Source organism: uncultured Pelagimonas sp. (assembly GCF_947498515.1).
GTDB lineage: Bacteria > Pseudomonadota > Alphaproteobacteria > Rhodobacterales > Rhodobacteraceae > Pelagimonas.
This window is the reverse complement of the sequence record NZ_CANMKO010000001.1, coordinates 504702-561999: the sequence shown is the minus strand read 5'-3', so window position 1 is coordinate 561999 and position 57298 is coordinate 504702. Positions and strand designations below refer to the sequence as shown.

The following is a 57298-nucleotide window of genomic DNA, read 5'->3' as shown; positions in this document are numbered from 1 at the left end:
CAGCAGGCATGGCGGCGCGCGGTGTGGACGTGACCGTGGTGCATCTGATGGGGCACCTGATGGAGCGCCAGTTGGATGAACCGGCGGGCTATTTGCTGCGCAAGGCATTGGTCGACAAGGGCATCACCGTGAAATGCTCGGCCAACTCAAAAGAGATCATCGGCGAGAATGGCAAGGTAAAAGCGCTGATGCTTGACGATGGTACTGAACTGCCCTGTGACAAGCTCGTCATGGCAGTCGGCATCCGCCCTAATATCGGTCTGGCGCAGGAGGTCGGGCTGGCCTGTGGGCGCGGCATCCATGTAGATGACCAATTGCTGACCTCGGACGAAAACATCTTTGCCATCGGTGAATGTGTCGAACACAACGGCGATATCTTTGGCCTAGTCGCCCCGATCTTTGATCAGGCCAAGGTTCTGGCCAAGGTTTTGCTGGGTGACGAGGCCGCTTTCGTCAATCGCGAAGTCTCGACCAAGCTCAAGGTCACCGGCTGTGACCTCTTTAGCGCGGGTGACTTTGCCGAAGGGGACGACCGAGAGGATATCGTGTTCCGCGACCCGGCGCGCGGCGTCTATAAGCGTTTGGTTTTGCAGGACAACAAGATCATCGGCGCGGTCATGTATGGCGATACCGCCGATGGCAGCTGGTTCTATGGCTTGCTCAAGGACGGCACCGATGTCTCCGACATGCGCGACACGCTGATCTTTGGCCCCGCCTATCAGGGAGGGGCCCCCTCGGACCCGCTCTCAGCCGTTGCAGCCTTGCCGGATGATGCTGAAATCTGCGGGTGCAACGGCGTATGCAAAGGCGACATCGTCGCGGCGATCAATGACGGCGCAACCGACCTAGGTGCAATCAAAGCCACAACCAAAGCGTCCGCCTCTTGTGGGACCTGCACCGGATTGGTCGAACAGGTTTTGGCCGTCACATTGGGAGACGATTTTGTCATGCCCGCGGCCCAAACCGTGTGTGGATGTACCGATTTCTCGCACGAAGACGTGCGCCGCTTGATCAAAGTGCAAGAGTTGAAATCGCAAGACGCAGTTTGGCAAGAATTGGGATGGAAAACCCGCAATGGCTGTCACGTCTGTCGTCCGGCGATCAACTATTACCTACTGGCCGATTGGCCACTGGAATATGCCGATGATCCGCAATCGCGTTTCGTTAACGAACGCAAACACGCCAACATCCAAAAAGACGGCACCTATAGCGTGGTTCCACGCATGTGGGGCGGGATCACCACCCCGGATGAGCTACGCGCCATTGCCGATGCGGCCGACAAATACGATGTGCCAACCGTCAAAGTCACCGGCGGCCAGCGGATCGATTTGCTCGGCGTTAAAGGCTCTGACCTGCCTGCGATTTGGTATGACCTCAATCAGGCCGGGATGGTCTCGGGCCATGCTTATTCCAAGGGGCTGCGCACGGTAAAAACCTGTGTTGGCACGGATCATTGCCGCTTTGGCACACAGGATAGCACCGGGCTTGGTATCAAGCTTGAAAAGCACCTGTGGGGGTCTTGGACACCGCACAAGCTCAAGCTTGCCGTGTCGGGTTGCCCGCGCAACTGCGCCGAAGCGACCTGCAAAGACATCGGCGTGATCTGTGTCGACTCGGGCTATGAAATCCACGTCGCCGGCGCGGCCGGGATGGAGATCAAGGGCACCGAAGTTCTGTGCAAAGTCGCCACCGAAGACGAGGCGATGGAGGTGATCAGCGCGATGACGCAAATCTATCGCGAGAACGCCAAATACCTCGACCGGATTTTCAAATGGGTCGACAAGGTGGGCCTCGATTGGGTCAAGGAACAGATCGTCGATGACCTCGACAACCGCAAAGCCTTGGCCGAACGGTTTGAGATTTCGCAAAGTGTCTATCGCGCCGATCCTTGGGCCGAACACGCCAAGGACAAAGCCGAGACTTATCAACCCCTTGCAGATTTGACTTTGGAGGCCGCAGAATGAGCTGGATCGATATTGGAGACATCAACGACATCCCTCTGCGCGGCGCGCGCGTGGTGAAAACCCCGGTTGGCTGCGTGGCGTTATTCCGCACTGACGACACCGAAGTGCGCGCCATTTCGGACCGCTGCCCGCACAAGGGCGGCCCCCTGTCTGAGGGCATCGTGCATGACAACAAGGTCACCTGCCCGCTGCACAACTGGGTGTTTGACCTCAACACCGGAGAAGCCCAAGGCGCGGACGAAGGTCGTGTCGACACCTTCCCGGTCAAAGTCGACGCGGGCCGCATCTTGCTTGATGGATCGGCCGTCGGAAACAGGAGCGCCGCATGACCAAACCCATTCGCTCCACCTGCCCCTATTGTGGCACCGGTTGCGGGGTCTTACTGACCCATACGGACACCGGGCTAGACGTCAAAGGCGATCCGGATCATCCGGCCAACTATGGTCGGCTCTGCTCCAAAGGATCGGCCTTGGGCGAAACTGTTGGTCTTGGCGGGCGCCTCATGGCCCCACAGGTCAATGGGCAGGAGAGCGATTGGGATGATGCATTGCAGTTGGTGGCGGATAAATTCGCCGCCAGTATCCGCGACCACGGGCCCGACAGCGTCGCCTTTTACCTATCGGGCCAATTGCTGACCGAAGACTATTACGTCGCCAACAAGCTGATCAAAGGCTATATGGGCACCGCAAATGTCGACACGAATTCAAGGCTTTGCATGGCCTCGACCGTGGCCGGGCACAAGCGCGCCTTTGGCACCGACACCGTGCCACAAACCTACGAAGACATAGAAGAGGCCGATTTGGTCGTTCTGGTTGGTTCCAACCTCGCGTGGTGTCATCCGGTGTTGTACCAACGTCTGATCGCCGCCAAAGCCGAGCGCGGCACCAAGATTGTGGTGATCGACCCGCGCCGTACCGCCACCTGTGACGGGGCCGATATGCACCTGCCTCTGAATGCTGGAAGCGACGTCGCCCTGTTCAACTACCTTCTGACGCAGCTTTACGAACAAGGGGCGCTTGACGCCGAATTTCTTGCCAATGTGAATGGCTTTGACGATGCGCTCAACACTGCGTTCAACAGCGACCTTTCGGTCACCGGACTTGATCCGATCAAGGTCAAAGAGTTCATCAAACTCTTCCTTTGCACCGAAAAGACCGTCACGATCTTTAGCCAAGGCGTGAACCAATCCAGCGCAGGTGCGGATAAGGTCAATGCCATCTTGAATTGCCACCTCGCCACCGGGCGGATTGGCAAACCGGGTTGCGGGCCATTGTCGGTCACTGGGCAACCCAATGCTATGGGCGGGCGCGAAGTTGGCGGTTTGGCCAATATGCTGGCTTGCCATTTGGATATCGAAAGCGCGGAACACCGCGCCGCTGTGCAAGGGTTCTGGCAGTCCCCTTGCATGCCGGACACGGCGGGGTTGAAAGCCGTCGACATGTTCCGCGCCGTGGGTGACGGTCGGATCAAGGCGCTGTGGATTATCCACACCAACCCCGCCGTTTCCATGCCTGACGCCAGCGCCGTGCGCGCCGCAATTAAAGGCTGTGACTTTGTCGTGGTTTCCGATGTGACCGGTCTAACCGACACGGCGCGATTGGCCGATGTTGTCCTCCCCGCCACCGCCTGGGCCGAAAAATCCGGCACGGTGACCAACACAGATCGCACCATTTCGCGCCAACGCGCTGCCTTGCCCGCCCCCGGCCACACCCGCCCCGATTGGGCGCAATTGGCCGAAGTTGGCCGTCGTATGGGATGGTCTGATGCCTTTGACTATAACAGCGAAGCCGATGTGTTTCGTGAATACGCGGCGCTTTCCGGTATCGCGGGCGAGTTGGGCCGTGACTTTGATATCTCCGGTCTCGCATCGATCAGCAATGAGGCATTTGACGCCTTAACGCCCACCCGTTGGCCAATTAGTGATCACAAAAACGGTGGCCGCTTCTTTGCGGATGGACAGTTCTTTCATAGCGATGGCAAAGCCAAAATGCTGGCTGTTGCGCATCGCCCACCGGTGGCGCGGACCGGCGCGCGCTACCCGTTCCGGCTCAATACCGGACGGGTGCGCGACCAGTGGCACACCATGACACGCACCGCATTGTCGCCACGCCTCTCGGCCCATCTTGCCGAGCCTTTTGTGGAAATTCACCCCACTGACGCGCGGCAGCTCGAAATCGCGGCCAATGATCTGGTGCAACTCCGTAGCCCACAAGGCAGCGCCGTGATGCGGGCAAAAATCACCGACGCAGTGCAAACCGGCACGCTCTTTGCACCCATCCATTGGACCGGTGAAACCGCCCCAGCGGCACGTATCTGTGATACGGTTGCCGGCGAATATGACCCGGTCTCGGGCCAACCCGAAAGCAAGGCCGCCGTGGTGTCGGCCACACGGTTCAAAGCTGCGTGGTACGGGTTTGCAGTGACGGCACAGGACGTGACACCAACCGCCGACTATTGGGCCAAGGCCAAAACACAGGCCGGGTTCCGGGTCGAATTGGCCGGAACAGAAACGCCCGAGGATTGGGAAAAGGCCGCGCGGGCGATGTTTGACCTGCCAAAGGCAGATCTGCAAATTCTCCAAGATCGAAACCGTGGCGTTGCCCGCATAGCGCTTCATGAGGACGGCATTCTAAAAGCCGCGCTTTTCGTTGCCCCCGATCCGGTCGCCTTGATGCGCGACTATGCGGCAACCCTCCCCGGACAGGCGGCTGGCGATGTTTTGACCGGTCGCGCCCCGGCCGATATGCCCAACCCCGGCCCAACCTTGTGTTCCTGTTTCAACGTTGGTGTGAACACCATCCTAACAGCGATTGAAACCCAAGGTTTGATGAGCGTCGACGCCATCGGCGCGGCGCTTCAGGCCGGAACCAACTGTGGCTCCTGCCGCCCAGAAATCGCGGCGCTTTTGGCTCAAACCAAACGGCTCGAAGCCGCCGAGTAAACAGGTTCAGCCGCGCGATCCTTGGTGCGGCTGAGCATGCTGTTTAGCGATGTTGATCAATCAACACTGGATTGCCATCGGGGTCTGTGGCCACAAAACTCGCCGGGCCACTTTCCCCGCCTTGTTCCTGTGATACCTCAATCCCTTGCGCAATCAGCTTTGTCTTGATGTCGCGGACATCCTCAAAGGGTGTTACCTCTGCGGCGGACTGATCCCAGCCCGGATTGAAGGTAAGCATCGTGCCTTCAAACATGCCTTGAAAGAGACCAATCAACGTCTCGCCGTTCTTCATAATCAAATAGTTGTGCTCTTCGGTTCCCCCGAACGCCTCAAACCCCAACGCCTGATAAAACGCCTTGGAGGCGGCCAAATCCTTGACCGCCAATGACACTGAAAACGCACCAAGTTGCATGACATCCTCCTGAGCAAGTCACCTGTCGAAAGGATAGCACAGATCGCGTTGCAAGCGGACGGTCATACCGCTGGGCGTGCCATCAGCCCTGCACCCCTTGCAAAAATCGGGTTAAGTTCACGCCCAAGGCATCAGATAAATACCCGCCTTCTTGAACGTAGAGCGTTGGCAAAGACAGCCCGGCAATGGCCGCGCCGATCCGGGCGAACCCATCGCCACTCACCGCCAACCCCTGAAACGGATCGTCGATCGAGGCATCCAAGCCGAGGGCGATAACAACGGCATCACAGCCAAACCCACGGATACGGTCCAGCGCGTGAGTCAGCGCCACAAGATAGGCGTCATCGCCAGTGCCGCGCGCCAATGGGATATTGAGGTTCGCCCCTAGCCCGGCCCCAATGCCGCGTTCATGGGCATGCCCCCAAAAGAACGGGTAAAACCCGTCCGGGTCGGCGTGGATCGAGACGGTCAACACATCGCTGCGCGCCTCAAATATTCCTTGGGTGCCATTGCCGTGATGCACGTCGACATCCAAAATCGCCACCCGCGCGCCCTGTTCCTGTAAATCCTGCGCAGCGATGGCGGCGTTATTGAGAAAACAAAAGCCGCCAGCTTGATCGTGATAGGCGTGATGGCCGGGCGGGCGGGACAGGACATAGGCATGATCATCCTCGCCCAGCGCCCGCGCACCCGCGATGGCACTTTGTGCCGACCAATAGGCCGCGTCCCATGTATTTGCGCCAATTGGACAGGCGGTATCGGCCTGATGATAGCCCGCCTGCCCCACCGGTGACGATGGGTAAGCATCAGTTCGCGCGCGCGTGTGAATGTTGGGGATCACCTCATCGCTGGCCCCATCCAACGCCTGCCATCGGCCATGGATCGTTTGCAAAAAGCTTAGGTATTCCGGCGTGTGGATAGCTGCGATCTGCGCAATGCCTGCGTCTTCGGGGGCCTCAAAAACACAACCCGCCGCTTCGGCCCCGGCTTGAAGCCGCGCGATACGCTCGGGCTGTTCTGGGCTTGGCCGCTTTTGACCCATTACCAAGAAGTTTTGCGGGTCATGATGAGATTGGCGAGGGTCGAGAAAGGCGCGCATGGCAGGCTCCGGAATGGTTTCCCGCAACCTGCCCGCAATTTCCGCCGTTTACAATCCGGCCAAATCCTTGATCTGTGTGACGATCTCCTCGACGCCTTTGCCATGGCGCAGCGCCGCAAAGACAAAGGGCCGCTCGGAGCGCATCCGCGTTGCATCCCGCTGCATCACCTCCAAAGACGCGCCGACATGCGGTGCCAGATCGGTTTTGTTGATGATCAACAGGTCGGATTTGGTGATCGCCGGGCCGCCCTTGCGCGGAATTTCCTCGCCCGCAGCCACATCAATCACATAAAGCGTAACATCTGCCAATTCGGGGCTGAACGTTGCACTTAAGTTATCTCCACCGCTTTCGATCAGCACGATTTCGACCTCGGGGTGACGCTCTTGCATCTGGGCGACGGCGGCAAGGTTGATCGAGGCATCTTCGCGGATCGCCGTATGCGGACAGCCACCGGTTTCGACCCCAATCACCCGATCAGAGGGCAGGATTTGCATCCGCATCAAGGCCTCGGCGTCCTCTTGCGTATAGATGTCGTTGGTGATCACACCGATAGAATAACTGTCTTTGAGCGCTTCGGCCAAACGGGCGGTCAGCGTGGTTTTTCCAGCCCCGACAGGGCCACCGATACCGATCCGAAGCGGGCCGTTGAATTGGGTCATGATTGGAACAACCTATGTTGCAAAGTTTCGTGTTTCATCGCCGCGATGTCCGACAAGAATGCGTTGGACCAGACATCGTCCGGACCCAATTTGCGTGTCGCCACAGTAAGGCGCAGGCAAAGCGGCGTTAGGGCCGACATCACCTGTTGCGCCGGGGTTTGACCAAGCGGCATAAGGCGTTGCGCTGCCGAGACCAGATTGCCAACAAAGGCATTGAGATAGAGGCCGACAACCGTGTCGCGATCCATCCGCCGGGTATGCGCTGCCGCCCCAAGGGCCAATGGCAAGACCAGATCGGGCAGTGATGTCACCCACACCGCATTCACCGTTTTGACAAAGGCCGCGCCTTGCTTGTCGGCCTCGCGCATGCGTTCCATCGCCGGGGCATAGGCGCGCACCATGGCGTTTAACCCGGCGAGATCGGCACCGTCCTTCATCGCCGCGCGAATCCAAATCGCATCGCTGCGCCCCGACCCGTTTTCAAGAACATCCTCTAACCAATCTTGCAGGCTCACCGCATCATGAATCCACCCCTCATCAATCGCGGTTTCCAACCCATGGGAATAGGTGAACGCCCCCAAAGGAAAAGCCGGTGACAGCCATTGCGACAGCGTCAATAAGTTTCCGTCAATGGCCATGTTCGTGCTCATGCGAATGATCATGGCTATGATCGTGACTATGGCCGTGGTCGTGATCATGGGCGCTATTGCCATGTTCATGACTATGGGTCCGCCCGTGTCCATAGGCCCCGCCTTCGGGCGTAAATGGTTCAACAGCCGCACTAATTTCGGCGTCCAGATGTTCCAACATATGTCGGATGACCGGATCATTCTGGATCACCAACCGCGTGGTTTCGACCTGACACGGGGTGTGCCGATTGCCGATGTGCCAAGCCAGACGCGGCAGGTTCCCGGTGATCACCAAGACGTTTTCATCTGCGGCACGGACCTCAATCACCCGCCCATCGCCAAGTTCCAAGGCATCCCCAGCATCCAACGAAGTGGTCTTGTCGAGATCAACGACAAACGCCAACCCGCCATCACAGGTCAGTTTCTTGCGCCGCAAGAACCGCGCATCGTAGTCAAGCGTGACCGTTTCAACCGCATCGCTCCAGCCGCCCTTGCGCAAAAGGATCTGGGCCATAGGAAGGGACGCGCCGCTCATGCCACCGCCCCTTGGCTATGACTTAGCTGTAAAACAGATCGCCGTAGTGCCGGTCGACCACGTCGTAGCGACGCAATCCACGCTCGGCCAGTTCCGCATCGCTGAGCTGCAAAAGCTCGGAATGACGGGCGTTCTTGCTGTTGGTGACCGTGCGCGCGTAGAACGCCATGAACGGTTGGAACAGATGTGTCACAGCACGTGATACGGGCAGATCGGAGACATAGGCCATAGTTGTTCAATCCCAATGGAAGTGCGCGCGTTTTCTCACTCGGTGAATAATATTGTCTCATTTTAGCTTCCATAGATCATTCTTCATTGCCGCTACCCACCGACTGCATAGGTCTTGAACCCGTTTGTCAGAACATGAAGTAGCGTTGCGCCATCGGCAGTTCGGTGGCGGGCTCACAGGTAAGCAACTCGCCGTCGGCGCGCACCTCGTAGGTTTCGGGATTAACCTCAACCTCTGGCAAGGCGTTGTTCAATTTGAGGTCTTTTTTGCCAATCCCGCGTGTCTGTTTCACCGCCAGAGTTTGCTTGGCCAACCCAAGATGTGCGCCTATGCCATCGGCCTGTGCCGCCTCGGACACAAAGGTTACCGCTGAGTTTTCGACCGCCCGCCCAAAGGCCCCAAACATCGGACGGCTATAGACCGGCTGCGGTGTCGGGATCGAGGCGTTCGGATCGCCCATTTGCGCGCAGGCAATCATGCCGCCAAGTAAAACCATCTCGGGTTTGACGCCGAAAAACGCAGGGGACCAGAGCACCAGATCGGCACGTTTGCCCTCTTCAATCGATCCGATTTCATGTGCCAAACCATGCGCAATGGCCGGGTTGATGGTATATTTGGCAATGTAGCGACGGACGCGGTAGTTATCGTTTTCGCCGGTTTCTTCGGCCAACCGCCCGCGCTGTTTCTTCATCTTATCAGCGGTTTGCCAGGTGCGGATAAGCACCTCGCCGACGCGGCCCATGGCCTGACTGTCGCTGGCAATGATCGAAAACGCGCCCATGTCATGCAGAATATCTTCGGCGGCAATCGTCTCGCGCCGGATGCGGCTTTCGGCAAAAGCCACGTCTTCGGGGATCGATTTGTCGAGGTGATGGCAGACCATCAACATATCAAGATGTTCCTCAACCGTATTGACGGTAAAGGGCCGCGTTGGGTTGGTCGAACTGGGCAAAACATGCTCTTCACCGCAAATCTTGATGATGTCGGGCGCATGGCCACCCCCGGCCCCTTCGGTGTGGAAGGCGTGGATTGTCCGGCCCTTCATCGCCCCGACAGTGTGTTCAACAAAACCAGATTCGTTGAGCGTATCGGTGTGGATCATCACCTGCACATCCATGGCATCGGCCACGGTGAGACAGCAATCAATCGCCGCTGGCGTTGTCCCCCAATCCTCGTGCAATTTCAACGCACAAGCCCCGGCGCGCACCTGTTCCTCAATCGCAGCAGGAAGCGAAGCATTGCCCTTGCCCGCAAAGGCAAGGTTCATCGGAAAGGCATCCGCCGCCTGCATCATCCGCCCAATGTGCCAAGGGCCGGGCGTACAGGTGGTGGCCAGCGTGCCATGCGCGGGGCCGGTGCCGCCGCCCAGCATCGTGGTCAGGCCAGAATGAAGCGCGTCTTCGATTTGTTGCGGGCAAATAAAATGGATATGGCTGTCAAATCCGCCAGCGGTGAGGATGCGCCCCTCGCCGGCAATGACTTCGGTGCCGGGGCCAACGATGATGTCGACACCCGGTTGCGTATCGGGGTTGCCCGCCTTGCCGATCTTGTGGATGCGCCCCGACTTGAGGCCGACATCAGCCTTGTAGACACCCGTATGATCAACGATCAGCGCGTTGGTGATAACCGTATCAACCGCCCCCTCAGCGCGAGTGGTTTGGGCTTGTCCCATGCCATCACGGATGACCTTGCCGCCGCCAAATTTAACCTCTTCGCCGTAAGGGCCGGTTAGGTCGCGCTCGACCTCGATGATGAGATCCGTATCGGCGAGGCGCAGTTTGTCGCCCGTCGTGGGGCCGAACATCGCGGCATAGTCGGAACGTTTGATTGTGGCTGGCATAAGTGGCCTCCGAATAGCCCGAGCGGGCGAAGAATTGGTGCGCTGCTGATTGCAGGGCGGGTAGTCAATCGGTCTGGATCACAGATCGCCCATGACGGCTCCGTTAAATCCAAACACGCGACGCGCGCCTGAGATCGGGATCAGGTTCACTTCGCGACGTTGGCCCGGTTCAAACCGAACGGCTGTTCCTGCGGCGATGTCCAAACGCATCCCCCGTGCGACGTCTCGATCAAAAACCAACCCCGGATTTGCCTCGGCAAAGTGATAGTGGGACCCAACCTGAACCGGGCGATCTCCGGTATTGGCAACCATAAGTGTGACCACCTCGGCCCCCTCGTTTAGGGTGAGCGTGCCCTCGGCTGGAAACAGTTCTCCGGGGATCATCGGCGTACCTTGGCCACGATCAGCGCCAGACCTGCGAGAACAGCCACAACACCCAACCACATGCCGCCATCATGGGGGTGCAGATGCGCGCCCTCATGGGCAAGGGCAGGCGTGGCGGCTAACAAAGCAATGGGAAGAAATTTCATGGGTCTCTCCTTTTGGGGATTTAACGGATGGGGTTGTGAACGGTCACCAGCTTGGTGCCGTCGGGAAAGGTCGCTTCGACCTGCACTTCGACGATCATCTCGGCGATGCCGTCCATACACTCGTCACGGGTGATAATTTCGGCCCCTGCCTGCATCAGGTCGGAAACTGACCGGCCATCCCGCGCCCCTTCGACCACCGCATCGGTGATAAGGGCAATGGCTTCGGGGTGGTTGAGTTTGACGCCACGCGCCAAACGTTTGCGCGCCACTTCGGCGGCCATAGCCACCAACAGCTTGTCTTTTTCACGCGGGGTGAGTTGCATGTCATAGTCTCCAAGAAATCGGAAGCTTGTCGCCGCTGAGACGATCAAGAATAGGAAGCAAAGCGCGGCGCAGCTCAAAGCTGTCTTCGGCCACAAGGCGCAGCGCCAATAGATCAGGGTGCAAGAGCGAGGCACCACCGGTCACCGGTAAAAGCGCCCGCACCGGATCAAGATGGGCCGCAGCGTTGGGGGCAGCAAAAACAAGGCTGGCCATCGCGCCGGCCCCTTGGGCCAACCGAGCCAATTGCAGTGTCAGGTCACCTTCCAAACAAAGCGCATCCATGTAGATAGGTGCCCCATCACGATAAATTTCGATGCGGTCACGAAACGAAACATCCTGCAATGTCTCACCCATAGCCGCGCGACCAAAGACAACCGGTTCGACCATCAACGCCTCGGCATCGGCGGCCAGATCGATGCGCAAAGACCGGCGCAAAGCCGCGCCTTCAAACAAAATCAGCTCCTGTGGGAGCCAGTTGACCCGCGCTCCGGCCTCGGCCTTTAGCGTGGTATCCGCCGTCGCAAAGCCGCTTGCAGCCCGATAGGCACGTTCGGCCGCTTGGGTTGTGAGGGTCAATTCCGATCCCACCCCCGCCACAGCGTTCAAAGACACCTTGTCACCGCCGGTCAAACCGCCAGCCGTATTAATAGTGATAACCTCAAGCGCATCTGTGCTGCGCGGAAAAAGCGCCTTCATACAGCCGGAAGACCGCAGATGCCCAATTGCGCTGCGCCCGTCGCGGGCCTTTGCCTGAACATTCAGCATCCCTATGGCGCGCGGCTGGTCTGCTGCTGTCTTGGCTGGTGTATGTCTCAACGTGGCGTTGATTGGATTGCCCTCGGATCATTTCGTTTCGCCACTTTGTTCAGCACGCGCCCCCGTTAGCGGCAATGATTCCGGCAGAAAGAGAATGAACGACCGGCATTTGTGATTAAATTTTCACCACACGGGGGCTTAGGTGATTAAACTTTCATCATTTTCGAGGGAGTCGCCGCACTTTTCCGCTGCACAATTGACCCTCGCGCCGCATCGCAGAATGACTAAGGCACCCGCCGGGACGCTAGGAAACGCAATTTCGGAAAACGGGTGTGTGACGACCCATATGAATTGGACCTCAGCAGGGCCGCCACACGAGATGCAACAAATGTTGCGGGGACTGAATTACGCATTTGCGCAAGTTTGCGCAATGCCACCAAGCACCCCGCAGGGAGAATGTGATGAACTGCTTCACCAAACTGCTCACCAGCACCGCCACTCTTGCTGCCCTCTCGGCTCCGGCTTTTGCCGAATGCGCCGACCCAGTCAAAGTTGGCGTTCTGCACTCGCTGTCCGGCACAATGGCGATTTCTGAAACCACACTAAAAGACACCATGTTGCTGCTTATTGAAGAGCAGAACAAAAAAGGCGGTCTGCTGGGCTGCGAGATCGAAGCGGTTGTTGTTGACCCAGCATCGGATTGGCCACTGTTTGCTGAAAAAGCCCGCGAGCTGATCTCGGTACATGATGTTGACGTCATTTTCGGCAACTGGACATCGGTATCGCGTAAATCGGTTCTGCCGGTCATCGAAGAGCTGAACGGCCTGCTGTTCTACCCTGTTCAGTATGAAGGCGAGGAAAGCTCCAAGAACGTCTTTTACACCGGTGCCGCCCCCAACCAACAGGCGATCCCAGCCACTGACTATTTCCTTGAAGAACTGGGTGTTGAGAAATTCGCACTGCTGGGCACCGACTATGTGTACCCACGGACAACCAACAACATCTTGGAATCCTACCTGAAATCCAAGGGCATCCCGGCCGAAGACATCTTTGTCAACTACACACCATTCGGCCATTCTGACTGGGCGACAATCGTTGCTGACGTTGTGAAGCTGGGCGAAGACGGCAAGCAGGTTGGCGTGATCTCAACCATCAACGGCGACGCCAACATCGGTTTCTATAAAGAACTGGCCGCGGCTGGTATCTCGGCTGACGACATCCCAGTTGTTGCGTTCTCCGTTGGCGAAGAAGAGCTTTCGGGCCTCGACACAGCCAACCTGACCGGTCACCTCGCCGCTTGGAACTACTTCCAATCCGCCGAAAGCGAAGCCAACACCGCATGGGTAGACGCGTGGAAGGCCAAAATGGGCGAAGAGCGCGTGACCAACGACCCAATGGAAGCCCACTTTATCGGTTTCAACATGTGGGTGAACGCCGCCACCGCCGCCGGCACCACCGATGTCGATGCGGTTCGCACAGCAATGTACGGCCAGGAATATCCAAACCTGACCGGCGGTACCGCCGTGATGTTGCCCAACCACCACTTGGCCAAGCCGGTTCTGATCGGTGAAATCAAAGCCGATGGTCAGTTCGACATCATCAGCCAAACCACCGAAGTTCCCGGCGATGCTTGGACCGACTTCCTTCCAGAATCCGCTGTATTGAAGTCCGATTGGCAGACCCTGGAATGCGGTATGTACAACACCGACACCGGGTCCTGTGTTCAGATCAAATCGAACTACTAAGCTAAACTTTGGGTGCGCGTTTTGGCGCGCACCCTTTTTCCAAGACGCCCCTCCCCAACAGGTAATCTCCTATGCTCCGTGCCCTTCTCACGGTTTTGACCCTGCTGTGCCTGCCCGCCGCGGTCATCGCCCAAGACCTTCAGTCGATCCTGCAAGAGCATTCCGCTCAGATTGCCAAACCATCGCGCAAGAAAATCGGCCCAGCGCTAGAGGCTTTGGCCGCCTCTGGCCTTCAGCAAGCGCCTGAGTTCCTTGAGCGTTGGCAAAACAAAGAACTCTATCAACGCACCGAAGACGGGCTTTTCTTTTACGCCGCCAAATCCGACGCGGGTCTGGATATCACCGATATCGACAGCGCCGAAATCACGGAGGGCGTGGACGCAGCCACCCTTAAACAGATCAAACCAAACGGCGGCGTGCGCAAAGCCATCGCCCAAGCCTTGGTGCAATTTCAGCTCTCCTCCCCCGATCTCCAACGCCGCCAAGACGCCGTCGCAGCCTTAGCGGGCAAGCTTGATCCGGCACAACTCGGAGCGCTTGAGGCGTCTATCGACGGGGAAACCGACCCAGCCTTGAAAATTCGCAAGCAAAAGCTTGTCACCTACCTCGCCGCCAAGTTTGGTGACACGCCTGAGGCGCGGATCAAAGCCATCGATGGTCTCGCCGGTGACATCAGCGTTGAAACCCGTGCGGTTCTCTCCCAGATTTTGACCACGAAAACCGTCGCCTCAAAAACAGAGCCGGACGCCAATGTTGCGGTCATTCTTCCCATGCCCCGTGACCAAGCCTATGCCTTTTTGGTCGAGACCCAAGGCCTCCCTGCGCCGGTCTCTTCTGACGATATCCGCAAGGCGCTTGAGGCCAATGTTGTGGGCGGCAAGGTTGGCACGGTGTCCACCGTCAGCTTGAACACTGACGCCGCCCGGATCCAAGCCTATGACCTTTTGGTCTCGGAGGGCAAAGCCCCCGCCCGCGTTTCCGAAGCCGATATTTCGAACGCTCTGGCCACGTGGCAAATCTACGACATCTACGATGAGCCCAACCCCGAGATCACAACAGCCGCCAAAGCCGCGCAGGACGAAGTGAACACCCGCGTCAATGTCAGCCAATCCGCGGACCTCGCGCTGGACGCTGTCTCGCTTGCCTCGATATACTTCCTTGCTGCCATTGGCCTTGCTATCACCTTTGGCGTCATGGGTGTCATCAACATGGCGCATGGCGAATTCATCATGATGGGGGCCTATACCGGCTATGTAGTGCAACAGCTCATTCCCAATTACACCGTCTCGCTGATTGTCGCCCTGCCGCTGGCCTTTGCTGTGACCTTTGCCGCCGGTGTGGCGATGGAACGTCTGGTGATCCGCTGGCTCTATAACCGTCCGCTCGAAACCCTTCTGGCCACCTTTGGCGTCTCGATCGCTCTGCAACAGCTGGCCAAAAACATCTTTGGTACTCAGGCGCGTCCGCTGACCTCGCCTGCTTGGCTCGATGGCGCTCTGGTCTTCAACGATGTCATCCAGATCAGCTATATCCGCATTGCCATCTTCGTGCTTGCGCTCTTGTTCCTCGGCTTGCTGCTCTTCATCCTGAAACGCACTCGCCTTGGCCTTGAAACCCGCGCCGTCACCCAAAACCCACGCATGGCGGCCTCGATGGGTATCAACCCCGAACGCATCAAAATGCTGACCTTTGGGCTTGGCTCCGGCATCGCAGGAATCGCGGGCGTCGCCATTGGTCTTTATGCCAAGGTCACCTCGGAAATGGGGTCCGATTATATCGTCCAAAGCTTCATGACCGTTGTTGTCGGCGGCGTCGGCAATATCTGGGGCACCTTGGCCGGGGCCACGATGATCGGCACCCTGCAAAAAGGCATTGAATGGCTTAACCCGTCCAACACGCTCGCCGCTCAGACCTATATGATCCTCTTCATCATCCTGTTCATCCAATTCCGCCCCAAAGGCATCGTTGCCCTCAAAGGCCGCGCGGCAGGAGATTAAGTCACATGATCATCCAATACGCCTTGTCTTCTTCTTTTCACAATTATCCCGGGCGAGCGCCTTTGGCACCGGGGCAGCGCCCCCTCTCTGCCTTCGAAATTCGATCCAAGCGCACATCCCGTACCGGAGCCGCGACATGAGCCAGACCTTTATCACCCGTCATCCCTCAACCCTTTGGGTTCTTGCGTTTCTTGGCCTCTTCACCTTGCTGGTCTCGGTCTTTTCCGAAGCTTCCGGCGTTGGCCTGATCTCCACCTCTTTTGTCAAAACGCTTGGCAAAACCCTCTGCCTTTGCTTAATCGCCATCGCCATGGACGTGGTCTGGGGCTATTGCGGCATCCTCTCGCTCGGCCATTTCGCCTTCTTTGGCATTGGCGGCTATGCGATTGGCATGTGGCTGATGTATGCGCGCACCGAGGCCATCGTCACCCATAGCCTCTCGGCAAGTGTGATCCCACCCACCGAAGTCGAGATAACAGATGCGATCGGCAATCAAATCTTTGGCGTGGTTGGTTCCTCTGACTTTCCGATGATCTGGGCCTTTGCCCATTCATTGCCGCTCCAGCTCCTGATGATCTTGCTGATCCCCGGATTGCTTGCCCTTGTCTTTGGCTGGCTCGCCTTTCGCAGCCGCGTCACCGGAGTTTACCTCTCGATCTTGACCCAAGCCATGACCCTCGCCCTCGCCCTCTATCTCTTTCAAAACGATAGTGGTTTGCGTGGCAACAACGGTCTGTCTGGCCTGCAAAACATCCCCGGTTTCGAAGAGACCTCACAAGCGCAAATCTCCATCGCCTTCTTCTGGGCCTCCTCGGCTGCGCTTGCCCTTGGCTATCTGCTCTTTGCGTGGGTCACCGCGGGCAAAATGGGCAGCGTCATTCGCGCCATTCGCGATGACGAGGCACGGGTGCGTTTTCTTGGCTATCACGTCGAAAGCTACAAACTCTTTGTCTTCACCCTCACGGCCGTGGTCTCCGGCATCGCTGGGGCGCTCTATTACCCCCAAGCGGGCATTATCAACCCGGCTGAAATCGCCCCTATCGCGTCGATCTACCTCGCGGTCTGGGTCGCCATCGGTGGGCGTGGCAAGCTTTACGGCGCGGTCATCGGCGCGGTCTTTGTCTCGCTGCTCTCCTCTTATTTCACCGGCGGCAGCGCACCGGACATCAACCTTGGCTTTTACGTCATCAAATGGACTGACTGGTGGCTCGTCCTGCTTGGCCTGTCCTTTGTCGCGGTCACCCTTCTCTTCCCCGGCGGCATCGCCAGCCTGTTTGACAAACTCACGAGGAAATCATGAGCACGCTTCTCGAAATGTCCGGGGTCTCGGTCTCTTTTGACGGGTTCAAGGCGATCAACAATCTGTCGTTTCAAATCGCAGAACCGGAAATGCGCGCCATCATTGGCCCCAACGGTGCCGGGAAAACCACCTTTATGGACATCATCACCGGCAAGACCAAACCCGACGAAGGCCGCGTGATTTTCGGTGAAAAATCCGTGTCGCTTCTGGGGATGAGTGAAAGCAAAATTGCCAAGGTGGGTGTGGGGCGCAAGTTCCAAAAACCCACGGTGTTTGAGGCGCAAACCGTACGCGAAAACTTTGCACTGGCTCTAAAAAACCCGCGTGGCCCTTTTGAGGTTCTGCGCCACCGCAAGTCCAAACGCGGCGCTGAGCGGATCGAAGCGATGGCGGAACAAGTCGGCCTCACCGAGGAGCTGCCGCGCCTTGCCGGAGAGTTGTCGCATGGTCAAAAACAGTGGCTTGAAATTGGCATGTTGCTGGCGCAAAGCCCGCGCTTGTTGTTGGTTGATGAACCCGCCGCCGGGATGACCCCGGCCGAGCGCGAAAAAACCACCGACATTCTTGTCAACGCCGCCAAGACCCATGCGGTTGTGGTTGTTGAACATGATATGGAATTTGTGCGCCGTCTGAATTGCAAAGTTACGGTGCTCAACGAAGGCTCGGTTCTTGCCGAAGGCAGCCTCGACCACGTCACCCAAAACCCTGACGTCATTGACGTTTATCTGGGACGCTGAACCATGCTTGATATCAAAAACCTCGACCTGCATTACGGCCATTCTCAAATCCTGTATGACGTTTCAATGCAGGCCGAGCTTGGCAAAATCACCTGTTTGATGGGGACAAACGGGGTTGGGAAAACTTCGCTGCTCAAGGCAATTTCAGGAACGCACAAACGATCCGGCGGTGAGATGGCCATTGATGGCCAGACCCTAGGCAAAAACACCCCGGCACATGCTTTGGCGCAAATTGGCGTTGGATACGTTCCACAGGGGCGCGATGTGTTTCCGTTGATGACTGTGCGCGAGAACCTAGAAACTGGTTTTGCCTGCCTGCCAAAATCCGAGCACTTTGTCCCCGATGAGATTTTTGAACTGTTTCCGATCCTCAAGGATTTTATCAACCGCCGTGGCGGGGATTTGTCTGGCGGTCAGCAACAACAGCTCGCAATCGCGCGCGCGCTTGTCGCCAAACCCAAGCTTTTGTTGCTGGATGAACCCACCGAGGGCATTCAGCCCAACATCATCAAACAGATCGGAGAGGTGATCAAATACCTGCGCGACCGTGGTGACATGGCGATCCTTCTGGTCGAGCAATTCTTTGATTTCGCTTATGATCTTGGCGATCACTTTGTTGCGCTGGAACGCGGCAAGGTGATCCATGATGCCTCAGCGCCCGACACGAAACGCGACGATCTGCTCCAGAAAGTTTCCGTCTGACCGAGTGCCGCGCAGGAGCCGGGTTACAAATTTTTTGCAAAAAATTTGAGCGTCGCGCGCCAGTCTTGCATAAGCACATCATGTCCCCCCGGCCGCAAGTGGAAGCCAAAAGCGCCACTGTTCCATGCGGTGGGAATGACGCTTGGTGGGGTTAGCCCGTAGGCTTTGGCGGCAAGCGCCAAGGCGGCCCAACTGCCCTCTGGGTCCGCCCAAGTGTCCTCTTCCGCTTCACTGAGATAAACGCGTGCCGGGGCACAAAGCGCCAGCAGTTGGTGTTGATCCACCGTCATAGCATCCGGATTTGTCACCGCTCCGTGCCGGAGCCAGTGGGGGAACCGTTGTGTCAACTGAGCCAATGTTTCGCCAACCAAATGCCGTGACAGAGCCGTCCCGGCGCAGCCAGAATTGTTGGCCCACAGCCCTGCAACCCGGTTGTCATGCGCCGTGGCCCAAAGCGCCGCTTTGCCCAGACGCGAATGCCCGGCCAGAATGACCTTGTTCCGGTCAATAACCGGAGTGTCCACGGCAACGTCTACCATCCGCATCAAAGCCCAGGCCCAAAGCGAAATCGCACCCGTGTTGGGATGATTGAGCAACGGCGACACCCCATGGTCGCGCCACGTTTCCGCATCATCCGGCACCCAACTGCCATAGCAGCTCACCATGACCGCGAAGCCATGTTCGGCAATCAGGCCTAGTGGCCACCGGGGGCGCGATTGCCCGGCAAGACCCGGCACCAAACGCCCCTCCGCTTGCCATTCGGGGGCCGAATAGACCCGTGCCGCAGGGTCTGCGGGAAAACCGCCGGGAGGCAGAATTCCAAAAGGGCCAAGGAAGTCCAAAGCAACAATGACCGGCACCGGTGCCGTGGTCTTTGGGGACATCCATAGGGCCGCCGAAACATCAAACCGACGATCACCGCAGTGGATCGACAAAGTGATCTTATGGTGCCCGTCCGTTGTCGCCTCGATTTTATGCTCAACCCGGTCCGGAGGGGCGGGAATTGGCCCGTAAAGCTCTTTGGCAAAAGTCGCACGCAGGCGGGTCCGCCACTCCGGATCAGAGGTCGCTAATTCCGAAAGCTCAGGCAGACCGCGCCCCATCATCAGGGTCTCACTCTGGCAGCCACCCGCCATAAAGCGAATGATCGGACCCAAGTGGAAGTTTCACCGGCATGTTGCCGCGCGAAGACGCGTAAACCGCCGTCACAAACTCCAAGGATCGACGCCCATCAAGCGCGGTGACCTCGCGCCCGCCTTTGCCATCAAGCGCATCCGCCATGGCGTTGAACAGACCAGGAAAGCCGGTTGGGGCCGGGCCGACATCGGCCAGAACCGCGTCAATCTGGGCCTGAGTGCTTGGCGAGCGCGCCGTAAACACCCACGGGTCGGCGGCGGGTGCATAAGGCGACGTGCCGCTTTCGACGGTGAACCCTTCGAACATCAACCGCATGTGGCTATAGTCTGTTGCACAGCCCAACGTCACCGACGACGTGATCAAAGCGCCATTTTCCAACCGAATTGACAGCGCCGCGCTGTCTTCGACTTCGATGTCATTCACCCGCGTGCCAAGATCGGCAAAGACCTGTGACACAGGTCCCAAAAATGCCGGTAAGAAATCGTGGATGTGAATGGCGTGCCCCAAAATGGCACCGCCACTTTCCCCGGCCCAAGTGCCGCGCCAATCCACCGCGTAATAATCCGCGTCGCGATTCCAATGGGTTTCAATCGAACCAGCATAAAGCTTGCCTGCAAGGCCCGCGTCTTGCAGCGCCTGCAGCTGAGCTGTGCCAATGCCATAGCGATATTGAAACACCGGGAACACGCTTTTGCCGGTCTCCTTGACCTTGTCCAACAGAAGGTCCGCATCACGCACGGAGGCAACAAGCGGCTTTTCACAAACCACATGTTTGCCAGCCTCAAGCGCCTGAATACAACATGGGAAATGCAGATGCGGCGGCAGGCAAATATCAACGATATCAATGCTCTCATCCGCCAGAACCCCGGCGAAATCCGCCGTAAAACCAACGCCACCCGCCTTGGCCAAGGCCTTGCCGCGCTCTTCGTTCAGGTCGCAAATATAGGCAACCTCAAACCGCTCTGGCAGCGCCTGATACCCTGCCAGATGCTCTTTGCCGATCCCGGCACCGATGATTGCGACCCTATGCATGTGCTTCAGCCTTCATTTGCGCCTTGATACAGGTTTCCATCGTCAAAAACGTATGCGCCTGTGGGCAGGCGGTTTCGGTGCGGTCCTGAACATCCGCTGCAATGCACGGGAAATAGGGTAGATCGACATCGCGGCAATCAATATGCGCGTTCTCGGTTCCATTCACGAGGTAAAGGTTATCGGTGCGATGGGGCTGCCCAATATCGGTGTATTTGCGGCATTCAATCGTGCCCTCGGTACCAAGCAAGAACAACCGCCCATCGCCCCATGTTGGCAAGCCATCTGGCGTGAACCAGTCAAGGCGCAGATAGCCGTGACCGCCGTCGCCATGCAGGGTCATTTCGCCGTAATCCTGAAATCCAGGGTATTCAGGCCGCGTGGTGTTTTCCACATGCGCCGCCGCAATCGTGACATCCGTAGACCCGGTGAAATGCAGGAACTGATCAACCTGATGGCTGCCGATGTCGGTCAGAATACCGCCATAGCGCTCACGCTCAAAATACCAATCGGGACGGGTTTTGAGGTTTTGTTTATGCGGGGCCAAGGTCACAACTTGGATCACCCGACCAATCGCGCCTTGCTGTACCAGCTCGCTGGCTTTGGTGGTGGCGCGGACCTCAAAGCGTTCCGAGAAATTCACCGACCAAATGCGCCCGGTGCGGGCCTGACATTCCTTGATCGCCTCAAGCTGCTCCAATGTGGTGCAACCCGGTTTGTCCACCATCACGTCTTTGCCCGCTTCCATGGCCTCAATCGCCAATGCCGCGCGATCCGCTGGCACTGCCGAGATCAAAACCATCGAGATCGCTTCATCCTCAAGAATGGCGCGGCGATCTTCGACTTTGGTCACTTCGGGAAATGTGGTGTTAAACTTCTCTTCGGTAACGGCGGGGCCGTCTGTCCAATAGGCATCACAGGTGCAGCCCTGCGCCTTCATATTGCTGAGCATCCCGAAAATATGGCCGTGATCGATACCCAATACGCCGAGTTTGAATGGCATGTGTTTTGTCCTCTCCCACCTGCAGATGCAGGCCTCAAATTCGTTGGGGAAATGTGCAACTGTCGCCCGGCCTTAGACCGGGCCGCGCCCGACCTCCCCCCGGTGGGCGCGATTGCAACCTAGTGACTGACGGCACCGTTGTGGTGTTGGCCCGCGCAATCCATGTCTCTGGGGTCGAAAACGCCCTACAGGTCGGGCGCGTTCCTTATCGCTCCACCTGAACAGTTGTGCCCGATTTGCCCGACGCTTCAAGCGCTGTGATCAAACGGTGCACCTCGAGCGCGGTGCGTCCCGGGACCAATGGCGCGCGCTTTTGCGTCAGGCTTTCGGCGAAATCCTCGATCACAAAGCGGTGCCAATCGCTGGTAAAGGCCATCGGATCGGCCCCTGCCCCGGACGAGGCCGCCTGCCCCACGGTTTCTGATCGGCCATCTTGCCAGTTGATCTCAAGTAACCCGGCCTCAAGGTGCACTGATCCGGCGGCAAAATGCAGCGTGATCGTTTCGCCCTTGCCCGGAAAGCTTGAGGTCGTGGCAAACAATTGCCCCACCGCGCCATTTTCAAACCGCATCCCGGCACAGATGAAATCCTCGGACTCCATATCGTGGAAATCGGTAGTGGCTGTCATCGCCGTGACCTCGGTCACCGGGCTGGTGAGGGACAGCATCAAATCCATCGTGTGGATCGCCTGCGAAATCATCACCCCGCCGCCGTCACGCGCATAAGACCCACGCCCCGGTTCGTCGTAATAGGCCTGCGGGCGCCACCACGGCACGTTGACCTCGGCCATACGCAGCGCACCAAGTTCAGGCAGCAATTTGCGCAAATCATCCACCACGGGCCGGGCGCGATGTTGCAGCATGATGCCCAATGGCACGCCAGCCGCCTCGCAGATTTCGACCAGTTTTGTCGCGCCTTCCAACGTGCGCTCCACCGGTTTTTCCATTAAGATAGGTTTGCCCGCGGCCACCAATTCTTTGACAATCTCGGCGCGTGCATTGGGAGGTGTGGTGAGCAAAACGAAATCCACATCCGAGGCGGCGATTTCGGCCACCGACGTGGCCTCAACCGCGCCCAAGTCCGGCCATTCAGCAAGGAAACGCGCCCGGCTTTCGGCCGAGCGCGCATAGACATAAGATAATTCGACGGCGTCCGAGTTGCGGATCGCGTCTCCAAAGGTGCGCGTCACCATCCCAAGGCCGATCAAAGCGGCCTTCATCGCGCAAGCTCCATCGACGCGCCATCTTCGCCAAACAAGTGGAAGCTTTCGGTTGGGAAACTCACCCCAAGCTCTTGGCCCTTTTGTAGCGGAATTTGATGGGCATGCTGAACCGTTAGCGTGTCGCCATTGGCGAATGTCGCATAGATATAGGTCACCGCGCCCAACTGTTCAAAGTTCTGAACCGTCACGGTTTCATCGCCTTTACCACCCAAATCGACATGAATGTTTTCGGGGCGAATGCCCAGCGTGACGGCCCCTTTGCCCGGCTGTGCCAATGGAACATCACGCACCATGCCACAATTCAAGGACATGACATTTCCGTCCAATGTTCCTTCGAGGAAGTTCATCTGCGGCGCACCAAGGAAACCCGCCACAAACTTGTTCTTGGGATGGTTATAAAGATCCAGCGGGCGGCCAACCTGTTCGATATTGCCACCGCGCAACACCACAATGCGGTCGGCCATTGTCATGGCTTCAATCTGATCATGGGTCACATAGATCATGGTGTTTTTGAGCTTGGCATGCAGGTCCGAAATCTCGACCCGCATTTGCAAGCGCAGCTCGGCATCAAGGTTCGAGAGCGGTTCGTCAAACAAGAAAATCACCGGTTCGCGCACAATGGCGCGGCCAATGGCAACCCGCTGGCGTTGGCCCCCCGAAAGCTGACCGGGGCGACGCCCGAGCAGATGATCGATCTGCAAAAGCTTGGCCGCATCATTGATGCGCTTGTCGATCTCGGCGCGGTCCATCCGCAGGTTTTCCAACCCAAATGACAGGTTTTGCCCCACGGTCATATGCGGATAAAGCGCGTAGCTTTGGAACACCATGCTCAGCCCACGTTCAGACGCGGGCACGTTGTTGACGCGTTTGCCATTCAGATTGATGTCGCCGGATGTCGGATCATCAAGACCCGCTATCAAACGCAGCAAGGTGGATTTACCGCAACCCGACGGGCCAACAAAGACGATGAATTCACCTTCTTCGATTTCCAGATCGATGCCGTGAATGACATCAACTTCGCCAAAGCTTTTGCGGATGTCTGAAAGCTGAAGTGCCCTCGTTTTGTTTGAGTTGGGTTTGTCGTTCATTTCAGACCTGTCGTAGCAATGCCGGTGGTGATGAAGCGTTGAAGCCATACGAACACAAGCGTGATCGGGATCAGCGTCACCACAGTCATGGCGAGAATATAGTGGAAGTTGGTGTCAAACTCGCCGGCGAATTGGGTCAGCCCCAATTGCAACGTATGCGCGGCCGGGTCCGAGATCAGCACGATCAGCGGCCAGAGGAAATCATTCCACCGCCAAATGACCGAGAGGATCGCCAGAACCGACAATGCCGGGAGCGAGAGCGGAATGATGATCCGCCAGAAAATACGCCATTCCGAAGCCGCATCCATACGCGCCGCTTCGAGCAATTCGTCGGGAATGGTCAGCATGTATTGCCGCAACAAGAACACTCCGGTTGGCGTCGCGGCGGCGGGAATAATCACCCCCCAAAGCGAGCCGAAAATACCGAAACTCCAGACCACAAAGAACAGCGATACTAGGATGATTGAGCTTGGGATCAGGAGCGTTGCGACGATCAAGATCGTAAAGGTCAGACGACCCCGAAACCGGTATTTCGACAGGGCAAAGGCCGCCATGGCGTTGATCAAAAGCGTGATCAGCGTCGCAATCACCGTCACAAAGACCGAGTTGTAGAGATAGGTGAAAAAGTGGAAATTATCCTGTCCGTTCCGTTTCAGGATCGGATCAAGGTAGTTTTCCACCGCAACACGAATATCCTCATGCGGGGTTAGGCTTTTGCGTGGGACTTGAAACACTGCCTCGGGGTCATCCACCGGCGCGACATCGGTTAGCTTGCGGGTTGGGCCTGCCTTAAAGACCAACTGGGTGCGGCCATCTTCGGCCGTATACACCCAAACGTCTTTTTCGCCGACGCCGTCAACCATTTGGCTGATCTGATCCATTGGCATCAGACGGGTGTCAAAGCTTTCGACCGCCGTGTCGGATTTGATTGAGCTGAAGAAAGTCCAGAGCACCGGAACAAGGATCACCAGAACCCCGACAAACAGATAAGCATAGGCCAAGAAATCTTGGATCGTGAAACTATCGGCCTTATCTTTTGTTCCGGCGGTGCGAGTCAGAAATGTTGCTAAACGGCTCATAGGTCTGATTGCCTCCGGGTTAGCCAGAGCTGGAAGAAGGTGAAGACCGCGATGACAATCGCCATCAGGATCGAGCCTGCAGCGGCTTGGCCATAGTCGGGGTGATCGTTCGAAAATGCGACTTCGTAGATGTTTTGCACGACCATGAATGTTTCACGACCCGGACCACCGCCCGTTAGCAGATAGACCTCATCAAAGATTTGGAAGCTTCGGATCAGCGACAGGACCAAAACCACGGTCAGGGTTGGCATGACCAATGGCAGGGTGATGCGGTAAAACGCCCGGAACGGTTTGGTCGCGTCCATCTTGGCGGCCTCATAGAGATCACGCGGAATGGCCTGAAGACCCGCCAAAAGGATCAGCATATAAAAGCCCATGTGGCTCCAACAGAAAACAAACACCAGCCAGAAGAACGGCCAACCGGTTTTCGGCGTCACCAGCCAATTGATCGGACGATAGCGGCCAAAGCTAAAGACGGCATCAAATTGGATCATCAACAACATGATGACGGCCAAGATACCCGCCCCGATAATCGCCATGCGAGCAAAGCTTTGTTCGGTAGACACCGCCCAATACAGCCCCGCAGCCATAACGAGACCAAGCCAGCCAGAGCCAGGCAAACCAAGCAGGCTAAGGGGTTGCGACCAATAGACAAGCATTGCGATCAGTGCCCCAAACACCGCCGTCCAAGACGCCGATGGCCCATCGTTTGAGCGCAAAGACCGTTCGGAGACGATCAACAGGATCACCGCAAATATCACCGTGGCGACCATGTCAAAGCCGCTTAGCCCCGCTAGACCGGTCATGGCATCGCGCGCCTCGCCGATGCTGGCGTTTAGTGCCCCCTTGCGGTGCAAAACCCAGTTCCAGATGTTGGCAATCACAACCGGAGAAAGCATCACGGGGTAAAAGAACATCGCCCGCCAAAAACCGCGGCCTTTGATGTTTTGGTTCACAACCAAAGCGGTGATCAGTGCTGCAACGCATAGAATTGGCACTTGAATCAACACAAACCACAGGGTGTTGAACATGCCGGTCCAGAAGTTATAGCCGGGGTTCGAACAGGATTTCGGCGACAGGAAGTTTTCGCAGTTAAAGATGTCTGCGTATTTTTCCCAACCAACCCAAGGGCGATCAAAAAGCGAGATCGACGCGCCGCCAGTGAACGAGACGTAAAAGTTTAGGATCATCGGCAAGAAGGTGAAAAAGCCAAAGATCAACATGTTTGGGAGCAACAGGGCGTAAGGCACCCCGGCTCGTCCAAACAGGCTTTGGGCCAATTCCACCGGAAAGCCCAGTAGATCCATAAAGAATTGCGGTATCTGGCGATGCGTATAGCGTCGCCGCATAAGGAGCCAGATTGCCCCGCCAAGCCCCCAGAATAGGGCGGCGAAGGCAACTGTGAAGCCTGCAGGTGTCATGAAACGTCCCGATCAAAACGCCCCTTGTGGGGGGCAAAAGGGCGGGCACCGCATAGGCACCCGCCCCATTTCATTGCGCCTTACTGGTTGGCGTTGGTGTCAAGCTCTTCTTGAATTTTGGCCATAGCCTCATCCAGTGACAGCTCATCATTCAGCGCGGCACCGATGTATTGCACCGTGGCGTTATACATCACGAACCCTTTGGGGCTGCCCTGCAGTTGATAGGCCTGCGGCGTCTCGGCTGCGGCTTTGGCCGCCATACCTGTGAAGGCCGCGAGACCATCAGACACGGCTTGGCTTGCACCGTTGCCGATGTAGTCAAGACCTTCGGCCTGAAGCCCCGCATGCGCCGGGATTGCGTAGGTTTTGGAATACCATTCGCGCGCAATGTCGGTGCTTCCCATCCAAGCGACAAACTTGGCGGCGGCTTCTTCTTGGGCTGCGTCACCCGATTTGAACGCCACAAGACCGGACCCACCCGGCATCACGCCACACCCCGCTGGGCCACATGGCACGGGGGCCACGGTCCAGTCGAATTTGTCACCAACGTTGGACTGCACGTTGCCGGTGTTCCAAGAGCCGGACATGTAGAAAGGCACATCCGAGTTGAAGAACATTTCGTTGCCGTTGGCGTATTTCGCACCGGACACAGCGGGCCAAACATCAGGCGGCATCAGGCCGGATTTGTGCCAATCGATCATCAGCTGCGAGAAGGCTTTGAACCCGTCATCGGCGACCAATTTCCCATCTGCGCTAAAGTAGGCCGCGCCATAGGACATCGCCGGACCGGCCATGCGGTGGCCAGAGCGGTCCATAACCATACCGGCATAAGACCCGGTGTTGTCCATCACCTGTTGGGCGGCGTCCGCCCACTCTTCCCAAGTTGCGCCCGCCGCCGGCACCTCGACCTCGGCTTCTTCGAACATGGTCAGGTTGACGTAGGGGCCGGTGACGGTCATTTCGGTGTGGAACCCAAAGATACCATCCGGTGCGCCCGCGCGATACCACGGCAGAACCGCGCCATAGTTGGCTTCCCATTCGGCGGCATCAACATGCGGGGTCAGGTCAACATAGAACGGGTTCAGACCACCCAAATTGGTGACGAAAGCAAGATCAGGGCCGCTGCCTGCTTCGAGCTGAACCGCAAGCTGTTCGCGGATCACGTTGTAGCCAACCGCGTTGATGGTGATCTTGGTATCGGGGTTGTCGGCTTGGTAACGCTCGGCCAATTCCTTGACCAAACCCGCTTTGCCATCAACGTCCGAAATCATCAGATCGATCTCAGCCGCAGAAACAGCGCCCGCAACCAGCATCGCCATAGCAGATACAGAACCCGCCGCAACAGAACGCAAAGTCATCCCTTGGACATGCATCATTTTCAATTTCCTCCCTATTATCTCGTCCCGCCTTTTAGGCCGGTGATACGACGATAGTGTGAAACGAAACCCTATCGGTCAACAGGTCACCGCCGGGTGTGGGTGAAAATTGATCTATTATTGCTACACGTTTGGCTCTGCGCTTGGTCCAAGTTCGTTGTGCCGCGCTGCGAACACAGGCGAAAATTCGGGAAAATGCCGAACAGAGGCACGAATCACCCTTCCGTGGATCGAATCATGGCCTGTCCCAAGTGTCGCACAAAGTGTCACACCCGGGTGTATCAATTCGCGTTTCACGATTGCTGGCGCTGAACGATCTCTGCACCGTCAATGACCGAGTCCGGTGGGTGCATTACCACCTCATCCCCGACGTCAATTCCGCTCAAAACCTCGGCGTGGCGACCATCACGACGGCCAAGCTCAATGGCAACCTCTTGGGCGAATCCGCCTTGGTTTTGATAGGTAAACCATTGACCATCCCGTTGAAAAACCGCTGACAACGGGATCAACAGAACATCGGCGCTGTGCCATTCTACGATACGTACAAACACGGCAAATGCCTCGCCCAAACCCGCCCAATCCGCCGATGGCGATGTGAAATCCAACACTGCATCCACCCGCTGTTCTTCGATGCCCAGCGCCGACACTACCGTCCGCGCCGCAGGCTCGATCAGTTTTAACCGCGCCTCAAGCGCCGCCCCACCCCAACGTTCGATCCGTGCCGGAGCCCCAGCCGAAAGCCGGGTCGCTTCGGAGGACAACAGATCAACGACAATTTCCAAATCGTGCGGATCGCCGACGCTTAACAATGGCGCGCCCGCCTGAACGGGGCGTTCGCTATTGCCGTTGATCGCCACCACAACCCCATCGGCGGGCGACAGGATCGGCAGACAGCAGTCACTGTTTGCCTCCACCAAATCCGGCTCTTCAAGCGCTGCCCGCGCGCGATCCACCGTCGCCAGCGACATCTCCAACCGCGCCTTGGCCGAGGCATGCAATGCCTGCGCCACCGCCAGTTTTTGCCCCGCGTCCTCAAGATGGGTCAGGGAGGCCGTGCCGCTATTCACCAAGGCCTCGGCTCGCTCCATTTGCGTTTGCGCGTAATCCTCGACGGCCTTGGTGCTGGCCTGCTCTGATCTGGCAAATTCGACCGACGCTTGCGCCTCATGCAAGACGGCTTCGGCCTGGGCACGGGAGCGCGCATCCAACAAAGGCGGCGCGGCAGGCACGATTTGCGCAACAATGGTTTCATCGGCGATCACAGCATCGCCAATCTCGACCGGCAAGCGTTGCACCGTGCCGCCAATAGGGGCGGCGACCTCGTAAATGTCGCGTATCCGGGTTTTGCCTTCGGCGTTCACCGTCACACTTAGATCGCCTCGATCCAGCCGGGCCATATCAACCGCAATCGGATCGGTGCCAAAAGCCGTCGACATTAACCCAGCCACGATCGCCAGCCCCAAAGCCGACAAGCCAACAGTTCGCAAGGAGAGTGTCATCGTGTCATTCCCTTGTTTTCATAACAGAAATTAAATCAAGACGGGTCAAACGGAGTGCCACAAGCGCCACCGACCCCGACGCCGCCGCCAACACTATCAGGCTGGCTTTGGCATAGGTCGCCCCGGTCAAAACCAAAGGCATGGAGTAGAGATCAGAGGAAAACCCCTCGGTCATGGCGCGGGCAATCAGCGCCCCAATCATCCACCCAACCGGTTGCGCGATCAACGCCAGCAAAAGCACCTCACCCGCCAAAATATAGGCCACCTCGCCCTGACTAAAGCCAAGGATGCGTAGGCTGGCCAATTCGCGTGCCCGTTCCGACAATTGCACCCGCGTGGCATTATAGGCAACGCCGACGGTGATGATGGTGCCCAGAATGGCGTAAACCGTTGTCATCACCAAAATATTGCTCGACAGCGTTTCAAGAAAGCTTTTGCGGTTTTCGGTCATATTGATGGTGCCAACAAGGCGTGGGAAATCCTTGATCCGGGTTTCGAATTCATCGGCGGCATCGGGGTTTGCCAGCGTCACGTTGATGCTCGTGGCGCGATCGGATTGACGTAAAAGCCGGTTCAGCGCGTTCAAATCAACATAAGCGGCAAGGCCGAAATACTGGGTGATCACCCCCGACACCGGAAGGTCAAAGACCTCGCGCCGTCCGCTTTCAAATCGGACCTGCACCATATCGCCGACCTCGGCCCGCAAGGATTTCGCCAAGCGATCCGAAAGAAGCACTCCAAAGGGATCAGGCGTGATGATATTGCCGTCTCCGTCAACGATCCGCGCCAGATCGGCCCCGTTTGGCATCGACGATAGGCTAACCTGTTTTTCATGTGAGCCACGGGACAGCGTTACAGGCTGGTATTGTTGGGGCTCGACCTGCAACACGTCGGGAAGGCGCGCCACCTCCTCCATCGCCGCCAAGGGCACATCGGGGTCAAACAACAACAACACGTCCTGACGGTTGGATTGGTAAAACCCGGTATCGATGATCTCATCCATGGAGTCGGGAAAGAAGTTGGACGCCACAAGCACCGACACCGCTAAGGACATGCCGAACATGGTCATACTGGCGCGCAGGGGCCATCGCATCAGGCTTCGCAGGATCATCCGGCTCGGTTGTGACAGGCGCAAATACGCGACGATCCGATCCATCAAATTGCGTTTGTATCGCGGTGGCGCGGGGGGCGACATGGCAACCGCCGGGGCCAATCGCGCCGCGCCCAGCGCACTGCGCAGCGCCCCAACCGACGTCGCTGCCAACCCCAAAACCGCCGACCACGCATAGACCGACCACGGCACGCCAAAGACCAGAAACGGAAAGTCGTAATATTTTGCATAGATTTGCGCCATGCTATGCGCCAACCACGTCCCGGCAATCCATCCGACACCAACCCCGATCAAAGCAATCAACCCGGCCAACATCAGATAATGCAAACAAATCTCGTAATCGGTGTAGCCCACCGCCTTGAGCAGGCCGATCTCAGAGCGTTCTAATTGCACGATCCGGCCCATGACCATGTTGACCAAAAACACGGTGATCCCAAGGAACACGGGCGGCAATACATAGGCCAGCACTTCAAGCTGGGTGATCTCAGCGTCCAAAAAGGCGTTGGATTGTTGGAGATCACGGCCAAGTGGCGTTGTCGCGCCATAGGGATCAAGCAAAAGCTTGACCTGATCCTTGATCGGTTCGACCGAGACGCGCGGCAACACGGTCAACGCCACTGTGTTAAACGCCCCGGTCATTCCAAACGCAGCATCCATGACCTCCGCCGGGAGCCACAAAATCCCAAAGGTTTCGTTCTGCGGAATTAATGCGCCGGGGCCAATCGTATAGATAAATTCCGGTGACAGAGCCGTGCCGGTGATGGTCAAGACCTGTTTGCGCCCGTTCAGGTTGACGGAAAACGGGTCACCCAGTTCAAAACCATTGGCCGTGGCAAACGGTTCGTTGACGACAACCTCTCCTGCTGCCAACGGCCAACGTCCGCTGCGCAACAGCGGCACGTTGAGCCGGGGCATCCCGTCTTCGGGCCGCGAAATTAGCAATCCAGTGGCCGGTTTGGCCCGGCCCGGAATGTCCAAAACCGCATAGTTGCGCACCTGCGCTTCGATTTCGGCAACACCGGGAATGGCGCGGAGTTCACTCAGTAAACTCTCTGGGGCACGCCGCGCCGAGGCAAACACATGCGCAAATCGGTTTTGATCGTAATAGGCAGTGCGGGTGTCGTTTAGCGCCCGGCTCATCCCGACCGACATCAAAATAACCGCCACCCCTGCCGCCAAAACCAAGGCAATCGCCGCCCCCTGAAGCCAAAGCCGGCGAAAATCCCGAAGCAATTTGATATCAAGCGCTTGCATAGATCACCACTCGATCTCCGCCGGGGAAATACGTGTATCGTTGACCTCAACACTGGCGATATTGCCGTCCGCAAAACGGATCACCCGATGGGCCATTTGTTGAATAGCGGCGTTGTGGGTGATCACCACCGTTGTGGTTCCAAACTCTTCGTTCACCTGTCGGAGCGTTTCCAAAACCTGCGTGCCGGTTTTGCTATCCAGCGCGCCGGTGGGTTCGTCACACAACAAGACTTCGGGGCGTTTTGCGATGGCGCGGGCAATCGCCACGCGTTGTTGTTCACCGCCCGACATCTGGGCCGGGAAATGGTCCATCCGGTGGCTCAACCCCACAAGATCAAGCGCCTCGGCCGGAGTCATCGGGGATTTGGCCACATCTGTCACAAGCTGGACATTTTCGCGGGCTGTCAGGCTCGGCACCAGATTGTAGAACTGAAACACAAAGCCGACGTGTTCGCGCCGATAGCGTGTTAGTTGGCGGTCGCTGGCCCCGGTTAACTCGCGCCCGCGAAACCAGAATTGTCCGCCCGACGGGTGATCCAAGCCGCCCAATATGTTCAAAAGCGTCGATTTCCCCGAGCCAGACGGCCCAAGCAACACCGCCAATTCCGCAGCGTAAAGTTGCAAATCCACCCCATCCAGAGCGCGAACCTCGACATCTCCGGTTTTGTAAATCTTGGTCAGCGCCTCGGTCTGAAACACCACTTCGGCACTGGTTGCGGCAACATCAGCCATGGAACCACCCCGCACAGGTCACGCGCATAGGGTCGCACCATTGTCGTCTTGCCGCGTTGATCCGGATCAACCCCCTCGGCTTGCGGGCTAGGCCCAATCCTCCCAATCATTGCCATGCCAGGTCACCTCACCGTCATAAGCAAAGGGGATTTGGTGGATAACAACATCTTCTCCGCGCACCAACACCACCCGGTAAGATGGCTCCAACGGCCCCGAGGGTGACTCCATAGACGGGGCCAAAGAAGGAATGGTCTGGTGCAAGGTTGATGCAACGCCAGAGAACGGAATGCCCGCCATCGTCCCGCATAGCGACGCATGCACATGTCCGAAAAAGAGATGTCCGATTTTGTGTTTGTGCGCCGTAAGAAGGGCGCGCAGCACGGCCTGATCTTCCTTGTTCAGGGACAACACGTCGGTGCAAGGGTCGCCCACATCCAATATATTGTGATGGAAAAACAAAAGGGCGGTTTCCGACATTGCCAATTGTGTCGCCAGCCACGCGCGCCTTTGCTCGCAAAATGCCCCGGCATGGGATTGGGGCAGCGCCGTATCGCAATAGATAAACCGCGTTCCCAACACATCTTCGGCATAGTTCACAAACCCGTTTTCATCACGCGGATGATCGGGAAAAGCGCTAAAAAACGCCCCGCGCTCATCATGGTTCCCGACCATAAGGCGCACGGGCATCGGCAAGATCTTGATCGCATCGCGCAGGGCCGCATAAGCGTCCGGGTTGGCATGATGGGTCAAGTCACCGGTGATCACCAAACGCGCCGCATCCGCGTGATGTTCCGCCATATGACCAAAGGCGCGCGCCAACCGTTCATAGGGGTCCAGCCCCTCAATCAACGCGCCCGGTGCCCCCAAATGGATATCAGACAGGTGGATAAATTTCATGTCGCCCCCGTGGTTTGGCCCATTTCGGCCAAACCTTAGACGCGCGCTCTAACAGCTTTACGACATTGCGCGACGCAAACGGGGTTTACCACTCAAACGCATCAACCTGTACGCGTTTGCCCAACATAAACGCATCGGCCACATGGCGCAGTGGCGACAAATCCATGTCGGCGCCACCTGTGGCCACCAGTTCGGCCATTTGCGCGTAGAGGCTTGGGTATTCCCCAACCACCGCCGGATCATCACCCGCCTCTTTATCGTCCACGGTCATATGTTCCCCGCCATGGGTCAGGTGCAGCTTGCCAGCATTGGTCCAGACCTCAACATCCCAGGTTTGCGGCCCTTCTTGACGCCAATCAAAATCCGCCGTTGTGGACCCGGTGAATTGCAGCTGTGCCGCGATTGGGGTTTGACGGTTGGCGGGGAACTCTAACTCTGCGCTAAGTAAATGCACCGGCGCAGGTAGGATTTTCGTCATCACAGAAAGCGCATTGATGCCGGGGTCAAAAACGCCCATCCCACCGGGGTCAAACACCCAATCCTGACCGGGGTGCCATTTGCGCACATCTTCGCGCCAAGTGATATGGGTTTTGGTGATCTCTTTGTCGGCCAACCAATCGCGCGCCGCCGACACCCGCGCGCCGTCGCGTGAATGCCATGTGGCGAACAGCGACACACCGGCCTTGCGCGCCAAGTCTTCCAAGGCATGACATTCCGAAAGCGTCGCACCGGGCGGTTTTTCCAGCATCACATGCCGCCCCGCCGCAATCGCTTTGCGGGCAAACTCAAACCGCGGCACCGGTGGCATGCACATCGATACCACTTTGATGTCGGGATGCGCCGTTAGCATCTCATCTAGATCGGTATAGGCCGGAACGCCGTCGACACTTCCGGCACGCGAACAGGTTGCCGCCAACTCCCAATCCGGGCTGGCCGCAATGCTTGGCACGTGCTGGTCCCGCGCGATCTTTCCAATTCCGACAAGGGCGATCTTCATCACAGGCATCCTTTGGCGTTTTTTCGTTGCCTGCCTGTTAGCGCATAAACTTCTCGGGGGTAAAGGTATCTCCGCCACCACCCGAGCCGTTACCACCCAAGTTACTTACCCAAATCGACATGTATTTCACCTAACAAGTCATTTTACTTATTCATTCGGGTCAATCACAGTCGCCATCATAGGGGGAGCTATGAAAACACAAGTGGCGATCATTGGCGGCGGGCCGTCCGGCCTGCTATTGGGGCAGCTGTTGCACAAACAAGGCATCGATGCCGTTGTTTTGGAACGCAAAACCCGCGACTATGTGCTTGGCCGCATTCGCGCGGGCATCTTGGAAACCGGGCTGGTTGATCTGATGCGCCGCGCCGGTGTGTCCGAGCGGATGGATCGCGAAAGCTTTGTCCATGACGGCACAGTCATTTCCAGCGGCGATGTGCAATTTGAGATCAATTTCAAAGAGTTGACCGGGCAACATGTGGTTGTCTACGGCCAGACCGAGCTTACCCGCGATCTCTATGATGCGCGTGAGGCCAGCGGCGCTCAGACGGTTTTTAATGCCGAAAATGTCCAGATCCACGGTGCCGACAACGACACGCCCTATGTGACCTACGACGTTGAGGGCAATCAACAGCGCCTTGATTGCGACTATGTCGCCGGGTGTGATGGGTTCCACGGGGTTAGCCGCAAGACCATCCCCGAAACCATTCGCAACGACTATGAAAAGGTCTATCCCTTTGGCTGGCTTGGGATTTTGTCCGAAACCCCACCGGTTCACGAGGAACTCATTTACGCCAATTCTGATCGCGGTTTTGCGCTGTGTTCGATGCGAAATGATAATCTCAGCCGCTACTACATTCAGTGCTCGCTTACCGACAGCCCCGAAGATTGGAGCGATGAGGCGTTTTGGGATGAACTTAAACGCCGTATCCCGGCAGAGATGGCCGATAAACTTGTTACTGGTCCGTCGATTGAAAAATCCATCGCCCCGTTACGCAGCTTTGTCACCGAACCTATGCGTTGGGGTCGGCTGTTCCTTTGTGGGGACGCCGCCCATATTGTCCCGCCCACCGGGGCCAAGGGGTTGAACACCGCAGCAAGCGACATTCACTATCTCTTTGAAGGGCTTAGACAATTCTATAGCAATGGGGATGCCACCGGGCTTGATACCTATTCGGAACGCGCCCTTGCCCGCATTTGGAAAGCCGAGCGGTTCAGTTGGTGGATGACCAATCTTTTGCACCGCTTTCCCGAACAATCCGGGTTTGACCTCAAGATGCAGCGGGCCGAAATCGAATTTTTGCGCAGCAATCGCGAGGCGCAAATGGTTTTGGCGCAAAACTACGTCGGCTTGCCGTATTAAAGGAATTACTCATGACAGATACCGAAACCGGCATGCAGGTGCGTCGCAAAATTTTGGGTGATGCCCATGTTGATCGCGCCGAAGCCGCCAAAACCGATTTTGATGCCCCCTTTCAGGACCTGATCACCAAAGGTGCTTGGGGCACAGTATGGGCAAGCGATGGCATCTCCGACCGCGACCGCTCAATGCTCACCTTGGCGCTTTTGGCGGCCTTGGGGAATTTCGACGAAATCCCCATGCATATCCGCGCCACCGCCCGCACTGGGGCCAGCAAAACTGATGTGTTAGAAGCCTTTCAACACGTGGCAATCTACGCCGGGGTGCCGCGCGCCAATCACGCGTTGAAACTGGCCAAAGCAACCTATGCCGAAATGGAACAAGGGGACACCGTATGAAACCCGCAGAATACTACCAGCGTGATCGCCAACGCCATGCCCCTGCCCTGACGCCGGATTACAAAACCAGCGTCACGCGGTCACCAAATTTCGCTGCGATCAGCCTTGAAAACACCGTGTCCGAAATCACCGGGCCGCGCTTTGGCCATTCCGATATTTCGCCCATCGACAACGACCTGATCCGCAACTACGCCGCCGATGGCCAAAGCCCGATTGGCGAACGCATCATCTTGCACGGCCGCGTTTTGGACGAAAACGCCCGTCCTGTGCCAAACACCATGGTTGAGATTTGGCAGGCCAACGCCGGTGGCCGGTATCGCCACAAGAAAGACACCTATCTTGCCCCGATTGACCCCAATTTTGGCGGCTGTGGGCGGACGCTAACCGATGAAAACGGCTACTACTTTTTCCGCACGGTCAAACCCGGTGCCTATCCGTGGCGCAACTGGGTGAACGACTGGCGCCCGGCGCATATCCACGTCTCGATCTTTGGCTCGGGCTTTACCCAACGCCTCATCACCCAATGCTATTTTGAGGGCGATCCTCTGATTGCCAAATGCCCGATTGTTCAAACAATTCCCGATCCAGATGGGGTCCAGGCTGTGACAGCCGCACTTGACATGAATGCGACAATCCCTTTGGATTCAATCGCCTACAAGTTCGACATCGTGCTGCGTGGTCGCCGCTCCACCCTGTTTGAAAACCGTCTGGAGGGGAACTGATCATGGCCCAAGACCTTAGCTATCTAAAAGAGACCCCGTCCCAAACCGCCGGTCCTTACGTGCATATTGGCCTCGCCCCCGGCGCGGCGGGTTTTGACATCTATGACCAAGAACTTGGTAAAGACATCGCCGGTCCCAAGGCGGCGGGCGAACGGATCACGGTTCAGGGCATCGTGATTGACGGCACTGGTTCCCCGATCAAGGACGTGTTGCTCGAAGCGTGGCAGGCAAACGCCGATGGCGTCTATGCCCATCCCGAAAGCGACGGAGAGGTCGAGGACGGGTTTCGCGGGTTTGGCCGTGTCATCACAGAGTTTGAGACCGGAGAATGGAGCTTTGACACCGTCAAACCGGGCCCAGTTCCGGGCCGCAATGGCACCACCCAAGCGCCCCATATCAATCTATGGGTCGTGGCGCGGGGCATCAATTTGGGCCTCAACACACGGCTCTATTTCGACGACGAAGCTGAGGCGAATGCCGCCGATCCGGTGCTTAATGTCATCGAATGGGAAAACCGCCGTGCGACGCTGATTGCCAAACGGACCGTACAGGACGGCAAAATCATTTACCGTTTCGACATTCGCGTCCAAGGTGACGGCGAAACCGTGTTTTTTGACATCTGAGGCCCCCATGACCCAGCCCCCCATGACCCAGCCATGTATCATCTGCGTGGCGATCACCGGGTCGGTCCCGCGCAAGGAAAACAACCCGGCGGTGCCGATTACCATACCGGAACAGATCGAAAGCACGCAAGCGGCGTTTGAGGCCGGGGCCAGCATCGCCCATTGCCATGTACGCCTAGATGACGGCACCCCGACAAGTGACCCGGACCGCTTTGGTCTCCTGATGGAAGGCATCCAGAAACACTGCCCCGGCATGATTGTGCAACTGTCGACCGGTGGCCGCTCGGGCGCCGGGACGGAACGCGGCGGCATGTTGCCCCTGCGCCCCGACATGGCGTCCCTCTCGGTTGGGTCCAACAACTTTCCGACCCGCGTTTATGAAAACCCGCCCGATCTTGTCGATTGGCTCGCGTCCGAGATGCGCAAATACGAGGTCATGCCCGAAATCGAAGCCTTTGACCTTAGCCATATCCATCAGGCCGTGGCGCGCAAACAAAAGGGTGACATCCCCGGCAAACTGTATGTGCAATTTGTCATGGGTGTGAAAAACGCCATGCCCGTCGATCGCGATGTGTTTGATTACTACGTCAAAACCATGAACCGCCTTGCGCCTGACGCGCAATGGTGTGCCGCCGGGGTTGGGGCCGGTCAGATTGTGGTCAACGAATGGGCCATCGCCGCGGGCGGCCATACCCGCACCGGGCTTGAGGACAACATCCGCCTTGATGGCCAAACGCTTGCCCCGTCTAATGCCGCACTTGTGGCCCGCGCCGCCGACCTTTGCGAAAAATACGAGCGCCCCGTTGCCACGTGGCGCCAAGCGCGCAACATCCTTGGGTTGCGGCCGAGCTAAGCGCCCCCAAGGCAGCACAAGCTCTAACCAATTGGTCAAAAACACCCCCGGCGGGGGTGTTTTCCCGTGCCTATACTCTGGACATTGTCGGGGCGGAGCGGTCAACTGCATCCAGCACAACAGTGAGGGATGATCATGAAATTCTGGACAACCGCCGCCGCAATGATGCTGGCCACCACCGCCTATGCCGATACCTGCGCCACTGGCAAAACCCTGACCGATGGGGTGTTGACCGTCGCCACTGGCAACCCGGCCTATTACCCGTGGGTTATGGATGATGCCCCCGAAAGCGGCAAAGGGTTCGAAGCCGCTGTGGCCTATGCCGTTGCCGCCGAGATGGGCTTTGGCGCGGATGCCGTCACATGGGTCCGCACAAGCTTTGATCAGGCGATTCAACCCGGTGCCAAAGACTTCGACATCAACATGCAACAGTTTTCGATCACACCCGAGCGTGAGGAAATGGTCGATTTTTCCGTGCCGTACTACACTTCCGCCATGGCGGTTCTGACCACCAAATCCGTGGTTGATGGTGGCGCAATGGCCGAAGTTTCCTCGCTCAAATCGCTGATCTGGGGCGCGGATGCCAACACCACGGCGGTCCCGATGCTCCAAGACCTGATCGCGCCGGAAAAAGACCCGCTTTTGTATGATGACAACGCCGACGTCACCGCCGCGATGCAGGCCGGTCAGATCGACGCCGCCCTGTTTGACTTGCCTACGGCGCTTTACCTGTCGGCGGTGGTTTTGAACGACGGCGCATTGCTGGGGCAGTTCCCTGCGGATCGCAGCGAGAACCCCGATCAGTTCGGCATGTTGATGGAAGAAGGCTCGGCCCTCAAGGAATGCGTTGACGCGGCCATTACATCGTTGAGCGAGAGCGGCAAGCTCGCTGAGATCGAGGCGGAATGGATGCAGGCCACCACCGGCGTGCCTCTGATCAAGTAAGGGATTGTTAATCTAACTTACTGAAACTTAACGAAGTTGACAGCTGTCAACTTTTTCAGCAGCGTCCGTTTTGGGCGCTGCTCCTCAACTCCCGGACTTGCATGCCCCAACAAACCCGTCGCCAGATTTTCGAGGCCCGACAGCGCAAACGCGCCAATACCATTGCCGCGATTTCGACTATCGCCGTTTTTGCCGCCATCATCCTTTTGATCCCGCTGACCCCCGGTTGGGAAAACGTCAAACGCAGCTTTTTCAACGGCGCGGTGTTTGCCAAAACCTTTCCCGGCCTGCTCGAAGCCTTTGTCATGGATGTGGCAATTTTCCTTTGGTGCGCGCCTCTGATTGCCGCGCTTGGCTTGGCCGTGGCCATCGCTCGCGACCTGCGCAATCCCGCCTTCTATCCGCTCCGGCTTTTCGCCATCGCCTATACCGATATTTTCCGTGGCCTGCCTGTCATACTGGTAATCTATCTAATTGGCTTTGGTATTCCCGGTCTCGGCCTGCCGCGCCCTTGGAATTCCCCTTATATCTGGGGGTCTTTGGCGCTGGTCCTCGTCTATTCCGCCTATGTGGCCGAGGTGATCCGCTCGGGCATTGAGTCCATCCACGACAGCCAGCGTAACGCCGCCCTATCCCTTGGCCTATCGGGGGGCGACGCGATGCGCTTTGTCATCCTGCCCCAGGCCGTGCGCCGAGTGGTTCCGGCCAATATGAACCTATTCATCGCCCTGCAAAAAGACGTGGCACTGCTTAGCTTTATCGGCCCGGTTGAGATTTTCCGCCAAGCCGGGGTCTACAAATCCCTGATGGCTAATTTTACCCCCTATGTCGGGGCGGCGCTGATCTTTTTGGCGCTGACCATCCCCGCTACTCGCTATGCGGATTACCTGATGAACAAACAATCCAAGGCGCGTAGCTAATGGCCGATCTTGTCCTTGAAAACGTGCAAAAAGCCTTTGGCGACAACCCGGTTATTCGCGGCATTGATTTGACCATTTCACAGGGCGATATGGTCTGTTTGATCGGCGCGTCGGGTTCTGGAAAATCGACCTTGCTGCGCTGTATGAACCTATTGGAACCGATAGATGATGGGCGCATCTTGCTTGACGGCGATGACATTTCAGAACCGGGTAAAGACCCACAGCCGGTGCGCCAACGCATTGGTATGGTCTTTCAAAGCTACAACCTGTTTCCGCATATGACCGCACTTGATAATGCGATTTTGGCGCCGCGCCGGATCACCGGAAAATCCAAATCCGTACTGCGCCCCGAAATCGAAGAGATGTTCGCGCGCTTTGGCCTTGCCGATCGGATGTTGCACTACCCTGATCAGCTCTCGGGCGGTCAACAGCAACGTGTCGCGATCATACGAGCCTTAGCGATGCGGCCTGAAATCATGCTGTTTGACGAAATCACCTCCGCGCTTGATCCGGAGTTGGTTGGCGAGGTGCTCGATGTTTTGCGCGACCTGCGCGCCCAAGGCATGACCATGGTTTTGGCCACCCATGAAATGGGCTTTGCCCGAGAGTTGGCCGACAAAGTGTGCTTTCTTGATCAGGGGCGCATTCTCGAAGACGGGACGCCGGAACAGATCTTTGAATCCCCACAAGAAGAACGAACCAAGGCGTTTTTGTCTCGTGTCCTATAGCCCAAGCGGCCAAAAACAAGGAATATTCCATGCGCAAACTTAAAACCACCGCCGCCAATATGGTTGCCGCCGCGCGGGCGCGGATCACCGAATATGAAACGCCCGATCTGATCGCGTTGGTCGATGATCCTAACGTCGTCATTGTTGATATTCGTGATGTGCGTGAACGTCAGCGCAGCGGCTATATCCCCGGTGCGTTTCATGCGCCGCGCGGGATGTTGGAATTCTGGGTCGATCCGGATAGCCCCTATTTTAAAGAGGTTTTTGGACAGGACAAAACCTATGTCTTGCATTGTGCCTCTGGTTGGCGCTCGGCGCTAAGCGCGGCGACTTTGAACGATATGGGCTTTGAGGTTGCCCATCTACGCGAGGGTTTTTCCACGTGGGAAGCACAGGGTGGCCCGGTTGAAAAAGACCAAGCCAGCTAAACCCAAACCACGCCCAAGCCGCGCCCAAGCCATGAATTCCTGACCCTCAAAACGGCGTCTTGTCACAAACAGGTACCCTAGGGTCAGGTTTTCCTTCGTTGACTCATTTGCCCCGTCTGACCAATCATCAAAGCACTTGCCCGAAAAGGCTTTTTTGAGAGGATGTTCCCGTGCGCAATTTTGTCGCTGCCATTGCATTGATCGCTGGGCTTAGCCCACAGGCCCCGGCCCTTGCGCAAGACATCGTTGGGTTTGATCGTGGCGATTTCGGCAATATCGTCCTGAACCGCAAGCAATCCGCCAGCGCCGGTGACATCGAATTTGAATTGTCGGTTGGCGATTACAACAACGAGAGCATCCGCAACTATTCCCCGGCAAGTATTTTTGCCAAGATCGGCCATTCGGTGGGGCGGTTGGATATTCTGACCGACAAGGGCATTTTTCCCTGCACCGCCTTTATCGTCGACAAAAAACACATTCTCACCAATTACCACTGTGTGCCCGGTATTTTGGACAATGAACGCGCCGGGGCGACCCGGATTGACGCGGTACAATTTGTGGCCGGCTACACCCAACAAGGCGTCGAAGAAGGCACCCGGAAATTCACCGTCAGCCCAACACCAGTTGAGGCGCATGAAGACCTTGATTATGCGTTACTTGAGGTTCTTGGTGACCCGAGCGCCGAGTATGGCATGCTCAAACTCGCCGCGGCCACGCCCCATGATGGCGATCCTTATTGGGTGATTGGCCACCCGATGGGTGAGGCCCAGCGCATCAGCCGTGAAAAATGCAAGGCCAACAACCCCGCCCTGTCTAACAACCGCTTGCTGCATACCTGCGATACCCTGCCGGGCAACTCCGGCTCACCGGTGATTGATGCGTCGTTGCAGATGGTTGTCGGGCTTCATCATGCGGGATCAAAACGCGACAGTGTTAACTTTGCCATTCCGATGTCTGAGATCATTGAACGCTCTCAAATACTTGAGGCGGCTTTGACCACGCAAGACGATGCCACGCCGGTTGATCCAACCCCGCCTGAGGTGACGCCGCCAACGGGCACGCCGCCCAAAGACGAGACACCGCCAACCCCAGATCAGGATGAGGCCGGGGCGCTATGTGATGCGCTTTATACCGAGGCCAAGGGATACGGCGAATGCTTTGCCTATCGCGCCTATGTCGAACAATGTCAGGGGCATAAATTCGCGCCGTTTGCCCAAAGCTTTATCAATCACCAATGCAAAAGCGCCGAGGTCACACCGCCCATCACGCCAGCGCCGATTGAGCCCAAACCGGTTGATCCGGTGCCCGTCACTTATTTGCGCCCATGGTGCAGCGCCTCGCATCTAACCCCGACCGAAGCCGCCATTTGTGGCGATGCTTATCTGGCCGGTTTGGATGAGCGCCTGTCGCGCGCCTATAACACCCAATCGGGCCGCAGCACTGCGCGTCAGCAGGCGACATGGCGCACCTCGACCCGCGATGCCTGTGGCAGCAACACATCCTGTATTGGCCAAGTGGTGCTTGACCGGATCACCTATCTGGAAACCCCGGTTGTTACGCCACCGCCCGCCAATGGGGGTGGCAGCTATAACACCGTGCGCGGCAACTACCGCCTATCGTCAAGCAAATGCTACATCGTCACCGCGTCGCGCAGTTCGATCTCCGAAGCCGTCAGCTTTGCCAAACAATGGTTCCCCGGTCGCTCGGGTGTGCGGATTTTCCAATCCACCAACGGCTATTACGGGATCACCGTCAAAACGGTCTCCAAATCCAGTTCTGACTGGGAAATCAATCAGTTGAAATCCCAAGGGGCCATCCCCGGGGATAGCTATTGTTCCTCGGGCCGTCGCTATGTCGCCGAAGTTCTTTGGCAAGGTGGCGGTGCCCAAGCGCCGATCCAGACGCCCAAACCCAGCAACCGCATCATGTATGTGGCCAACAACAAGGATGGCGGCCTAAATGTGCGCCCCGGTCCCGGTACGCAATATGCCTATTTCACCGAGATTGATCCCGGCACCCGCCTTCAGGTTGTTGGCAGCTCGGGCAAATGGTCAAACGTGATTTTGCCGAGTGGCCAAAAGGGTTGGGTTTACACCCCGCTTTTGACGGCCACCCAACCCTATGTGCGTCAATGTCGGGCCACAGTGCGTGGTTTGCGCCCGGTCTCGAACTATAACGCCTCTACCGGCGCGGGCTTTCTTGCCGTGCGCTCCAAACCCTCGACCAAGGGGCGCAAAGTCTCTGAGGTCTATCTGGGGGACAATGTGCGCGTGGTTGCCCAAAGCGGCAATTGGGCCCGCATCCAATGTATCTCGGGGCAATGCCGCTCTCCCTATGCCGGACGTGCCGGTGTGCGCGGTTGGTCCTCGAAAAAGTACCTTTCCATCAGTTGTAATTAACTCGACCCATTAATCAGCCACCAGCTTCGGTAGCAGGAGAAATGATATGAAACGCAATGTTCTGTTGACGGCCAGTTACTTGGCAACGGCGGCATTATTGGCCGCCCCCGCCTGGGCCCAAGATGAAACCGGGGCTCCTGCCCTACCTATGGATGCCACCCCGGCCGAAGAAGCCGCCTATCAGGTGTTGGATAAATACTGTGCCGGGTGCCATCAGGATGGCGCTTTGAACGACGGTTTAGCCAAGTCAAAATCCGGGTTTGGGCATGTCTTGGACATGCGCCGTTTGGCCCAAGATCCGAAATTTGTGTCGCTTGGCGATCATACAAAATCCAAGCTCTATCAGGTGATTGCCGGTGGCTCGCCTCCGATGCCCGACAATTGTTGGTCCCCCGATTGCACCCCCAAGGAAGAAGAGCTTGAGGTGTTGAAACTCTGGATCGACGAGCTTGATGACAATATTGCCGAAAAGGCGTTTGTGTCGCTCGAAGATCTGCACCGCTTGGCCCATGATGATTTGCAAAAGCAGCCAACAAATCGCCGTGACCGCATCCGCTATATCTCGCTCCGCCCCTTGTATAACGACAAGGATGTCAGCCCAGAGAACTACGAAGCCTACCGTCAGGCGACGATCAAATTGATCAATGCACTGAGCTGGAACCCCGAACCCTATAATTGGGAAAAGGTGGACGAGCACGGCGTGTTGATGCGGATATACCTGCCGGAGATCGATTGGGATCATGCCAAATGGCACCGGCTCGAAACCATCTATCCCTATGGGTACACAAGCGAAACAGACCCCTATCTCAACCCGCTTAAGCACATGGCCAAAACCGAGGTGCCGATCATTCGCGCCGATTGGTTTGCCTCAACCGCCTCAGTGTCGCCGCTTTACTACGACCTGCTTGGCCTGCCGGACACGGTTCAGGGATTGGAAAGCCTATTGGGCCTCAGCATGGTCAAGAACATCGCCAACGAACAGGTGGTGCGTGCCGGGTTCCAGAATTCAGGTGTCAGCACCAACAACCGTCTGATCGAACGCCATGCCCTTGGCACCGGGTTCTTTTGGACGTCCTATGACTTTGCTGGTTCAAAGGGGCGGCAAAGCTTCTTTGAATACCCGCTTGGTCCCAAGGAAGTCTATGGCGAAGAGCTTGCCTTTACCCATGATGGCGGCGAGTCGATCTTTACCCTGCCCAATGGGTTCCATGCCTATTATCTCAATACCGAAAAAGGCGTCCGCTTGGATGTTGGCCCAACCAGCATCGTGCGCGATGATGATTATTCCGACGGCACCGGCGAAGTTGTGAATGGCATCAGCTGCATTTCCTGCCACTCCAAGGGTATTCGCTACAACGATGACTCGGTTCGCGATGTGGCGATCAACAACTTGTCCCTGTCCCCTAGTTCACGTCAAACCATCGACGCGATCTATCCGGGCAATGACGTTGTTCAGGAGTGGTTCAAAAAGGACGAGCAGGCGTTTTTTGAGACATTGCGCTCGGCCGGGATTGACCCTGAAACCACTGCTGGTGGGCTAGAGCCGATCCGCGGGTTGTTTGTCTATCACGTTGATCATTTCGTTGATCTCCAACAGGCTGCCAACGAACTTGGCATGACCGAAGACGCGTTGCGCAAGCGGATGCCCTTTGTCGGACATCAATTCGCCAGTCTAATGACCCGGCTTGAGCAATCACCGATTGCGCGGGACGAATGGACCGCCGCCTATCCGGCCTTGATGGAGAAGTTGACGGATTACCGCCCGATCATCAACGATCACAAGGCCCCGGCCAACCTAACCGCCTCGGTTGCCGCCGTGGTCAAAGACACACCATACGCGCCACCTGCGGCGGATCATGGCTCGGTCTATGCGGCCCCTCCGGCCAAGAAAGACACGCCGATCACCACCTATGCAGATGTGGCCAAGCCCGATCACAAACCGCATGATCCGGTGGCCCATTCGGTGCCAAGCCAGTCACATCTGACGGTTTATACCGACAAGCCGACATATACCGTGGGTGAGGGTTTGAAAGTCTTTATCGAACCGCGTCACGATTGCCGCCTGACCCTCATCTCGATTGATGATCGTCACCAGAGCTGTGTCTTGTACCCCTTCCCCGGATTGGATGACATCGTGATCAAGGGTGGCTCGCAATATGTCTTCCCACCACGTGGCACGTTGAAAACCACGCATCAGGGGCTGGAAACCATTCTCGCGATCTGTAACGGCGGGCATGACGCGATTGACCTGCACACCCGCGACACGTCGAAAGTGTCCTGTGCCGCCGATCACAAGCCGCTGAGCAAAGATCAATACGCGACCGTGGTGAACGAAGTTCTGGCGCTTGATCTTGGTGACGATGGTAGCGAGGACAAACACAATGTTGCCGGTGTCGATTACCGCGGCGTTAGCGACCACAACCCCAAGATCGTGAAATCACAGATCTCGGTTGTTGTGACCGCCCATTAACAAGGAGTTCGGAGATGTTGAAGTTCCTCACAACCTCCGCCCTGTGTCTTGGTTTTGGTGTGGGGCTGCCTTTGGTGGCCCCAACACCGGCACAGGCCCAAAGCGGAGAGATTTTCATACCCGGTGCGGATAACGCCGTTCCGATGATGAAACCCAAACCAACCAACCCCTTGGCGCGCTGTATGTTTGATGCCTCGGCCGCCAATTGTTCGAACGTCGGGCGGAGCGAAGACGGTGTTCAATTCGAAAGCGCCGTTGCCCCGCAATATGAAACGTTGGTTCTGGATTTGAACGATCACAAGGTTGCGATTAGTACCGAGCCGCCGGCCAAACCACCGGTCTATGATGCGCCACCGGTGAAAGACCCGTACAAAGCGGCGGACCATACCGCGCCAAAAACCCATAGCCCCGATCCGGCCTATCCGGATGGCAAAGTGGCGCTGCCTTCGGTCGCGATTTCGATTGAGTTTGATTATAACAGCGACCACATCCGCGCCGACCAACTTGGCAAGCTGACGCAACTGGTTCAGGCGTTGCAGGACCCGGCCCTAGCGGGCACGCCCTATGCTGTGATTGGTCATACGGATGCGGTGGGATCGGCGGGCTATAACTGTGATTTGTCCCTGCGCCGCGCCGCCTCCGTGACCGAAGCGCTCGAACTAAGCTATGTGCAATTGCCGCTATACCCGGTGGGGTTTGGAGAGCATGTGCTTAAGGACGAGTACAACCCCAAAGCGGCTGAAAACCGGCGGGTGACGTTTTTGCGCCTGCCCGATCACCCCGGTGTGGTGTTGCAAACCGCAAACGCCGTGTGCCACTATTAAAACGGCCTTGGGGCCCATGACATCGCGGGCCCCACACCCAAATTCCATGCATGGAATTTGCAAAAGTTTTGCAAAACTTTTTGGCGTTACCCTTTGAGACGGTTTTCCAAATCTTTGGCCAAATGCGCCATCCGGGTTTTGAAGCGCTTGTCCAGCCCACCTTTGGCCAGTTTCAGCGATTGAACCAACAAACGCGCCGACAAAGTTTTAGGGACAAATTCAGTTGTCACACCGATCCGCGTACGCGACCTCGACAGCGCTACCAGATCAACAGTTGTGCGCGCCTCAAGCCCGCCCGATACGCTGTCAAAAACCATCTGTTCCGGCGCGCTATATTGCGCCAGTTCAATCGCGGCGGTACGGGTCTTGCCGCGGAACTTGAAACCGGCTTCCCAGCTGAGCCCTTCGGCCACTTCGCCCGGATCATTGGTGCGCTGCACGTCAATCCCACGGCGCAGAACTTGCCGTTCGATCCCTTCGAAATCGGTGATTTCCGCAAAAACCCGGTCAAGGGGTGCTTCGATATCTTCGCGTGCTGTCAGTTCCATCAGTCCCACCTGCCCTTATCGATTGCTTGTCCAGCTTATTGACCACTGCATAGCGCAAAAAAATGGTTAATCCAATCGGTCAGCCAGCCAATTTCGCATCAGAAAATGCGCAATTGCGCCTTTTCGGCCCGGCAAGATATCACTGCGCAAGCCGGCATAAGCCTCGATCATGTCTTCGCGGGTCACCCAGCGGGCATCTTCAAGCTCATTTGGATCCAACGTGATCTCATCATTTGTCGCTTCGCCATGGCACCCGATCATCAAAGATGATGGAAAGGCCCAAGGTTGACTGGCGAGGTAGCGCACCGGGCCAACGGTGATCCCGGCCTCCTCGAATACCTCACGGCGCACCGCCGCTTCGATGGTTTCGCCCGGCTCCAGAAACCCCGCGAGACAGGAATACATCCCCTCGGGCCACCCCGGCGATCGCCCCAAAAGCGTTTTGTTTCCGCGCGTGATCAACATGATCACCACCGGATCGGTGCGTGGGAAATGCGGCGTGCCGCAATCGGGGCAAATCCGTTGCCACCCGGCCTGAAACAGCTCGGATTTCGTACCGCATTTGCTGCAAAATCCATGGCTTGCATGCCAAGCGAAAATTGACCGCATGGTCGCCGCCAATTCGGCGTCACGCGCAGACAGCCGCACCATGATCGCGCGCAACTCGGCAAAACGTTCGTCCCCACCAAAAGCGGGATGTTGTTGTTCCGATGGGTCCAAAAACTGCGCCATCGCTTCGGCGTCCAATTCGGGTGGCTCCCATCCGGAAATGTCGTGGGCAAACACGGCCGCCCCGTCTTCGCGCCCCATAAAGATCGGCGCATCTTGGGCCTCGGCCAAAATGGGATGGTCCATCGGCACCCGCACCAGATCAAGCGCCCCGGTACCCGACACCAAAGGCTTGCCGCGCCAGATCAAAATACAGCGCGCCCGCGCGTCCTGCATCAACCCGGCCAAGGCCGGAATATCGCCCCGCACTTCCGCCGCCCGGTCCAACCCCGAGCCACCAAATGTGACCTCTTCGGCATGTTTCATGTCGCGCCCTTCCTCAATTGCCGCGACCTTGCCGCGCCGTGCCAGCGGATGCAATCGCCATCGCGCGACGTCATAGCAAGATGTGATCAATCCATGATTGAAATACGTGGGGATGTGATAGCCTGTCACAGTACTGTTGAGATTCGCTGCCATGCAGCACGCAGGACCAATCATAACAACCAATAGGGTGACTCATGTCCAAACCATTGAATTCTCTATCCCGTCGTCAGTTTCTGGCAAGCACCTCAGCCGGGGCCGCAGTGATCGCATTGCACCCGTTTTCAGTGGCGGCGGCGACCAATCAGGCGCATTTGCGCATCATGGAAACAACCGACATCCACGTGCATGTGCACCCCTATGATTACTACGCTGACAAGCCCCGCGACACGATTGGCTTGTCGCGCGCGGCATCGATCATCAACGACATCCGCGCCGAAGCCACCAACTCGTTGTTGGTCGACAACGGGGATTTCCTTCAGGGCAACCCAATGGGCGATTACATCGCCTATGAACGCGGCATGAAAGAGGGTGACATGCACCCAATCATCACCGCCTTCAATACGCTCGGCTATGATGCGGCGACAATCGGCAACCACGAATTCAACTACGGCCTGGATTTCCTGATGAAATCCACCGCTGGGGCCGAATTCCCGATTGTTCTGGCTAATATAGCCAAAGAAAAGGGCGCAACGGCGCGTGATGACACGACGTTGTTCAAGCCCTATTCGATCTTGGAACGGACCGTAACAGACGGCAATGGCGACAGCCATCCGATCAAAGTTGGCGTGATCGGCTTTACGCCTCCGCAAGTGATGAACTGGGATCGCCGTCATATGGAAGGCAACGTCGAGGCGCGCGACATCGTCGAAACCGCCAAGGCCTATATCCCTGAAATGAAAGAACAAGGGGCCGATATCATCATTGCCCTGTCGCATTCGGGCATTGGGGCCGCCGATCATAGCGACGGCATGGAAAATGCCTCTGTACCTTTGGCGGCGGTTGATGGGATCGACGCGCTGGTCACCGGGCATTCGCATTTGGTCTTCCCTTCGGCGACATATGCGGATTACGCCGCCGTTGACGCCGAAAAAGGCACCATCCACGGCAAACCCGCTGTGATGGGCGGCTTCTGGGGCTCGCATCTGGGGGTGATTGACCTGTTGCTAGAACGCGAGGGTAATGAATGGCGGGTGGTCACGACCACCTCGGAATCGCGCCCGATTTCCAAACGCAACGAAGACCGCTCTATCACGGCTTTGGTTGAGGATGATCAGGCGGTCTTGGCCGCCACGGCAAAAGATCACGAAGAAACCCTGGCCTATGTGCGCCGTGCGGTCGGCAAAACCTCGGCCCCGCTGCATAGCTATTTCGCACTGGTTGCGGATGATCCATCGGTTCAGATCGTTTCAATCGCGCAAAAATGGTATGTCGAGCAGATGCTCAAAGGCACCGAACACGAAGGCCTTCCGGTTCTGTCTGCGGCGGCGCCGTTCAAGGCCGGTGGTCGCGGTGGACCAGAGTATTACACCGATGTTGCCGTCGGCGATGTGGCGATCAAGAATGTCTCTGACCTCTATCTTTATCCCAACACCGTCCGCGCCGTTCGGGTCACCGGGGCACAGGTCAAAGGCTGGCTGGAACGCTCGGCCGGGATGTTCAACCAGATCGATGCAGGGTCCAAGGACGCGCTGTTGCTGAACCCGTCCTTCCCGTCCTACAACTTTGACGTGATCGATGGGGTGACTTATCAGATCGACCTTAGCCAACCGTCGCGCTTTGGCCCCAAAGGCGAGATGATGGATGAAAACGCGTCGCGCATTGTCGATCTGCAATTCAATGGTGCGCCGGTGACTGATGACATGGAATTCATCATTGCCACCAACAACTACCGCGCCTCAGGTGGCGGCAAGTTCCCCGGCACCATGGATACCATCGTGTTCGAAGCCCCCGACACCAACCGCGATGTGATCGTGCGCTATATCGTCGAACAGGGCACAATCGATCCAAAAGCCGACGCCAATTGGTCGTTTGCACCGCTAGGTGACACGACGGTTCTATTCGAAACCGGCCCCAAGGCGCGCGATTACATTGATGACGTCAAAGGGGTGGCAATCGAAGATGCCGGTGATGGAGCCGATGGTTTTGCCGCCTTCCGGATCAAGCTGTAAACTAGGCTGAAAAAACCAAACAGGCGCGACACCTCTCGCGCCTGTTTGTCGTTGTAGGTAGCTCGGCGGGACGGCGGGCGGGGCGACGTGCCCAAAGGGCACAAGCGGCGCAGCGCCGCACCCCGTGACAATCCGCAAAGGCCCGCCTATGTGTGAAGCGCAGTTTCAAAACAGGATCCCTCATGTACAAGTTTCTCGCTGGCATGATTGTCATGGCCGCAATTGGCGCTTTTCTCAGCAAACCAACCCAAGACGACGCCTATGAAGAAATCGCCCATCTGACCCGCGCCACCCTTGAGCAACAACAATTGCACGAGGCCCAAGGTGTGCGCGCCGCGGCACTCTTGGCGTGTCGACTGTCGCCGCAGTCTTGCGTCGAGTTGCTGATGTCCGGGCTGGATCTCAACTACGAAGACCGCATTCTCTATGCAAAGATTGACCTTGACGGGTTTGGCATGGAAGCCAAATGCTATGGCGCGTTTTCCAAGTTCTATTGCCCTAACGGGTTGGTCAAACAGTGACCTACCAAGCGGTAATTTTCGATCTCGACGGCACATTGCTTGATACCGAAGCCCAAGCCATTGCCGCCGGGCAGCGCGCTTTTGATCAGCTCGGGATTTCCATACCTGAGGGGTTCTTGTATCAAATGGTTGGTGTCGATTTTCACACCGGCATGGCCCAGATTGTTCGACGTTGGCCCGATATCGATACCGCTGCGCTTGATAAAATCTGGGCCAAAGAAGCGCGCGATATGGCCGCGCGCGGCATTCCCTTGAAACCCGGCGCTTTGGACTTGCTCGATCTGATCGACACACTGGCCCTTCCCAAGGCCATCGCAACATCGTCTTTTGCCCATTCTGCTGCGCAAAAACTTGCAGCGGCGGGCCTATCGGATCGATTTGATACCGTGATTTCAGTCGATTGCGTAAGCGAACCCAAACCCGCCCCCGCGCCCTATTTACTAGCTGCTGAACGGCTAGGCGTTACGGCGCACAACTGCCTTGCCTTTGAGGACAGTGAGACCGGGGCGCAATCCGCCTTTGGCGCGGGTATGACTGTGGTGCTGGTGCCCGACATCGGCAAAACCACCGGCACCTATGCTCATCATGTAGCCACGGACCTGCTGCAAGGCGCGGCAATGGCCAAATTGACGTAGCCACCTTTCGCAAACGGTTGCTCGTTTCAGGCCGCCAACGCGTCTAACAACCAATCGCGCATGTCTTGATCCTCAAGCGCATAGCTCCCCCGGCCCGGACGCCAGACCAACCCTTTTTCGCGCAGCGCATCCAATGCCTTTTGCACCTTCGGTGCCGTCGGCACATCATCAAGTTGCTGTCCAACCCGCTCTAACGTCCGGGCGGCAAAGGGAGAAAACGACGCCCCGTCTTCGATGAGAACCCGCAAAACTGAACGCTGCATAGGGTTCAATGTCCCAAAATCATCTTCGTGCTGTCGCCAGATACGGGCGCGCAGGGAGTTTGGTGCCGTCTGAACGGTTTGTTTTAAGCCTTCGCTTCCGGAGGCGCTTAGGGCGTGTTCCATCACAACATGGGTCAGAGTTTTCGGCTGATACCCCAAAAGCTCAAAAGCCGCTTCGACATCATCTGCATCCAGCTGATTGGCCGGGGCAAGACGCGGGTTCACAACCGACACCAAGCTTTCGATATAATCACGCCCAAGGCGCGGAAACTCTTGGACCTGGGCACCGAAAAACGGCGCGGATCGTTTAAGCACCAATGCACTGAGCTTGTCGCGATGCGACCCTGCAAAGAGCAAATGCAGTTTGCTGCCCGTACCGGACGACCCAAACTCCAGCCGCGCCTGCCGAAGGGCGGTCAGCGCGGCTTGGCCGGTCGGGCTTTCCCAAGCCTCCTGTGCTTCATCAACAATCAAAACCAGCGGGCACTCTGTTCTGGCAATAATTTCACCAATAATGGTGCTTAACGTGCCTTTGCGGCGCGCGTTAGTCGCGGGAAGGAGACAGGTGTAGGACCCAACACCCACCTTGGAGATAGGTAGAGTATCAAGGCCAATGCCACGCTGTTTTGCGACAGCGACAAGCTCTGCAATCAGAACATCAACGATGTTTTTGCCGGGATCGCAGGACGGCGCATTCCAAAGATCGCAGTAAATCGTGTGAAACCCACGACGATTCAGCAAGGGCACGAGATCGCGCTTCAGGAAGGCCGATTTTCCAGTATGTCGAGGGGCCGTTACAAATTGCGCGACCTTGTCTGCGCTATCCCCTTGGTCTTCAAATTTGTCTGCAATGAGTTCAGCTTGGAATTGACGTGGAAAATGAAAATCGTGGCACATAAGACTACCGGAAATAAAAGGATTGCTAGAAATAACGGTGACACCCCATCCTAAAGAATAGGTTTTCACCGCACCACACACCTTAAGGTTTAATTTTTGGTTAAGCCAGAGGCTAAAGTGCCTCAGTTTGATAAAGCTTGACCTTAAGTCCACCGAACGAAATTGGCGGGCCGGATTTGAAGGGCAAACCAGCAGATTTTGCCAAGCCGGCGTCGCTGGTCACCATGCCCACGCGCCAACCTGCAAAACGCTCTTTTAGTGTTTTCCCAAGACTTCCGTACAATGAAAACAGCAACTTACGATTTCCGATACGGGCCCCATATGGCGGATTGACGATCACCAATCCCGCGGGTCCCTCTGGTCTTTGCAAGTCGGACACAGCCGCGCGATGGAAATGGCACAGCTCGGAAATTCCGGCCCGATTTGCATTGGCAATGCTTGATCTGATCGCGCCGTCGTCACGATCTGAGCCATAAAAACCGGACGTTACGTCAACTCGCGCCGGAGTTGCAGACTTCATATCGGCCCAAAGACCGGCATCAAAACTCTCCAAATTCTCAAAGGCAAACGCGCGCGACCGACCGGGCATCAAGCCTGCGGCAATTTCCGACGCCTCAAGAACAAACGTGCCCGACCCGCACATAGGATCGACCACCGGCTCGGTCCCGCTATACCCACATTGGCGCAAAAATAGCGCCGCAAGGGTTTCGCGCATCGGGGCTTTGCCGACGGCTTCTTTGTGACCGCGCCGGTGCAATGGTTCGCCCGAGGTGTCCACACTGATGGTGACCAGATCGTCTTCGATCCTTACCATCACGCGTAACGCGGCATCCGCCGATATTTCTGCGCCAAGGGTTTCCTTGATCGCGGTTTCGACGCGCTGGCGGGCGGCGCGATCATGATAGATTTTCGACTCTCGGCACGTCACATCAACCCGAACCGGGACGTCGGGCCGCAAAAAAGCCGCCCAGTCGAATTTGCGCGAACGTTTGTCGAGCTGTGCAAGATGGAAGGCCCGGAACGAACCGACACGCGCCAAAACACGCCCCGCCCCGCGCAAACACAGATTGGCGCGCCAGACCTCTGGCCAACCGCCCGTTGTGGTCACGCCACCGGCCACCGGTTGCGGATTGGCAAAACCCGCTTCGCGTGCCTCATCAGCCAGAACAGCTTCTAGCCCCGGAGGAGCCGCTAGAAAAATTTCGAAATCTGTGGTCATGTGGCCCGTGTAGCGGGTGATCCCGCAGGGGACCAGCCAAAACAGTTCCCGCCACGGATGTCATGAATTTGAAACAGAGCATTGCGAATCCCGTTTGGCCACATTAAATGAAGCCTTGAGAGGTTGCGCGGGCGAACGCCTCGCCAACCTGGTCAGATCCGGAAGGAAGCAGCCACAACGAGTCCCGTTTGGGTCGATGCAATCTCTCACCTACTTTCCCAAACGACCAATATGAGCGACAGGGTTGGCCCAAGATGTGGCCGACTTAGGATGAACTCTATTCCGAATGCCGCATGAAAAGCGGCATGTTTTGCTCTGCACCTCTGGCCCAGTTTATCTGATTGTCATTGCCGATTCCGGCCTCTTGGGCGGTGGCGAGACGATCCTTGGTATCCCCCGGAGCAGCCCCGGTTTCGATCATCAAACGCAGCGCCACCATCGCCGAGCGCGCTCCGCCATCGCCACACAAGACCACCACGCGGCCACCACCGCGCAAAGCCCGGCGCGCCCGTTCGCTTATCTGATCCCAGGTTTCGCCACTCGCAACTTCGGGCACGTCGCCCGGTGCGATTTGGAAATGAACCCAACGTGTGCCGTGATCTTGGACATCCGCGCCCAAACCATCGGCATTGGCCGCCGTGATTTCCTCAGGCGTCGCCAGTGTGATGACCATGGCGGGCATCCAACTAGCGAGATGTTCGAGATCACCCGCGTAATCCCCGCCTGCCCCCGGCAAGCTGGACAAGGCCAAGATGCCACCGCCAACAGGCAGGGCCTGAATCACAATCGGGTCGATTTTACGCGTCGTATCAGAGCTGTTCGGTGCCGAAGGTGTCACAGTCACGTACCTGCCCCCCATCATATCCACGCGCAAACCAACGCGCCCGTTGTTCGGATGTCCCATGCATAAAGGTGTGCGGCTGGGGCACCCGCCCGGCGCGACGTTGCAAATGATCATCGCCAATTTTGCGCGCTGCGTTCAAGGCTTCGTTCAAATCACCGGGCTCTAGCATGCCATCCAAATAGCGCGCCCAAACCCCCGAAAGGCAATCGGCCTGTAGCTCTAGCCGAACGGTTAGCGCATTGGCCTGCGCCTCCGACGCTGTCTTGCGGCGTTTGTTGACCTCACCCAAAATGCCCAACTCGTTTTGCACATGGTGGGCGACCTCATGGGCAATCACATAGGCAGCGGCAAAATCACCCTTGGCCCCAAGGTTGCGCGCCAGCGTGTCAAAGAACTCAGTATCGAGGTAAGCCTTTTCATCCGCCGGACAGTAAAACGGCCCCGTCGCACCCGAGGCCCCACCACAGGGCGACGAGGTTTGCCCGGCAAACAAGACAAGCACCGGGGCTTGGTATTCGCGCCTCAGTTGATCGGGAAAAACCTGAGACCAGACAGTTTCGGTTGTGGCAAGCACCTGAGAGGTGAATTGAGCCGCGTGTTCGTCTTGCGCCGAGACCTGCCGAGGCGTGGATTGCGCGGGCGCGTCAAGCTGTTGCAGCAAACCCGACACATCGACCCCGGCGAAATAGCCTACGGCGAGAATAATCAACAAACCGACGCCGCCGATCTTGGCCCCGCCTTTTCCGCCGCCGCCCCGTTGTCGACGACGGTCTTCTATGTTCCGGCTGCCACGAACCCCGCGCAGTCTCATACTCATCTCCCCCAGGCAAACACCGAAGCGATGATACACATCACAAGCGTTTGGCCTAGCGATTCGTTAACGCGGGGCTTTTGACGGGCGGGTGAACCGCGTTTAGATCAGACAAGCTGCCCCGGATGTGCCTCCCCCCAATCTTCGAGAAAGGCGCGAAGGTCTTCGCGGCCGGTCTGGGAAATTGCGGATCGTGGCAGGGCCACCCCTTCGCGCAATGCCAATTCCAGACAGGTGAGATAATCCCGGCCCTCCCGATCTGGATTGTTTTCAGAGCCGTGCAAAATCGTCGACAGCAAGGTGCCCCCGTAGCCGTTGACATGGCTGAGGTCCGGTTTCATCCGCAAGAAATATTCCATGACCTCGGGCAACCCTTCCCACCCGGCGATTTGCACCGGGGTAAGACCTTCGGCATCTGGTTTGTCCCATGGCAAGCCCAGCGCGATCAGGCGTTGGACCTGATCCAAACGTCCGGGCAGGTGCAAGATTTCGCGCACAAGGTCTGCATAAGCCTCGGGGAGCAAAGCCGGATTGATGAACTCCCCCGGACTGTCTTGACCAGTGGCGGCGCGCGCCATGAGGGTTTCTTCGCGCGACAGCGGCGTTTCGCCCCCCCGCGCCTCAATCGCGTTTATGACCGCTTGGTTGCCGTGAACCTTGGCATAGCCATAGGCGCTCGCGCCTTTGTAAATCCGCGCCGGATCGGCACCGGCTTGTAGCAACAGGTCGACCATCCGTTCATCCGACCCACGCCGCGCCGCCTGATGCAGCGCCGGAACAACCCAAGGTGTTTCGCCCCCAACCTCATCGGCGTTGAAATCATCCGCTTGCGCGCCATGCTCCAAAAGCATTTCAACCGCTTTGTGATCGTGAAAATCCATGGCCCGCAAAAGCGCATTGGTGCCTGTGGGTTCCGCCCCCGCCGTGAGCAACATGCGCAGACCGTCGTGATGACCAAGCTCCGTTGCATGATAGAGGCTTTCGCCATCGTTGGGATCAGCCCCATGATCCAAAAACCACTGACCCAGCGCCATATTATTGGCATGGCCAATCGCGCCATAAAGCGCCGAAAGACGATGATCCGAGCCGGGTTGATGGGGGAAACTGTCATTCACATCGGCACCATAGGCCACAAGCATTTCGGCGATGTCGAGCATGGCGGGTTTTAGATCAGGCCAAGCTTGAAACCATTTGGAAAAGGCCAAATGCAAGATCGGGCGGCGCGGACCCATTGGGGTTGTGGCGCGTTTTGGGTCATCGGCAAGGGCGCGGCGTACAGCGTCGACATCATATAACGCCACCTGTAGGCCAAAATGACCGTCTGCCAAATCCGGCGTGTCCCGCAACAAGGCCGAGACCAGCGCGTTTTGACCATGATAGAGCGCCAGCTTGAGACGTTGCACCTTGGTGGCGCGATCAAGACCAATGGTTTGCGCTGCGTGTTT

The 57298-nt window shown here is 57.3% G+C and carries 55 protein-coding genes and 1 other RNA gene (2 of these 56 only partly in view); 25 read left to right on the top strand and 31 right to left on the bottom strand.

The genetic code is table 11. The annotated features are described in order from the left end of the window. The 3 genes in view from nirB to Q1A43_RS02880 are tightly spaced (each overlapping or abutting the next) and all read left to right on the top strand, a layout consistent with a single transcriptional unit that may run on beyond the window. Positions 1 to 1964: the 3' portion of a nitrite reductase large subunit NirB gene (gene nirB, locus Q1A43_RS02890; RefSeq protein WP_299932329.1), read on the top strand. It extends 487 nt beyond the left edge of the window; 1964 of the gene's 2451 nt are visible here — the last part of the coding sequence; its start codon lies off the left edge, out of view; the stop codon is at positions 1962 to 1964. Then, the gene (gene nirD / locus Q1A43_RS02885) at positions 1961 to 2293 is read left to right on the top strand and encodes a nitrite reductase small subunit NirD (RefSeq protein ID WP_299920689.1); all 333 of its coding nucleotides are present in this window, start codon (positions 1961 to 1963) and stop codon (positions 2291 to 2293) included. Before nirB ends, nirD begins: the two co-directional genes overlap by 4 nt. Continuing rightward, positions 2290 to 4905: a nitrate reductase gene (locus Q1A43_RS02880; protein WP_299932326.1), complete on the top strand. Its 2616-nt coding sequence runs from the start codon at positions 2290 to 2292 to the stop codon at positions 4903 to 4905. Before nirD ends, Q1A43_RS02880 begins: the two co-directional genes overlap by 4 nt. A gap of 43 nt (positions 4906 to 4948) precedes the next feature. On the opposite strand, the gene Q1A43_RS02875 is transcribed toward Q1A43_RS02880, so the two are convergent. The 11 genes from Q1A43_RS02875 to Q1A43_RS02825 form a co-directional block, all read right to left on the bottom strand. Next, positions 4949 to 5317: a VOC family protein gene (locus Q1A43_RS02875; protein WP_299932323.1), complete on the bottom strand. Its 369-nt coding sequence runs from the start codon at positions 5315 to 5317 to the stop codon at positions 4949 to 4951. An 82-nt stretch (positions 5318 to 5399) separates the two neighbouring features. After that, positions 5400 to 6416, bottom strand: a complete 1017-nt coding sequence (locus tag Q1A43_RS02870; RefSeq protein WP_299920697.1) for a histone deacetylase family protein — start codon at positions 6414 to 6416, stop codon at positions 5400 to 5402. A gap of 48 nt (positions 6417 to 6464) precedes the next feature. Then, on the bottom strand, positions 6465 to 7076 hold the full coding sequence (gene ureG, locus Q1A43_RS02865; RefSeq protein ID WP_299920699.1) for an urease accessory protein UreG: 612 nt from the start codon (positions 7074 to 7076) through the stop codon (positions 6465 to 6467). Beyond that, a complete protein-coding gene (locus Q1A43_RS02860) occupies positions 7073 to 7726 on the bottom strand; it encodes an urease accessory UreF family protein (protein ID WP_299932320.1) in 654 nt (217 codons plus the stop codon). Before Q1A43_RS02860 ends, ureG begins: the two co-directional genes overlap by 4 nt. Continuing rightward, positions 7704 to 8240, bottom strand: a complete 537-nt coding sequence (locus Q1A43_RS02855) for an urease accessory protein UreE (protein WP_299920704.1) — start codon at positions 8238 to 8240, stop codon at positions 7704 to 7706. Before Q1A43_RS02855 ends, Q1A43_RS02860 begins: the two co-directional genes overlap by 23 nt. A gap of 22 nt (positions 8241 to 8262) precedes the next feature. After that, positions 8263 to 8433, bottom strand: a complete 171-nt coding sequence (locus tag Q1A43_RS02850) for a hypothetical protein (protein WP_299920706.1) — start codon at positions 8431 to 8433, stop codon at positions 8263 to 8265. Between the two features lie 163 nt (positions 8434 to 8596). Further along, positions 8597 to 10309 carry an urease subunit alpha gene (gene ureC / locus Q1A43_RS02845; RefSeq protein ID WP_299932317.1) on the bottom strand — a complete coding sequence of 571 codons (1713 nt, stop codon included), beginning with the start codon at positions 10307 to 10309 and terminating at the stop codon, positions 8597 to 8599. A 78-nt stretch (positions 10310 to 10387) separates the two neighbouring features. After that, positions 10388 to 10693, bottom strand: coding sequence for an urease subunit beta (locus tag Q1A43_RS02840; RefSeq protein WP_299920711.1), 306 nt, complete (start codon positions 10691 to 10693; stop codon positions 10388 to 10390). After that, positions 10690 to 10839 carry a hypothetical protein gene (locus Q1A43_RS02835; RefSeq protein ID WP_299932314.1) on the bottom strand — a complete coding sequence of 50 codons (150 nt, stop codon included), beginning with the start codon at positions 10837 to 10839 and terminating at the stop codon, positions 10690 to 10692. The genes Q1A43_RS02840 and Q1A43_RS02835 overlap by 4 nt, the downstream gene beginning before the upstream one ends. 20 nt (positions 10840 to 10859) lie before the next feature. After that, positions 10860 to 11162 (bottom strand): urease subunit gamma, encoded by a 303-nt coding sequence (locus tag Q1A43_RS02830; RefSeq protein ID WP_299920717.1) that lies wholly within the window; start codon positions 11160 to 11162, stop codon positions 10860 to 10862. Between the two features lies 1 nt (position 11163). Beyond that, positions 11164 to 11979: an urease accessory protein UreD gene (locus Q1A43_RS02825; RefSeq protein WP_366944223.1), complete on the bottom strand. Its 816-nt coding sequence runs from the start codon at positions 11977 to 11979 to the stop codon at positions 11164 to 11166. 401 nt (positions 11980 to 12380) lie between these two features. Between Q1A43_RS02825 and urtA the strand changes: the two genes are divergently transcribed. The 5 genes from urtA to urtE all read left to right on the top strand — a co-directional run bounded on the left by urtA (position 12381) and on the right by urtE (position 18400). Continuing rightward, complete coding sequence (gene urtA / locus Q1A43_RS02820) at positions 12381 to 13664, top strand: urea ABC transporter substrate-binding protein (protein WP_299932311.1); 1284 nt, start codon at positions 12381 to 12383, stop codon at positions 13662 to 13664. A 71-nt stretch (positions 13665 to 13735) separates the two neighbouring features. Further along, positions 13736 to 15661 carry an urea ABC transporter permease subunit UrtB gene (urtB, locus tag Q1A43_RS02815; RefSeq protein ID WP_299932308.1) on the top strand — a complete coding sequence of 642 codons (1926 nt, stop codon included), beginning with the start codon at positions 13736 to 13738 and terminating at the stop codon, positions 15659 to 15661. A 136-nt stretch (positions 15662 to 15797) separates the two neighbouring features. Beyond that, complete coding sequence (gene urtC, locus Q1A43_RS02810) at positions 15798 to 16961, top strand: urea ABC transporter permease subunit UrtC (RefSeq protein ID WP_299920729.1); 1164 nt, start codon at positions 15798 to 15800, stop codon at positions 16959 to 16961. Beyond that, on the top strand, positions 16958 to 17698 hold the full coding sequence (gene urtD / locus Q1A43_RS02805) for an urea ABC transporter ATP-binding protein UrtD (protein ID WP_299932305.1): 741 nt from the start codon (positions 16958 to 16960) through the stop codon (positions 17696 to 17698). The genes urtC and urtD overlap by 4 nt, the downstream gene beginning before the upstream one ends. 3 nt (positions 17699 to 17701) lie before the next feature. Continuing rightward, positions 17702 to 18400: an urea ABC transporter ATP-binding subunit UrtE gene (urtE, locus tag Q1A43_RS02800; RefSeq protein WP_299932303.1), complete on the top strand. Its 699-nt coding sequence runs from the start codon at positions 17702 to 17704 to the stop codon at positions 18398 to 18400. 23 nt (positions 18401 to 18423) lie between these two features. Here urtE and Q1A43_RS02795 read toward each other — a convergent pair whose 3' ends face one another. From Q1A43_RS02795 to Q1A43_RS02785, 3 genes are read right to left on the bottom strand one after another with little or no spacing between them, the layout of a single operon-like run. After that, the gene (locus Q1A43_RS02795) at positions 18424 to 19506 is read right to left on the bottom strand and encodes a hypothetical protein (protein ID WP_299932300.1); all 1083 of its coding nucleotides are present in this window, start codon (positions 19504 to 19506) and stop codon (positions 18424 to 18426) included. A gap of 7 nt (positions 19507 to 19513) precedes the next feature. Then, on the bottom strand, positions 19514 to 20569 hold the full coding sequence (locus Q1A43_RS02790) for a Gfo/Idh/MocA family oxidoreductase (protein WP_299932297.1): 1056 nt from the start codon (positions 20567 to 20569) through the stop codon (positions 19514 to 19516). Continuing rightward, positions 20562 to 21569, bottom strand: coding sequence for a Gfo/Idh/MocA family oxidoreductase (locus Q1A43_RS02785; RefSeq protein WP_299932294.1), 1008 nt, complete (start codon positions 21567 to 21569; stop codon positions 20562 to 20564). The genes Q1A43_RS02790 and Q1A43_RS02785 overlap by 8 nt, the downstream gene beginning before the upstream one ends. Positions 21570 to 21622: 53 nt before the next feature. Here Q1A43_RS02785 and Q1A43_RS02780 point away from each other — a divergent pair, with 53 nt between their 5' ends. Then, the gene (locus tag Q1A43_RS02780) at positions 21623 to 21790 is read left to right on the top strand and encodes a hypothetical protein (protein WP_299932291.1); all 168 of its coding nucleotides are present in this window, start codon (positions 21623 to 21625) and stop codon (positions 21788 to 21790) included. Here the strand turns inward: Q1A43_RS02780 and Q1A43_RS02775 are convergent. The 10 genes from Q1A43_RS02775 to Q1A43_RS02730 all read right to left on the bottom strand — a co-directional run bounded on the left by Q1A43_RS02775 (position 21775) and on the right by Q1A43_RS02730 (position 34245). After that, on the bottom strand, positions 21775 to 22788 hold the full coding sequence (locus Q1A43_RS02775; protein WP_299932288.1) for a Gfo/Idh/MocA family oxidoreductase: 1014 nt from the start codon (positions 22786 to 22788) through the stop codon (positions 21775 to 21777). The genes Q1A43_RS02780 and Q1A43_RS02775 overlap by 16 nt on opposite strands. Further along, a complete protein-coding gene (locus Q1A43_RS02770) occupies positions 22785 to 23879 on the bottom strand; it encodes an ABC transporter ATP-binding protein (protein WP_299920749.1) in 1095 nt (364 codons plus the stop codon). The genes Q1A43_RS02775 and Q1A43_RS02770 overlap by 4 nt, the downstream gene beginning before the upstream one ends. After that, the gene (locus tag Q1A43_RS02765; protein WP_299932285.1) at positions 23876 to 24958 is read right to left on the bottom strand and encodes a carbohydrate ABC transporter permease; all 1083 of its coding nucleotides are present in this window, start codon (positions 24956 to 24958) and stop codon (positions 23876 to 23878) included. The genes Q1A43_RS02770 and Q1A43_RS02765 overlap by 4 nt, the downstream gene beginning before the upstream one ends. Continuing rightward, complete coding sequence (locus Q1A43_RS02760; protein ID WP_299932282.1) at positions 24955 to 26379, bottom strand: carbohydrate ABC transporter permease; 1425 nt, start codon at positions 26377 to 26379, stop codon at positions 24955 to 24957. Before Q1A43_RS02760 ends, Q1A43_RS02765 begins: the two co-directional genes overlap by 4 nt. Before the next feature lie 80 nt (positions 26380 to 26459). Then, positions 26460 to 27755: an ABC transporter substrate-binding protein gene (locus tag Q1A43_RS02755; RefSeq protein ID WP_299932279.1), complete on the bottom strand. Its 1296-nt coding sequence runs from the start codon at positions 27753 to 27755 to the stop codon at positions 26460 to 26462. Between the two features lie 293 nt (positions 27756 to 28048). Next, complete coding sequence (locus Q1A43_RS02750; protein ID WP_299932276.1) at positions 28049 to 29254, bottom strand: HlyD family efflux transporter periplasmic adaptor subunit; 1206 nt, start codon at positions 29252 to 29254, stop codon at positions 28049 to 28051. 4 nt (positions 29255 to 29258) lie between these two features. Continuing rightward, the gene (locus Q1A43_RS02745; protein ID WP_299932274.1) at positions 29259 to 31619 is read right to left on the bottom strand and encodes an FtsX-like permease family protein; all 2361 of its coding nucleotides are present in this window, start codon (positions 31617 to 31619) and stop codon (positions 29259 to 29261) included. A gap of 3 nt (positions 31620 to 31622) precedes the next feature. After that, on the bottom strand, positions 31623 to 32351 hold the full coding sequence (locus tag Q1A43_RS02740; protein WP_299932272.1) for an ABC transporter ATP-binding protein: 729 nt from the start codon (positions 32349 to 32351) through the stop codon (positions 31623 to 31625). Positions 32352 to 32438: 87 nt separating this feature from the next. Next, entirely contained in the window at positions 32439 to 33248 is an 810-nt protein-coding gene (locus tag Q1A43_RS02735; protein WP_299932270.1) for a metallophosphoesterase, read from the bottom strand. Positions 33249 to 33333: 85 nt separating this feature from the next. Then, positions 33334 to 34245: a Gfo/Idh/MocA family oxidoreductase gene (locus tag Q1A43_RS02730; RefSeq protein WP_299932268.1), complete on the bottom strand. Its 912-nt coding sequence runs from the start codon at positions 34243 to 34245 to the stop codon at positions 33334 to 33336. Positions 34246 to 34435: 190 nt separating this feature from the next. Between Q1A43_RS02730 and pobA the strand changes: the two genes are divergently transcribed. The 12 genes from pobA to Q1A43_RS02670 all read left to right on the top strand — a co-directional run bounded on the left by pobA (position 34436) and on the right by Q1A43_RS02670 (position 46912). Next, positions 34436 to 35605 (top strand): 4-hydroxybenzoate 3-monooxygenase, encoded by a 1170-nt coding sequence (gene pobA / locus Q1A43_RS02725; protein WP_299932266.1) that lies wholly within the window; start codon positions 34436 to 34438, stop codon positions 35603 to 35605. 11 nt (positions 35606 to 35616) lie between these two features. Further along, positions 35617 to 36000, top strand: a complete 384-nt coding sequence (gene pcaC / locus Q1A43_RS02720) for a 4-carboxymuconolactone decarboxylase (protein WP_299920775.1) — start codon at positions 35617 to 35619, stop codon at positions 35998 to 36000. Next, on the top strand, positions 35997 to 36722 hold the full coding sequence (pcaH, locus tag Q1A43_RS02715) for a protocatechuate 3,4-dioxygenase subunit beta (protein ID WP_299932263.1): 726 nt from the start codon (positions 35997 to 35999) through the stop codon (positions 36720 to 36722). The genes pcaC and pcaH overlap by 4 nt, the downstream gene beginning before the upstream one ends. Before the next feature lie 2 nt (positions 36723 to 36724). After that, on the top strand, positions 36725 to 37345 hold the full coding sequence (gene pcaG / locus Q1A43_RS02710; RefSeq protein WP_299932260.1) for a protocatechuate 3,4-dioxygenase subunit alpha: 621 nt from the start codon (positions 36725 to 36727) through the stop codon (positions 37343 to 37345). Positions 37346 to 37367: 22 nt separating this feature from the next. Then, positions 37368 to 38198 (top strand): 3-keto-5-aminohexanoate cleavage protein, encoded by an 831-nt coding sequence (locus tag Q1A43_RS02705; protein WP_299932545.1) that lies wholly within the window; start codon positions 37368 to 37370, stop codon positions 38196 to 38198. Positions 38199 to 38333: 135 nt separating this feature from the next. Next, on the top strand, positions 38334 to 39143 hold the full coding sequence (locus Q1A43_RS02700; RefSeq protein ID WP_299932257.1) for an ABC transporter substrate-binding protein: 810 nt from the start codon (positions 38334 to 38336) through the stop codon (positions 39141 to 39143). Positions 39144 to 39244: 101 nt separating this feature from the next. After that, on the top strand, positions 39245 to 40063 hold the full coding sequence (locus Q1A43_RS02695) for an amino acid ABC transporter permease (protein WP_299932254.1): 819 nt from the start codon (positions 39245 to 39247) through the stop codon (positions 40061 to 40063). Then, complete coding sequence (locus Q1A43_RS02690; protein ID WP_299932251.1) at positions 40063 to 40791, top strand: amino acid ABC transporter ATP-binding protein; 729 nt, start codon at positions 40063 to 40065, stop codon at positions 40789 to 40791. Before Q1A43_RS02695 ends, Q1A43_RS02690 begins: the two co-directional genes overlap by 1 nt. Before the next feature lie 29 nt (positions 40792 to 40820). Continuing rightward, entirely contained in the window at positions 40821 to 41219 is a 399-nt protein-coding gene (locus Q1A43_RS02685; RefSeq protein ID WP_299932248.1) for a rhodanese-like domain-containing protein, read from the top strand. 170 nt (positions 41220 to 41389) lie between these two features. Further along, positions 41390 to 43618, top strand: a complete 2229-nt coding sequence (locus tag Q1A43_RS02680; protein WP_299932245.1) for a trypsin-like peptidase domain-containing protein — start codon at positions 41390 to 41392, stop codon at positions 43616 to 43618. Positions 43619 to 43664: 46 nt separating this feature from the next. Further along, the gene (locus Q1A43_RS02675) at positions 43665 to 46088 is read left to right on the top strand and encodes a DUF4384 domain-containing protein (RefSeq protein WP_299932242.1); all 2424 of its coding nucleotides are present in this window, start codon (positions 43665 to 43667) and stop codon (positions 46086 to 46088) included. Between the two features lie 14 nt (positions 46089 to 46102). Further along, positions 46103 to 46912 carry an OmpA family protein gene (locus Q1A43_RS02670; protein WP_299932239.1) on the top strand — a complete coding sequence of 270 codons (810 nt, stop codon included), beginning with the start codon at positions 46103 to 46105 and terminating at the stop codon, positions 46910 to 46912. An 86-nt stretch (positions 46913 to 46998) separates the two neighbouring features. On the opposite strand, the gene Q1A43_RS02665 is transcribed toward Q1A43_RS02670, so the two are convergent. Together Q1A43_RS02665 and nudC are read right to left on the bottom strand one after the other, a co-directional pair. Beyond that, positions 46999 to 47460: an SRPBCC family protein gene (locus Q1A43_RS02665; protein WP_299920799.1), complete on the bottom strand. Its 462-nt coding sequence runs from the start codon at positions 47458 to 47460 to the stop codon at positions 46999 to 47001. A gap of 66 nt (positions 47461 to 47526) precedes the next feature. Further along, a complete protein-coding gene (gene nudC, locus Q1A43_RS02660; RefSeq protein ID WP_299932542.1) occupies positions 47527 to 48495 on the bottom strand; it encodes an NAD(+) diphosphatase in 969 nt (322 codons plus the stop codon). A gap of 194 nt (positions 48496 to 48689) precedes the next feature. Here nudC and Q1A43_RS02655 point away from each other — a divergent pair, with 194 nt between their 5' ends. The 3 genes from Q1A43_RS02655 to Q1A43_RS02645 all read left to right on the top strand — a co-directional run bounded on the left by Q1A43_RS02655 (position 48690) and on the right by Q1A43_RS02645 (position 51819). Further along, positions 48690 to 50663 carry a bifunctional 2',3'-cyclic-nucleotide 2'-phosphodiesterase/3'-nucleotidase gene (locus Q1A43_RS02655; protein WP_299932236.1) on the top strand — a complete coding sequence of 658 codons (1974 nt, stop codon included), beginning with the start codon at positions 48690 to 48692 and terminating at the stop codon, positions 50661 to 50663. A 182-nt stretch (positions 50664 to 50845) separates the two neighbouring features. After that, positions 50846 to 51184, top strand: coding sequence for a hypothetical protein (locus Q1A43_RS02650; protein ID WP_299920805.1), 339 nt, complete (start codon positions 50846 to 50848; stop codon positions 51182 to 51184). Beyond that, positions 51181 to 51819: an HAD family phosphatase gene (locus Q1A43_RS02645; RefSeq protein ID WP_299932232.1), complete on the top strand. Its 639-nt coding sequence runs from the start codon at positions 51181 to 51183 to the stop codon at positions 51817 to 51819. Before Q1A43_RS02650 ends, Q1A43_RS02645 begins: the two co-directional genes overlap by 4 nt. 26 nt (positions 51820 to 51845) lie before the next feature. Here the strand turns inward: Q1A43_RS02645 and Q1A43_RS02640 are convergent, their stop codons facing one another. Then, on the bottom strand, positions 51846 to 52829 hold the full coding sequence (locus tag Q1A43_RS02640) for a hypothetical protein (RefSeq protein ID WP_299932229.1): 984 nt from the start codon (positions 52827 to 52829) through the stop codon (positions 51846 to 51848). 262 nt (positions 52830 to 53091) lie between these two features. Continuing rightward, entirely contained in the window at positions 53092 to 54198 is a 1107-nt protein-coding gene (locus Q1A43_RS02635; protein ID WP_299932226.1) for a class I SAM-dependent RNA methyltransferase, read from the bottom strand. A 116-nt stretch (positions 54199 to 54314) separates the two neighbouring features. Here Q1A43_RS02635 and ffs point away from each other — a divergent pair. Beyond that, positions 54315 to 54410, top strand: an RNA gene (ffs, locus tag Q1A43_RS02630) — signal recognition particle sRNA small type. Positions 54411 to 54475: 65 nt separating this feature from the next. Here the strand turns inward: ffs and Q1A43_RS02625 are convergent. The 3 genes from Q1A43_RS02625 to Q1A43_RS02615 form a co-directional block, all read right to left on the bottom strand. Beyond that, entirely contained in the window at positions 54476 to 55042 is a 567-nt protein-coding gene (locus Q1A43_RS02625) for a protein phosphatase (protein ID WP_299932224.1), read from the bottom strand. Next, the gene (locus tag Q1A43_RS02620) at positions 55008 to 55853 is read right to left on the bottom strand and encodes a neutral zinc metallopeptidase (protein WP_299932221.1); all 846 of its coding nucleotides are present in this window, start codon (positions 55851 to 55853) and stop codon (positions 55008 to 55010) included. Before Q1A43_RS02620 ends, Q1A43_RS02625 begins: the two co-directional genes overlap by 35 nt. Before the next feature lie 107 nt (positions 55854 to 55960). Next, positions 55961 to 57298: the 3' portion of an ankyrin repeat domain-containing protein gene (locus Q1A43_RS02615; protein ID WP_299932218.1), read on the bottom strand. 204 nt of this gene lie beyond the right edge of the window; only the last 1338 of its 1542 coding nucleotides appear in the window; its start codon lies off the right edge, out of view; the stop codon is at positions 55961 to 55963.

What these genes read in the sequence shown, in the direction of transcription:
- nirD (WP_299920689.1), top strand. Translation starts at nt 1,961, where the DNA reads ATGAGCTGGATCGATATTGGAGACATCAACGACATCCCTCTGCGCGGC.
- Q1A43_RS02880 (WP_299932326.1), top strand. Translation starts at nt 2,290, where the DNA reads ATGACCAAACCCATTCGCTCCACCTGCCCCTATTGTGGCACCGGTTGC.
- Q1A43_RS02875 (WP_299932323.1), bottom strand. Translation starts at nt 5,317, where the DNA reads ATGCAACTTGGTGCGTTTTCAGTGTCATTGGCGGTCAAGGATTTGGCC.
- Q1A43_RS02870 (WP_299920697.1), bottom strand. Translation starts at nt 6,416, where the DNA reads ATGCGCGCCTTTCTCGACCCTCGCCAATCTCATCATGACCCGCAAAAC.
- ureG (WP_299920699.1), bottom strand. Translation starts at nt 7,076, where the DNA reads ATGACCCAATTCAACGGCCCGCTTCGGATCGGTATCGGTGGCCCTGTC.
- Q1A43_RS02860 (WP_299932320.1), bottom strand. Translation starts at nt 7,726, where the DNA reads ATGAGCACGAACATGGCCATTGACGGAAACTTATTGACGCTGTCGCAA.
- Q1A43_RS02855 (WP_299920704.1), bottom strand. Translation starts at nt 8,240, where the DNA reads ATGAGCGGCGCGTCCCTTCCTATGGCCCAGATCCTTTTGCGCAAGGGC.
- ureC (WP_299932317.1), bottom strand. Translation starts at nt 10,309, where the DNA reads ATGCCAGCCACAATCAAACGTTCCGACTATGCCGCGATGTTCGGCCCC.
- Q1A43_RS02840 (WP_299920711.1), bottom strand. Translation starts at nt 10,693, where the DNA reads ATGATCCCCGGAGAACTGTTTCCAGCCGAGGGCACGCTCACCCTAAAC.
- Q1A43_RS02835 (WP_299932314.1), bottom strand. Translation starts at nt 10,839, where the DNA reads ATGAAATTTCTTCCCATTGCTTTGTTAGCCGCCACGCCTGCCCTTGCC.
- Q1A43_RS02830 (WP_299920717.1), bottom strand. Translation starts at nt 11,162, where the DNA reads ATGCAACTCACCCCGCGTGAAAAAGACAAGCTGTTGGTGGCTATGGCC.
- urtA (WP_299932311.1), top strand. Translation starts at nt 12,381, where the DNA reads ATGAACTGCTTCACCAAACTGCTCACCAGCACCGCCACTCTTGCTGCC.
- urtB (WP_299932308.1), top strand. Translation starts at nt 13,736, where the DNA reads ATGCTCCGTGCCCTTCTCACGGTTTTGACCCTGCTGTGCCTGCCCGCC.
- urtC (WP_299920729.1), top strand. Translation starts at nt 15,798, where the DNA reads ATGAGCCAGACCTTTATCACCCGTCATCCCTCAACCCTTTGGGTTCTT.
- urtD (WP_299932305.1), top strand. Translation starts at nt 16,958, where the DNA reads ATGAGCACGCTTCTCGAAATGTCCGGGGTCTCGGTCTCTTTTGACGGG.
- urtE (WP_299932303.1), top strand. Translation starts at nt 17,702, where the DNA reads ATGCTTGATATCAAAAACCTCGACCTGCATTACGGCCATTCTCAAATC.
- Q1A43_RS02795 (WP_299932300.1), bottom strand. Translation starts at nt 19,506, where the DNA reads ATGATGGGGCGCGGTCTGCCTGAGCTTTCGGAATTAGCGACCTCTGAT.
- Q1A43_RS02790 (WP_299932297.1), bottom strand. Translation starts at nt 20,569, where the DNA reads ATGCATAGGGTCGCAATCATCGGTGCCGGGATCGGCAAAGAGCATCTG.
- Q1A43_RS02785 (WP_299932294.1), bottom strand. Translation starts at nt 21,569, where the DNA reads ATGCCATTCAAACTCGGCGTATTGGGTATCGATCACGGCCATATTTTC.
- Q1A43_RS02775 (WP_299932288.1), bottom strand. Translation starts at nt 22,788, where the DNA reads ATGAAGGCCGCTTTGATCGGCCTTGGGATGGTGACGCGCACCTTTGGA.
- Q1A43_RS02770 (WP_299920749.1), bottom strand. Translation starts at nt 23,879, where the DNA reads ATGAACGACAAACCCAACTCAAACAAAACGAGGGCACTTCAGCTTTCA.
- Q1A43_RS02765 (WP_299932285.1), bottom strand. Translation starts at nt 24,958, where the DNA reads ATGAGCCGTTTAGCAACATTTCTGACTCGCACCGCCGGAACAAAAGAT.
- Q1A43_RS02760 (WP_299932282.1), bottom strand. Translation starts at nt 26,379, where the DNA reads ATGACACCTGCAGGCTTCACAGTTGCCTTCGCCGCCCTATTCTGGGGG.
- Q1A43_RS02755 (WP_299932279.1), bottom strand. Translation starts at nt 27,755, where the DNA reads ATGATGCATGTCCAAGGGATGACTTTGCGTTCTGTTGCGGCGGGTTCT.
- Q1A43_RS02750 (WP_299932276.1), bottom strand. Translation starts at nt 29,254, where the DNA reads ATGACACTCTCCTTGCGAACTGTTGGCTTGTCGGCTTTGGGGCTGGCG.
- Q1A43_RS02745 (WP_299932274.1), bottom strand. Translation starts at nt 31,619, where the DNA reads ATGCAAGCGCTTGATATCAAATTGCTTCGGGATTTTCGCCGGCTTTGG.
- Q1A43_RS02740 (WP_299932272.1), bottom strand. Translation starts at nt 32,351, where the DNA reads ATGGCTGATGTTGCCGCAACCAGTGCCGAAGTGGTGTTTCAGACCGAG.
- Q1A43_RS02735 (WP_299932270.1), bottom strand. Translation starts at nt 33,248, where the DNA reads ATGAAATTTATCCACCTGTCTGATATCCATTTGGGGGCACCGGGCGCG.
- Q1A43_RS02730 (WP_299932268.1), bottom strand. Translation starts at nt 34,245, where the DNA reads ATGAAGATCGCCCTTGTCGGAATTGGAAAGATCGCGCGGGACCAGCAC.
- pobA (WP_299932266.1), top strand. Translation starts at nt 34,436, where the DNA reads ATGAAAACACAAGTGGCGATCATTGGCGGCGGGCCGTCCGGCCTGCTA.
- pcaC (WP_299920775.1), top strand. Translation starts at nt 35,617, where the DNA reads ATGACAGATACCGAAACCGGCATGCAGGTGCGTCGCAAAATTTTGGGT.
- pcaH (WP_299932263.1), top strand. Translation starts at nt 35,997, where the DNA reads ATGAAACCCGCAGAATACTACCAGCGTGATCGCCAACGCCATGCCCCT.
- pcaG (WP_299932260.1), top strand. Translation starts at nt 36,725, where the DNA reads ATGGCCCAAGACCTTAGCTATCTAAAAGAGACCCCGTCCCAAACCGCC.
- Q1A43_RS02705 (WP_299932545.1), top strand. Translation starts at nt 37,368, where the DNA reads ATGACCCAGCCATGTATCATCTGCGTGGCGATCACCGGGTCGGTCCCG.
- Q1A43_RS02700 (WP_299932257.1), top strand. Translation starts at nt 38,334, where the DNA reads ATGAAATTCTGGACAACCGCCGCCGCAATGATGCTGGCCACCACCGCC.
- Q1A43_RS02695 (WP_299932254.1), top strand. Translation starts at nt 39,245, where the DNA reads ATGCCCCAACAAACCCGTCGCCAGATTTTCGAGGCCCGACAGCGCAAA.
- Q1A43_RS02690 (WP_299932251.1), top strand. Translation starts at nt 40,063, where the DNA reads ATGGCCGATCTTGTCCTTGAAAACGTGCAAAAAGCCTTTGGCGACAAC.
- Q1A43_RS02685 (WP_299932248.1), top strand. Translation starts at nt 40,821, where the DNA reads ATGCGCAAACTTAAAACCACCGCCGCCAATATGGTTGCCGCCGCGCGG.
- Q1A43_RS02675 (WP_299932242.1), top strand. Translation starts at nt 43,665, where the DNA reads ATGAAACGCAATGTTCTGTTGACGGCCAGTTACTTGGCAACGGCGGCA.
- Q1A43_RS02670 (WP_299932239.1), top strand. Translation starts at nt 46,103, where the DNA reads ATGTTGAAGTTCCTCACAACCTCCGCCCTGTGTCTTGGTTTTGGTGTG.
- Q1A43_RS02665 (WP_299920799.1), bottom strand. Translation starts at nt 47,460, where the DNA reads ATGGAACTGACAGCACGCGAAGATATCGAAGCACCCCTTGACCGGGTT.
- nudC (WP_299932542.1), bottom strand. Translation starts at nt 48,495, where the DNA reads ATGAAACATGCCGAAGAGGTCACATTTGGTGGCTCGGGGTTGGACCGG.
- Q1A43_RS02655 (WP_299932236.1), top strand. Translation starts at nt 48,690, where the DNA reads ATGTCCAAACCATTGAATTCTCTATCCCGTCGTCAGTTTCTGGCAAGC.
- Q1A43_RS02650 (WP_299920805.1), top strand. Translation starts at nt 50,846, where the DNA reads ATGTACAAGTTTCTCGCTGGCATGATTGTCATGGCCGCAATTGGCGCT.
- Q1A43_RS02635 (WP_299932226.1), bottom strand. Translation starts at nt 54,198, where the DNA reads ATGACCACAGATTTCGAAATTTTTCTAGCGGCTCCTCCGGGGCTAGAA.
- Q1A43_RS02620 (WP_299932221.1), bottom strand. Translation starts at nt 55,853, where the DNA reads ATGAGACTGCGCGGGGTTCGTGGCAGCCGGAACATAGAAGACCGTCGT.